Raw genomic sequence first — 57,671 nt, forward strand, 5'->3', positions numbered from 1 at the left:
ATATAAGCGGCCTGCATTTCCGGAGTAATCCAGGTGCCGGCCTGTCCTTCGCGGGGAATGCTGCTGCAGCGGGCAATTACGCCAGCGAAGTTTTCGTTGAAGGAAATACGGAACACTTTTTTGCGCAGCACCTGTTTCATGCTGGCAGATACTTTCAGTTCATCGGGGAAAAGTACAAAGCGGGGATCAGGGCTCCACCAGAGGATGGGAGGCTCATCATACCAGGGAAAAATACCAGAACGATAGGCCAGTAGTAGTCTTTCTATTGATAGATCACCGCCCACAGCGAGTAATCCGTCAGGCTCAGAGAGCTGTACAGGAGGGAATTTTAATTGTTTGTTAAGACGAAAAACGGACATATCAGCAAATCAGCTACCGGCCATTTCTTCAATAGTAACACTGAGTCCCCTTTCCTGCAAGGCTTCACATAAAGGGCGCAGTTTGAGGTATTCACCCTGCTTTACGGCATATTTTCCGTTAAAATGGATGATCAGGGCGCATTGTTCGGCTTGCTCATGTGTATGACCACATACTTCCATCAGGGAAGTAATCACCCAATCAAATGTATTTACCTCGTCATTCCAGACTACCAGGCTAAATGGAAACTGTTCATCTTCCGCTACCAGCACGTCTATCTCTTCTTCCGGTAATCCTTTGGTACTTGTACGATCGCTCATCTTTAAAAAAAGCTTTACACAAAATTACATGGATTATTCGTTAATTTATCCATATTTAAAGCAGGAGTTGCTGATTTTGGAATACAAAAATGGTTAGAATGAAAGGACTGGTTTTATTGATGAATATCAGCTTACCGCTAAAAGATCCTATTCCGATCTTTTCGCTGGTATTGTTTATTATACTGTTGGCGCCTATTCTGTTGCGTAAACTGCGGATACCCAGTATCATAGGCCTGATTATAGCGGGCATGGCGATTGGGGACCACGGCTTTAACATCATTGAAAAGGGCAGTATTACCTTGTTTGCCAATGCCGGCTTACTCTATATTATGTTCCTGGCCGGACTGGAACTGGACATGACCGAGTTCCGGAAAAACCGCTACCGCAGCATGGTGTTTGGGGCATTTACCTTTTTTATCCCATTAATCATGGGATATGTGGTATGCAGCTATGTACTTCATTTCAATTTCATGGCCACGCTGCTGGTTTCCAGCATGTTTGCCACACATACACTGGTAGCTTATCCGCTGGCCAGCCGGTTGGGCATCACTAAAAATGAAGCGGTTACCGTGGCCGTAGGCGGTACTATTATCACAGATACAGCAGTATTGCTGATACTGGCCATCATTACCGGTGCACAAGCCGGTAATCTCAATACCGTTTTCTGGGTGCGACTGGGCATTTCCCTGACCATTTTTGCGGTGATTATCCTCTGGTTGATGCCTATGCTGGGCAGATGGTTTTTCAAGAAGATAAAAGACGATAAAACCTCGCATTTCATCTTTGTAATGGCATTGGTATTTGCGTCTGCATTTCTGGCCGAATTAGCCGGCGTAGAGGGCATTATCGGGGCTTTCCTGGCAGGGCTGGCATTAAACCAGCTGATCCCGCATACCTCGCCTCTCATGAACCGCATTGAATTTGTAGGTAACGCGATCTTCATTCCGTTCTTCCTGATCAGTGTAGGGATGCTGGTAGATTTGCGGGTATTGTTAAAAGGACCGGAAGCCCTCATCATTGCAGGTGCACTCACCGGCATGGCATTGAGCAGCAAATGGCTGGCAGCGTTTTTCACACAGTTGTCGTTTAAATACAGTCCTACCCAACGCAATGTAATATTCGGGTTGAGTAGTGCCCACGCCGCCGCTACTATTGCGGTAATACTCATTGGTTATAATATGGGTATTGTAGATGAAAATGTGCTGAATGGTACCGTGATCCTCATTCTCATCACGTGCCTCACGGGATCTTTTGTTACCCAAAATGCCGGCCGCCGGCTGGCCATCCAGGAAGCAGAAAGCAAACCCGAAGCGTCGGAAACACCGGAACGTATACTGGTACCCGTATCCAACCCGGATCGTATTGAAGCACTGCTCGACTTTGCCGTGATGATCAAGGATACCAGCGCAGCCACGCCTATCTATCCCCTGGCCGTAGTGCAGGACAATGAAGAAGCCAAAGAAAAAATACAACTCACCAATAAGATGCTGGAAAAAGCGGTGATTCATGCCGCCGCTACCGAAAGTCCGGTGCAGGTGGTTACCCGTATAGACCTGAACGTATCAGATGGTATTACCCGCGCCACCAAAGAACTGCTGATCAGTGATGTGATATTAGGCTGGACAGACAGAACCAGCACCACCGACCGCTGGCTGGGCAACATCTTTGGTACCACACTCGACAACGTATTGCAACGGGTATGGGAAACAGTGTATGTGTGTAACTTTCATTCGCCCTTAAATACCACTAAAAAAATGGTATTGGTGATGCCACCCAATGCGGAATATGAATTGGGCTTCCTGCATTACCTCCAAAAAATGTTTATGCTGGCCAAACAAGCCGGCGCCCGGCTGCTGGTGTTCTGCAGTGGCAAAACCCAGGTAATTACAGAAGCATTTGCAGAAAAATCCAAATTGAGTGTGGATCTCAGCTTCCGCCGCTTTGATACCATCGAAGATTTCCTCATTCTCTCCCGCGAAATCACCCGCGATGATCTCGTCGTAGTAGTAACTGCCCGTAAAAGCACGCTTTCCTATCATGCTTATATGGATAGTATTCCCGCTAAACTGGAGCGTCATTTCCGGGATAATAACGTGATTCTGTTATATCCCGAACAAAGGGAATTCGAGTCACTGGAGGCAGGGCTGCAACCGGAAGATCTCACACTGGCACCTATACAGGAGCAAATTGCGAATCTGAATAAGTTGGGCAAAGCAGTAAGAAGAATATTTAAGAAGTAATAAGAAGAATTTGTAGGAAGATAATAGTGGGATCAATACTACTTTATCTTCCTGCAAATCTATAAAGTAGCTAAAAACAAAAAGGTCCCGCATTTCTGCAGGACCTTTTTATTTGTGTGTAGTGTGGGAGCTACTGGATTCGAACCAGTGACCCTCTGCTTGTAAGGCAGATGCTCTGAACCAGCTGAGCTAAGCTCCCGAAGATCTTTAAGGGTGTTATTACTGTGTAGTGTGGGAGCTACTGGATTCGAACCAGTGACCCTCTGCTTGTAAGGCAGATGCTCTGAACCAGCTGAGCTAAGCTCCCTCTAAAGATCTCGAAAAATATGTCAAAAAAACGGATGTGGGAGCTACTGGATTCGAACCAGTGACCCTCTGCTTGTAAGGCAGATGCTCTGAACCAGCTGAGCTAAGCTCCCTTTTTTGTTTCTTACCAATCGTCCCTTTTGTTCGATGGGATTGCAAAGGTATAAACTATTCTTATTCTACCAAATAAATTTTGAAAAAAGAGAAAAAAAGGTGCGGCAACGCATCTCACAAATAACCTCCAAATCCGCTACCATCAATAATTTCATCAAAATAAAAATTTCATCTTTCTAAAATAAAAAAACGTACACGTTTTTGCACTTACATATATTTTGCAGCAATAATGTGCAGAAAAATAGCAAGGAGAATATAGCATAAAGCTGAACGCAGAAAGCACAAAGCTATTGTAGCGAATGAGCAGAGCGTATATTGAATTCGCTTTGCTCATTCGCTACAATAGCTTTGTGCTTTCTGCTTTCAGCTTTATGCTTCAAAAAATCACTTCTTTTTCTTCTTCTCTGCTTTCTTCACAAAACCTCCTTCAAAGAAACACTTGATGCCTCTGTAGGCGCCACAGCCGCCAATTTCACGGATGTTCACCCTACCGGAAGAAAACTGGAAGGAAATACCGCAGGAAGATTCTTTGTCTTTATACTCACCACGATTACCCGCCAGATAATGGCCCTTACCACTCAGCTCTCCTTTACAGTTACCATTATCTTTTGTAAACGTAATAAAGAACTGAAACGACTTTGCATCTTCTCCATCCCGGATAGATACAATGTTCATATCCCCGGAGGTATAGTCGCCGGAAAACTTATGCTTACGCGGCAACGTGTCGATCGGATTAAATATCTGTCCCGCATTCGTTGGGCCGTTTGAGTTAGTCATGATCAGCGTTACCGAACCATTGGGGTTCACGGCATAGAAGTCTTCCTTCAAAGCGCTGCGGGTACCAGACAGTCTTTTCTCACTGCTGATTTTAATCACGTTTTTGCTGTCCAGGACTAACGACATCACCGTGCCATCCGCACTACCCGTGTTCGCCACTTTCATCCGGTTCAGGTATTTCCCTTTTTTGTCCATGAAGCAGAGATAGCCCACTGACTGGGATCTGCCTACCGCCTTTACCACCATATAATTCACGGTGCTACCCGGAACACGTTGCAGGGGGAAGTAGCTCACATGATCACTTTTGGTGAAATCACCTTTGGTCAGGGTATCTGTCAGAAACCGCATCGCGGAGGTATCCAGCGACAGGGAATCAGCCATTTTCAACTGCAGCGTATCAGCTGTAAGTTTGTAAGGCAGAGCGCCTGGGGTAAATAATGACTGAAATTCTTCAAGTGTCATTGGCTCATCACCACCACCTGACTTCTTCTTCGATTTGCAGGCTGCTAAAGCACTAATGGCCAGTAATAATAAAAGGAAACGCTTCATTGAACAGTTAATTCTTGGCGAAAAGTTAGATATAATTTTTATATATGCGCCGCAAAAATCAAAAAACATACCGGATAGGGAAAAGTTCAGATTTATTATTTAGATTTGTCTAAATAATATTTTAGATAGCATGAATTTATCAGTGGCAGAGGAAAACTATATAAAATCTATTTACAAGCTGCAGGAAGGCGATGAAACGGTGAGTACCAACGCACTGGCCTATGAACTGGACACCAAGCCCGCCTCGGTAACAGACATGGCTAAAAAGCTGAAAGAAAAGAAGCTCATCGAATATGAAAAATATCAGGGCATCCTGTTATCACCGGAAGGCAGAAAAGCCGCCCTGCAAATTGTAAGGCGTCACCGCCTATGGGAATGCTTTCTGGTGGATAAACTGGCGTTCAGCTGGGAAGAAGTACATGAACTGGCGGAAGAACTGGAACATGTACGCAGTGAAAAACTCACCAACCGCCTCAGCGAATTCCTCGGCAACCCGGTAATAGACCCACACGGAGATCCCATTCCGGATGCCAACGGTAAACTAGCCAAACCCAGACCACAAACATCATTGGATCAAACCAATGCCAAGCGACTGGTGGTCACAGCGGTCACCGACCAATCTACCGCCCTCCTCGCCTTTCTGAATGCAAAAGGAATTAAACTGGGTACACAGCTGGAAATCCTCGCGCATTACGAATACGACAACTCTATTGAAATAAAACTGAAACAACAACCTGCTATCACCATCAGCGAACAGGTGGCCAAACATATTATGGTCAGACCTGTTTAAACAGTAAGATTCAGGAACTCCTATATACATGAGCATGGAACATATACATTCATCCACATCGCTAAGTGAAGTACATCAGAGTGTAGATACCAGTGGAAAGTCTAAATGGAAAAAGATATTTGCCTTCTTTGGCCCGGCCTACCTCGTCAGCGTAGGTTACATGGACCCGGGCAACTGGGCCACCGATCTGGCGGGTGGTAGTCAGTACGGATATAAATTACTGTGGGTACTCCTGATGAGTAACCTCATGGCCCTGTTGTTACAAAGCCTGAGCGCACGCCTGGGCATTGTGCGCGGTCGCGACCTGGCACAGGCTAACCGCGAAACTTATCCTCCTGTTGTCAATTTCATTTTATACGTACTGGCAGAAATTGCCATTGCCGCCACTGATCTCGCCGAAGTACTCGGTATGGCCATCGGGATACAACTGCTTACCGGGCTACCGCTGATATGGGGCGTGAGCTTAACCGTACTCGATACCTTCCTCCTCCTCATCCTGCAACGTTATGGCATCCGTAAAATGGAAGGATTTATTATTTCGCTGGTAGCCATTGTAGGCGCTTCCTTCCTCGTGGAATTAATTTTAGTAAAACCACAGATGGGTGAAGTCGTGAAAGGCTTCATTCCGTCCATTCCCGACAACACTGCCTTGTATATCGCCATTGGTATTATAGGCGCTACCGTAATGCCACATAACCTGTACCTGCACTCTGCACTGGTACAAACCAGGAAAATAAAAAGAGATGATGCCGGTATTAAACAGGCCATCAAAATGAATTTCCTCGACAGCACCATTGCGCTGAACCTGGCGTTCCTCGTGAATGCTGCTATCCTCATTCTGGCAGCGGCTGTATTCTTTAAAAGCGGCCGCACCGATGTAGCGGAAATTCAGGATGCCCACAAACTACTGGATCAGCTGCTGGGCAGCAAACTGGCGCCCATTCTCTTTGCAGTGGCATTGATTGCTGCGGGGCAAAGCTCCACGGTAACCGGTACACTGGCCGGACAAATTGTAATGGAAGGATATCTCCGCCTCCGTATCAATCCCTGGTTGCGGCGACTCATCACCCGCCTGCTCGCCATCATACCGGCATTGCTGACCATCCTCATTGCCGGCGATAATGAAGTGGGCGCCCTGCTGGTATTTAGCCAGGTGTTATTAAGTCTTCAACTGGGATTTGCCATCATTCCGCTGATCCATTTTGTGAGTGATAAGAAAACCATGGGCAACTTTGCCATTTCTACCACCACCAAAATTTTCAGCTGGGCAGTCACCATTTTATTGGTGTACCTTAATATGCGGATGGTATTTACAGAAGCCTTCAGTTATATGTCTGGTACTGGAAATATTTGGATAGATGGTCTTATCATCATGGCCTGTGCGGGCTTTGTGGTGTTGCTGCTCATCACCATCATTCATCCGCTGCGCAGACGCTACCGCGAAGATGCCGCTGCTGGTATCCATACCACCCAGGTGTCGCTGGGCGACATGGAGAAACCAGTGTACAACTGCATCGCCATGGCCCTCGACTTCACCAACAAAGACCGGGAAGTAATCACCAATGCCATTGCGCACGGTAACGAACACACGCAATATATCCTGATCCATATCGTAGAAAGTGCATCAGCCAAATACTTTGGCCATGATTCTGACGATCTCGAAACCCGCCGCGACCAGGAACAGCTGGATACCTATGTAGCCCTGCTGAAAAGCCGTGATATCAACGCCAAAGGCGTACTCGGCTTCCGTCGCCGTGCCCGGGAAATTGCCCGCATCGTGAAAGAAGAAAATGCCGACTTCCTCGTACTCGGCGGTCATGGACACAAAGGATTCAAAGACTGGCTATATGGCGAAACCGCCAACCAGGTAAGACACCAGGTGCAGGTACCTGTACTGGTAGTACAATGGTATCAGGACCCCAGCGAGAAGTAACGTAAACGATTATACGAAATAAACACATCACATGCAGCACCTCTTCAAACCCGGTGATACCAGGCAATTCAGCCGCATGGTCCGTTCGGAAGACAGCGCCGGATTCGATACCGGAAATGTACATCCCGTATATGCCACGTTTGCGTTGGCCAGAGATGCGGAATGGTGTTGCCGTTTATTTGTACTGGAAATGAAAGAAGCACATGAAGAAGGGATAGGTACCAAACTTACAGTGGAACATCTGCGCCCTGCACTGGTAGGCAGCGAAGTGGTTTTCACCGCTACCATTACACAGCTGCAGCATCATGAAATTACGTGTAGCTATGAAGCTGTATCCGATGGCAAAGTCATTGCCACCGGCATACAGGTCCAAAAAATATTAACAAAAGAAAAGCTGGAAAGGCTGTTCGCAGGATTGTAGGAAAACACCTACAATCCCAGCGCTGCCTTTAGTCGGGGGTAACCCGTTTTACTTACTAACACCCTGGCGCCACTGCGCAATATCGCCAGGTGGTTTTCTTTTTCGTAAGGATCAATACGGGTTACCTGATTTATATTGAGGATGTAAGAACGGTGTACTCTCGTAAACTGCTGTGGATCGAGCATTTTCTCAAAGAAAGCCATGGTTTTATTCTTCAGAAAACTACCTTCCTGGGTAATAATTTTCACATAGTCATCCGCCGCCTCCAGATAATGAATATCCTGTACCGGGATGATCTTTATTTTACCATTCAGTTTAATCACCACACGATTGCTTTGTGCCGGTGTTGCCGCAGCTGTTTCCAGCAATGCGGTTGTATTAGCCGTAGCTGGCGCCTGGAACTGATCCAGCCACTTTTGTACGGCCTTATCAAAACGTTCGTTGGAAAAAGGCTTCAGTAAATAGTCCACTGCATGTACTTCAAAAGCACGGATAGCATGTTCTTCGAATGCCGTGGTAAAAATAACTGCCGGCATATTTTCTACCAGTTCCAGCATTTCAAAACCGGTAATCTTGGGCATCTGTATATCCAGAAAAATAAGGTCTGGTTGATGTTGTTGTATTGCTTTTAATCCTTCAAATCCATCATTACATTCCTGCATCACAGTAATCTGCGGGAAGTTCAGCAGATATTCTTTTACTACCTCACGGGCCAATGGTTCATCATCAATTATTACTGCTTTTATCATGGGTTTGTGGTACTTTGATAGTGGTGGTAAAAATATTTTCGTGTGCGGATGTTTCCAGCAAATCCTGTCGGGCAAACAATAGATAAAGTCTTCGTTGTATGGAAGTCAGGCCAAATCCAGTGCCTTTATGCGGTTGTTGCAATTCGTTGTCGAATGGATTTTGTATTGATATATATAGTGTGTTGTCTTCTATCCATGATTTTATGCTGATGGTAATATCACCGGTAGTATCGTATAAGCCAAACTTAATGGCATTTTCAACAACCGGCTGCAGCAGCATCGGCGGCATCATCCGCGTGTCTGTGCCCTCTCCGGATATAATGTCGGTGGCTAACCGGTGTCCGAAACGCACTTTCTCAATATCCAGATATAGCTGCAGGTAGTTCAATTCTTCTGCAAATGAAATCCATTGATCATCTTCCCGTTTCAGTGAACCTCTTAAAAAGTCAGAGAGCTTTAGCACCATTTCCCGGGCCTCTTTCGGCCGCATCATAATCAATGCGTTAATGGAGTTCAGGCTGTTAAACAAAAAATGTGGCTGTAGTTGTTGCCGCAATTTAAACAGCTCTGCTTCTCTCACAATTTTTTCGGAAGCTTCCCGGCGTTTCACCGTTTCCCGTTGTTCTTCTGCATCATACCATATCTGGGCCCTGAAACCAATTCCATACGTCAGCATCCAACCTACCAGCGTATGAATTGGGATAGCATGATTCAACCATGTCTGGTACCCCAGGTCTTTCGGAAAAGCGCTCATCAGTATCCAACGGCTCAAGCATACCCACAGCACTGACAATGCAAAGCTTACGATGGCTACATATCCAAACTTCATGGAGCCCGCCGCCGGACGGTAGTAAGCCACGTTGTGGTTGATGATAACGCTGGTGGCAGCCAGCAATATCACGTGTACCAGGCTGTCGGTGACTGACTGTCCCAACGGAATATCAAACCAGTAGTACAGTAATCCTCCGTAAATGAGCAACCAGATCAGAAAGGAGCAAATGAAAGACCATACGGCCGTACCTTTTATGATTTGCTTTACCAATAGTTCGGTTTTATACGTTGAGTTCAAAATATTGTTGTCCCTGCAGCTGAGCGGACTTCATCTGCAACCAGGCGATATAAGAATTGGGATCTCCCGGCTCTTCAATGCGGGAATACAATTCCATACCATCTGTCAGCTGATCCAGGGTATATACTTCCGGTACGTTGATGAATTTCCATTGTACCAGTTCCTGTTGTTGATTTTTAAAAGCATATTGTTCCTGTATACCAATTTCACGGGCTTTATCGCAGGCGTCTTTTTTGGTAACAGCGCTTATCAATCTTAATTGTTCATCAAATTGCGGGGTATGATTACCGTCGCCGCAGATGATCTGATATACTACTTTCGCAACAAACCAATGCATAAAAAAAGATTTAAAAGTTGGAAATAGAAGAGTGAGATATGGTGATTTATCAGGCGTAACTTTTGATTTCAATTCCCCCCATTATACAGGTTCCCTTCAATATCAACAGCTTTCCTTCACCTGCCGGAGGCATCAGGTCCAGGAATCGTTTATCATCTACACCACCCATAATTGAATTGATATCCACTTTTACGTTCCAGTTGGCTGGTACAATGATTTCGCATCCACCCATGATCGCTGTTACATCCAGCGTTGCAGTGCCTTCAATATCAGCTTTAATAAAATTGAGGACAGAGCCTCCCATGATCGCTGTTACGTCGCCACCTCTGAATGCTTTAGAGGTGATTACTCTATCTACACTACCAAAAATGGCAGTTACATCTAGTACATCATCGCCGGAAACAGACGTAACGTTGGCACCAAATTGCTTTTTCTTCTCGGCCCATTCCCTGGTGGAAAAGTTTCGTTTAAAAATCACCATCAACCCAATACCAATCATCACTACCGGCCAAATAAACTGGGCCGTATCATAAGGCCACTTTTGCACTTCACCCAGGAGAAAAACCACACCAACACCTACCATCACCATCCACCCTCCTATCCGGAACCTATGACGAACACCTAATACGATACCTATTGCAATGAGGATCATTTGCCAGGAAAGCCAATAGCTGGGGATATTCAGGTCCAAACGCTGTAATAACAACACGGTACCTATGATGATCAGGATAAAGCCCCCAACGGACCGGCTCTTTCTTCTTGATTCCTCTATATCTTCGTTTTTCATTGTTTTAATATTTATGATACAAATGTAGAACGGGCGGGCTGCTTTCAAAAGGGGGTTTAGGCTAATCAGGTACACTTACCGGTAAACGGCAGGAAATTACCGGTAAAAACAGCCGGTAATAATTGGCCGATCATTTTCTTCCAACTATTACCGGATAGCTTACTAAGAGGTAGCTTATATCTCTACGGTCACCAGGGCCTCACTGCCGGCCAGCCGGGTAAGAATAGCTTTCAGCTGCTGCACCATAGGGTCAGGGCCGCAGATATAAAAATGCTGGTCAAAATTGGCAATCTTCTCTTTCAGGTAACTTTCATCAATGGTATGATGGTCATAACCAGGTACCTCCTGCGCTGTGAGCGTATTGATGAAACGCTTACCCAGCATGCCTTCAAACTCATCTTTCAAAATTATATCCGACAGGGTTTTATTGGAACAGATCAATTGGTTAGTACCCAACTGTCCTTTATGTTGCAGATCACGGAAGATGGCAATAAAAGGGGTGACTCCGGCGCCCCCGGCAATAAACACGCCTTCTCCTTTATAATGTATGGTACCCCATACATCGTGGAGAATCAGTTCATCACCGGCTTTCAGCTGTCCCAGTTCATGGGTGACGCTGTTATGATCATCGTAAATTTTAATGGTAAACTCCAGGTGTTCCCAGTGGGTCAAACTGGTAAAGGTAAAGGGCCGTCTTTCCTCCTCCCATCCGGCTTTGTTGATAGACACTTCAGTAGCCTGCCCTGGTACAAAGGTGTATCCCTGGGGCTTTTCAACGGTAAACTGACGAACGTTATGCGTTACGGGGGTAACCGCAAGAATTTTGACGATATGGCTTTCCATGGTTTAGGTTTTCAGATATATGAATGTAGCGTATTTTTTGGCTTAGTGCAAAGCTTGTTGCAACAGTGGCGCCAGCGCGGCTGCCCAGCGGCCGTAATCTTTTCCGGAAGGATGCAATCCATCTGCTGCTACCAGCTCCTGATCATGTGCCGCTTCGCGGGTATAACCGGTGATGTCAAGATAAGGCACCTGCATACGTTGTGCAATGGCCTTATTGGCAGCGTTAAAGGCATCTATTTCCCGGGCAATCTTTTCCCGGTCGCGATCCGTTGCAAACGGCGTTACCCCCCAGTCGGGAATAGACAATACCACTACGTGTGAAGGCTGGTTGCCCGCAAATGTAATGGCCTGCTGTAACAGGGCTGTAAATTCCGTTTCGTAAGCAGATAACGCATAGCCCCGGTATTGGTTATTCACACCTATCAACAAAGTTACTATATCGTACTTTTTTGCAATATGTGCAACCCTGATGCCCTCAGCCAGTTCATCTGTGGTCCAGCCGGTGGTAGCAATAATTTGCGGTTTCTCCACAGGATAGCCCTGCTGGCGTAATAAAGCGGCGGTTTGTACGGGAAAACATTCCGTATAATCGACTTGTTCACCAATGGTATAACTATCGCCCAGAGCGAGATATGTAATGGGAGTCATGGTAGTATCTAAGATTTTGTTGCTGCCGAAAAATGTGCAGCAAAATAACATTAATCCTAACATAAGCAAAAAGTTATATGCAGCCGGATAATTTGCACAATTAACACAGAAACTAGCCTGTCTTTAAGGGGAAAAGCGTTACCTTTGCACCCGATTACAACAATTACGTAACGCATAAAGAAACCGTTTTATGCCGGCAGAAAAAATATCGATGAACAATGGCCTGTTACAGGTCCCCGCACACCCCATCATCCCATTTATAGAAGGCGACGGAATAGGTCCGGACATTTGGAAAGCCAGTGTTCGTGTATTCGACGCAGCTGTGGAAAAAGCCTATGGTGGTGATCGGAAAATTGAATGGAAAGAAGTACTGGCAGGTGAAAAAGCCTTCCAGCAAACAGGTGAATGGCTGCCCAAAGAAACGCTGGATGCCCTGAAAGAATACCTGGTGTCTATCAAAGGACCACTGTCTACCCCCGTTGGTGGCGGTATCCGCTCCCTGAACGTAGCAATGCGCCAGGAACTGGATCTCTACGCCTGCGTTAGACCCGTACGTTGGTTCAACAAAGTACCTTCTCCCGTGAAACATCCGGAGAAAGTGGATATGGTGATTTTCCGTGAAAACACAGAAGACATCTACGCCGGCATTGAATACATGACAGGTACGCCTGAATGCAAAAAACTGCTCGATTTCCTGCAAAAGGAAATGGGCGTTAAGAACATCCGGTTCCCGGAAACTTCTTCACTGGGTATCAAACCCGTGTCTATTGAAGGAACGGAAAGACTGGTACGTGCTGCTATCAGCTACGCACTGGAACACAAACGTCCTTCTGTTACCCTGGTACATAAAGGCAACATCATGAAATTCACCGAAGGTGGTTTCAAAAACTGGGGCTATGCACTGGCGGAAAAAGAATTCGGTGACTCCGTATACACCTGGGAACATTGGGAAAAAACCAAGAAAGAACTGGGTGAAGAAGAAGCTAACAAAGAACTGAAAGTAGCACTGGCACAAGGTAAACTGTTGATTAAAGATGTGATCGCAGATAACTTCCTCCAACAGATTCTGCTGGCGCCACAGGACTATTCTGTAGTAGCTACACTGAACCTGAACGGTGACTATATTTCTGATGCACTGGCTGCTGCTGTGGGTGGTATTGGTATTGCCCCAGGCGCTAACATCAACTACAATACCGGCTATGCCGTATTTGAAGCGACTCACGGTACTGCTCCCCGCTTTGCCAACACCAACACCATGAACCCATCATCAGTAATCCTGAGTGGTGTAATGATGCTGGAGTACATGGGCTGGAAAGAAGCTGCTGAAATCATTGTTCACGGCCTGAGCACCGCTATCATGCGTAAACGCGTTACCATCGACTTCTACAACCTGATGGATGATGCGACCCTGGTTAAAACCAGCGAGTTTGCGGATGAAGTAATTAAACAAATGCAACACTAAGCATAAGCGCAAGCTAATTTCTGTTATAGCGAATGGTATAAGCGGAGTAGTACACTACTCTTACGCTTATATCATTCGCTATAATAGTTTTTTACCTTATCCTTTTAGCATTATGCTTTTTAGTTAATATTGTTAATTTTGTTTTTTTCACAGCTATTCGTATTTTTCGTGATTATCCCGCAAGGGACACGCTTGAATAAATGTTGTGAATCGCTTTTAATCTAATTTTTTAAAAAACCCGAAATGGCAGAAAAAATTAAAGTTGCTAATCCGGTAGTCGAACTGGACGGTGATGAGATGACACGAATCATCTGGAAATTCATCAAGGACAAACTGATACTTCCATACCTGGACGTTGAAATTAAATATTATGATTTGGGCATGGAGCATCGTGATGCTACCAATGACCAGGTAACTATTGATGCTGCCAACGCTATCAGAGAAGTAGGCGTAGGTATCAAATGTGCTACCATTACACCTGACGAAGAGCGTGTAAAAGAATTTAAGCTGAAACAAATGTGGAAATCACCGAACGGCACTATCCGTAACATCCTGGATGGTACTGTATTCCGTGAGCCAATTGTAATGAGCAATGTTCCACGCCTGGTACCTAACTGGACAGCACCTATCTGTATCGGTCGTCACGCTTTTGGTGACCAATACCGCGCTACCGATTTCGTTACCAAAGGGAAAGGTAAACTCACCATCAAATTTGAAGGTGAAGATGGTCAGGTGATTGAACATGAAGTATACAACTTCAAAGGTGATGGTGTAGCTCTCGCTATGTACAACACCGACGAATCTATCAAAGGCTTTGCACGTGCATGTTTCAACCAGGCACTGATGAAAAAATGGCCTTTGTACCTGAGTACTAAAAATACCATCCTGAAAAAATATGATGGCCGCTTTAAAGATATCTTTGAAGAAATCTATCAACAGGAATTCAAAACTGCGTTTGATGCAAACGGCTTAACTTATGAGCACCGCCTGATCGATGACATGGTGGCCAGCGCACTGAAATGGCATGGTAACTTTGTATGGGCTTGTAAAAACTACGATGGCGACGTACAATCTGATACCGTTGCACAAGGTTTTGGTTCCCTCGGTCTGATGACTTCCACCCTCATCACGCCTGATGGTAAAACCATGGAAGCAGAAGCTGCACATGGTACTGTAACCCGTCACTACCGCGAACACCAGGCTGGTAAACCTACATCTACCAACCCAATCGCTTCCATCTTCGCATGGACCCGTGGTCTGGAGTTCCGTGGTAAACTGGATAACAACCAGGCGCTGATCGACTTCTGTACTGCACTTGAACAGGTTTGTATTGAAACCGTTGAAAGTGGTAAAATGACCAAAGATCTGGCCGTTTGTATCCATGGTAACAAAGTAGAACATGGTAAACACTACCTCTATACTGAAGAATTCCTGGATGCGCTGGATGCAGCACTGAAGGCGAAGCTGAAAGCATAAGGCAGTCGGCATAAAGCTATAAAAGCAAACGACCAAAGCGGATATGATCCTTGCTTTGGTCGTTTGCTTTTATAGCTTTTCTAATTGTCTATATTTTCATCTTCTTACGTAATACTTTATCTTCTCCATAAATATCATCAAAGAAAATAAGATTACCATTTTGTCCCTCTGCGGTAAAGTAACGCAGATAAATAGGAATGTGTTTAGGGAGATCTACCTGTTTCTTTTCCTCCCGCGCCAGCCATACACGGATGCTATCACCGCTATGTCTTACACTATCGGCACGCACCAGGTACTGCGCCAGGCTATCCCATTGCTGTACCCGCACACAACCATGACTCATGGCGCGCATGGAGTTTTTAAATAGCCCACGGTTATTGGTATCGTGCAGGTATACACTGTATTTGTTACGGAAGTTAAACTTCATCACACCCAGGGAGTTATCAATACCATCCATCTGCCGCAGCACATAAGGGAAATGCCCTTTGCTTAACTTGGACCAATCGATGGTAGCCGGATCTACGGTGTTGCCGTCTTTATCAATCACCTCCAGGTTTTTGGAAGCCAGATAACCAACGTTCTTCTTGATAGCTGGCAGCATTTCTTTAAACACAATGCTGTAAGGAACGCGCCAGTAGGGATACATCATGAAGTTAGTCATGTAAGAATTCAGCAAAGGGGTGCGTGTACGTGGTGCACCCACAATTACGCGCGACTCCAGCTTTACTTCTCCGCTATCCATTACCCGCAGCGTATAGCCGGGAACGTTGACCATGATATATTGTACCGGCAAGGTATCCGGTAATTTACGCCAGCGATCCAGGTTTACCGCCGCCTGCATGATCCAATCATGCATAGAGCGGTTCAGCGCCATCACAGTTCTTTTACCTGCTACGCCGTCCGGATAAATATTAAACTCTTTCTGAAAAGCTTTAATACCTGTTTTAATGAGCGCAGTATCTGCGGTACGTCCGCTGGTATCCAGATGTCCGCTTTGTACCAGGCGATTTATCACCAATTGTCTGAAAGCCACGGTATCCGTGTAATTCAGCGGTAAAGTATCCCAGTGATAATTTCCGTATTTGGATTTGAAAGTCTGTATGCCTTCTTTCAGTGCAAGGTAACCTGCATGTACCGGCTCCTGCGCGTGCAGAATCGTGGCAACATTCTTATCGGTCAATGCCTGTTTCAGCGCCGTTATCAGCTGGTTGTCAGTCAACACAGAATCCTTTCTAAGGGTAACACTGTCGCGCGGAGCTACGCCAAAACGGAGGTCTGAGGCCATTTTCATGAAGGCGTCTGTCATCAGCACGTCCACTTTGGCCCACAAGGCTGCATCTTTTTTAGCATTGGCATCGCTGCTAATCTGTTCCAGGGCGGCAGTCAGCGCAACGCCATGATACTGGGCAGGCAACAATCCTACATCTTCCGCATGTTGTATCATATACAACATGGAGTCTGCAGCAGGACTCACCACCCCGTTCTTAGACCATTGTCCGGTGGGATTATCGGCGCCATAAAATTCCTGAATAGCAGAAGGACGGAACGCTATGATGCTGTCTTCCAGTTCACCTTCATTGTCTTTTAGAGCAGACAGACGTTCTGTGATATTGTCTGTAATCACTTCGTCCAGTTGTCTGATGTTTGCTACAATCTGTTTTTGTTTGGGGGCGGTATGCTTTTTTTTATTGACACAGGCTAACAACAAGCACACTCCAGATCCGCATAACAAACTGATAATAAAAATTTTGTTCTTCATCTGCAGTTAATCGGTAAGGTAAAGATAGGCATTTACAAATACTGTGCAGAAAATTTTTGTTTGGGGTCTTTCTTCTAAAATTATTTACAACAGTCCTTCTTCATAAATAATGACTGCAATACTTTCAGTATACCTGTGAATATCTTTTTCATGTGAAGATTTTTTAAAAAAGAGGCTACGGTGTGCAGCAGCCTCTTTTTAAACTAAAACTAAAACAACTAACTTTTATATCTCACGCCAATGGCTATACTATATCTTATCTAACGGTATACGCCCAGGGGCCTTCAATTGTTTAAATTTACTGGGAGTTAATCCGGTTACTTTTTTGAACTGAGCCGATAAATGCGCTACACTACTGTATCCCAGCTTATAACTGATTTCACTTAAACTTAATTCATTATATACCAGTAACTCCTTTACTTTCTCAATTTTCTGCTGAATAATATACTGTTCTATGGTAGTGCCTTCTGTTTCAGAGAAGAGATTACTGAGATAGTGATAATCTTTCTGCAACTTTCCTGCCAGTAAAGTAGAAAAATTTTCTTTCATTTCATCCAGCTCAGAATGATGTACAGCCTGTACTACAATGCTTTTGATGCCTGCAATCAACTGCTGTTTTTTATCGTCTATCAGCAAAAATCCTTCCTTTTGCAAGGTATCTGCCAAATGCTGTAATGTTTGGTCCGGTACGATGCCTGCTACTGTTACTTTGCCCAGCTGAATATCTTTAATTTCCAGTTTTTCCGCGGTGATGGCGGTGGAGACCACCTTGATGCAACGCGGACAAACCATATTCTTTATAAACAGATCTGTTGTTGCCATCATTTATTTTTTTATAATATTAAAGATATTATGTTCAAATCTTATTAAAAAAGAATTGAACGTATTTCTGGGCATATCTCCGGCCACCTGCGCACGATAAGATAGATCCAGCCTGGTGGTACTGTTAAAAATAAACTGTATGGCCGGCGCCACATCCAGGTAAGATCCGCGGCCTACCTTGTCTGTATTGGTTTTCCCCAGCAGCTCCACATACAGGTTCAAATTGGTTTGCTGGAAGTTTTTATACTTCACCGGCAACACCAGGTATCCGGCAGAAAGACTGTAGTTGACCGAATTTTTCGAGAACTCTTCCGGAATATTATCTTTCACATTGTTCATATAACGGGAATATCCCAACGTTGTTGATAAAGCCAGTTTATGTAATAATTGCGTAGCAATAACACCACCGTTCACGCCAGAGGTAGCCCCTTCCAGGTCCAGCTCCTTATTATTATAAGGGCGTGCAGGATGAGTGCCGTCGGCCATTACAGGGTAGTATGGATTATCGATCACCGTACCTCTTACATAAGCGGCCATCCGGAAATGGGCATGTTGCTGATCAAGCGATAGGAAGCGGTACTTAGCATAAATACCTCCTCCTTCTGTGCGGATAGATGATTGCATCATATTGGAGGCGTAGCCAAATGCGTGCAGCATCAGCCTTTTATTGACACCCCACATCACTTCCGGCTCAAAGCGCATCCCGGTTTCACGGGTGTGCTCCATGTTAAAGAACTTGTTGGTAAGTCTTATGCCAAGCGAATTAGCGGGCATATTGCTGGCTGGTTCTGTATTTACGTACAATTCCTGGGCGGTTGCCCTTATTCCGGCCATGACGGCCACTGCTATCATTATAAATTTCTTCATATACCCTACCAGCATTAAATGGTCACGTGATAAATTCTGCCGGAAGCACTACCTGTATTGGTTTTACAGCAGCTGCTCATCATGCCTGTTTTATAGCAGGGCATACTTGTTTCAGTACTGAATTTTTTAAATTGTTTAGCAGAAACGAAATCTTTGTCGATAACGGTGATGTCTTTGTCGCCACTTAACACCTGATTTTTCACATCCATAAAATGAAGTGTGCTACCGGCAAAGCTAACGTGCGCATCGTTTTGCACAGACAACGCGTCGAAATTAGCGGTCATGACCAGTTTGCCGACAGAGAAACCGGCATCTTCCACTTTTGCTTTAATGGCATCAATATTTACGGGCACACCTGTCTTGAAGGTCAGTATAAAAGTAGTGTTATCGAGGTCGGTATCTATCTTATCCACAAAAGGCAGTGATTGCAGTGCTTCGTAAGTGGCTTTGGAACACATGGCGCAGGTAAGGCCGGTAGCATGTACCGCTGCTTTTTTGAATTGCGCATTTGCGCCGAAAGATAAACCCAGTGCGAGTAATATAATAGCTAATGTTTTCATGATCTGATTCAGTTAAATAAATGAAGAAATTGCGGCCATCGCATGATGGCTCCGCTCAAAGCGGGCATGGGAAATACCGCCGGATCAGATCAGGAAAGTGCAGTTACGGATAAAAATGGGGGTCTTGAGGAGATCGGGCGGATCATGGTGATAATCGCCCGCGGGGATGTTCGATTCCGCCAAAACCGGCACTGCCAAAGTTTTCACGGGCAGTTCCAGGGCGATATTCAGGCTGAAGTTTTGCTGCAGGGCTTTGGCCGCCTGATGCGACTCCGTTACCTTACAGAACTTCGATTCATCTTTGCAACAATCCATGCCTTTCGCTGGCATCTTGCATATCCGGCACTGATGCGCCTCCGCTTCCTGCCAGTCAATGCCTGCCAGTTTGCCCATGCAATAATGCACATTAATGGTAAACCCGCTGGTGAGCGTGGTATACAATATGGCGAATAATATGACAAAAAATCGTTTCATGTCTAAGCCCAAAGGTAGCGAAAAAAGCTGAAAGCATAAAGCTATTGAGGCGAATGACCTTTGCGGATATTCGCATTGATCATTCGCCTCAATAGCTTTATGCTTTCAGTTTAATTAATAAACCACCACCGCAGCCCCACCCTGAAGGCAAAGTTGTTTAAAGGATACAACGGTGCAGCGTAGTTGTTATTGGCAAAGAAGGTATTTAAGTTTTCTGCTCTGACATAGGCAGAGAAGGATTTGATACGGAAATTGGCAAATGCAGCCATATCCGGCAACGTATTGCTGATCTTTTGTGTTTTCTGGTAAATGAACTGGCCTGTCAGCGGGGAATAGTCATCCGCATAATAGCTGGTATTATAACGGAATTCCAGACCAGTGATGAGGTTCAGGTTCGTATACAGTTTCTTTTCAAAAGCAAAGCGGTTACGTGTCCAGATAGTAGGTACATTGAGCGGGCCATTGCCGTGCAATTGTTGGAAAGCAATATCCAGGTACCAGGCAAATGGCGCTACTACAAATTTCTTGCTGAACGTTACCTGCAGCAGGTTGAACAGGGAGCCATACTGTTCACTGTGATAATAATCCTTGAAATAAGTATAGTTTGTGAAAAGGAAATAATTCACTGCCAGGGTGTATTTCAACTTCGTATTAACAGAGGCAAATTGCAGTTGCGTCGTATTTTGCTTGGCCAGGGAGGTATTATACCACGCATCCTGGTTACTGTTAAAATACTTGTACACGTAGGATGGTTCGCGGTTTACGTTGTTCACCGACAGTTGTACATCTCCCAAAAGATCATTAATGTGCCGGCTCAAACTACCATATATACCGTAATCACCAATATTTTGCCCCACGACATAAAACTCTCCTTTGGCAGAGAAATCCCATTTCTGGTTACGGGTTCTGTTACGATATTCTCCATGTACGGCCAGGTTGCTGAAATTAATATTGGCATCCAGGAAGGTGCCTGTTATACTTTCAAACCGGGCGCCCAGATTAATAAAGTGAGCCTGATTGCCACGTACCGGGAACTGTATCAACGACAGATCATTGGAAATCATTTTCCACTTATGCTGCGCATTGACGGTATCGCCCGGAACAAAATTGTAATGTTTGCTATAGAAAGCAGTATCCGGTTGACTATCAATGAAGCCGTAGTCGTCGTTCTGGTAATTAAACGTGTATTGCACGCGGAATACCGGATCATACTTATAAATATCCAGGGTATCGTTTACATGAATACTATCGCCACGGCCCCAGTCGTACTGCTGTTGAATGAGCAATCCGGTTTCCCGGTAGCTGGATTTCACAGGCAGTGTACCACCTCCAAAGAAGGAGTAGGTTTGAGAAGCGTCCGTACCCAGGTTTACCGGCAAGCTTTTACGTTGTTTATAGTCCGGGTTCTTTAACAGGGAATCGTATCTAAGCCCTCCATTCTCCCCTCCATTGATCTTATTATAGTAGAAGCTGAAGTAGGTATGCGCACGTTTGTTTTTGCTCTGATAACGGGCGGTAAACCGGTAAATATCGTGGTTGGTATTTTGGGTACGATAATATCCGGGCGCATTTATTTTGCGGTAGTCGAAAGCAAAGTTGAAGCGTTCGGTCCGGTTTTGTGTATGCGATAGCCCGATTACCTGTTCCTGTTTGCTACCTACCAGGTATTGCAACTCCGTATAAGGGCGGGTGGTATAATAAAACTTCGCGTCCTTATGGGTGTTGGAATAGATGTCATATGAGTGAAAACCGGCGTCAAATCCGGGTTTCATGAGTGGTGTATAGATAATGTTGTATTCTGCATTCCCCGTGTTACCGAGTGTCACGTAATTGGAAGGTACGCGGAGGTAATTTGACTGGAAGTCAGCTACAGAAGAATCTATTCTATAATATACCGGGTCGCCGAGCAGTTTATAGGTCAGGGTGATGGTATCCAGCTCGTGTTCATGCTTTCCGGTATCCCGCTGCATTTTGCTGTTACCGCCTCCACCGCCGCCCATATTGCCGAAGCGGCCGGAGTTAAACTGGGCCTGAACCTGATTCCCGCAAAAAAACAGCAGGGCTATGAAAATGAAAATTTGCCTCATCCGAAAGTAACAAAAGCGTTTATAGTTGCCGGATTAATTCACTAAAGATAAGCGTAAGCTTAGGTTCTGCTGCTTTGGCAGCTGCCAGTACTTCGTCATGGGTAATCACATTCTCTTCTTCCCGGATACCGATATCGGTAATCACACTCATGGCAAATACTTTCAGGCCGGCATGTGCCGCTACAATTACTTCAGGTACGGTACTCATCCCTACAGCATCGCCTCCTATGATATGCATGTACTTGTATTCTGCCCTGGTTTCAAAGGTAGGGCCCTGCACGCCTACATATACGCCGGTATGCAAAGATATATTGTTGGCAGCAGCAATTTTATAAGCGGATTCGATCAGTGATTTGGCGTAAGGTTCGCTCATATCCGGGAAACGGGGGCCCAGCGCATCTTCATTTTTGCCACGCAGCGGATGTTCCGGCTGCAGATTGATATGATCCCGGATAATCATCAGATCCCCTACATTAAAGGCAGGATTCATGCCTCCGGCGGCATTGGAGATAAATAATGTATGGATGCCCAGCGCTTTCATCACCCGAACAGGAAAAGTGACCTGCTGCATGGAAAATCCTTCATAAAAGTGAAAACGCCCTGCCATAGCCACAACCGGCTTACCCTGCATGTATCCCAGGATTAATTTACCCGAATGCCCTTCTACGGTAGATTCAGGAAAATGAGGGATATCGCTGTAAGGAATTTCCACGCTATTGTCTATTTCCGCTGCCAGGTTACCGAGTCCGCTGCCGAGTATAATGCCGGCTACCGGCTTATCCTGCCAGAATTTACTGATATATTCTCCCGCTGCTGTGATCTTTGCTGTTAGTTCACTCATCTGTTTATACATTATTTAAAAGTCGGATTTAAAAAACAAACCCGCGCAAAGTTATTTTTTAATTCACAAATGACTGCAGTTTTATATTTAAAACATAATGACCTAATTTAGCGGCAAATTTTATTCCGATGAACTTACACGAGTACCAGGCTAAAGAACTGTTGAAAAAATATAATGTACCGGTACAGGAAGGCATCCCGGTGGATACCCCTGAAGCGGCTGCGGAAGCATACAAGCAGCTGAAAGTGCAATTTGGTAATGAATTTGCCGTTGTTAAAGCCCAGATTCACGCAGGTGGACGCGGAAAAGGTAAGATCCGTGGTACCGAACAAAGAGGTGTGGCCGTAGGAAAAAATGCTGAAGATATCAAAACCATAGCTGGCAATATATTGGGAGGTACCCTGGTAACCATCCAAACCGGCGAAGCTGGTAAACTGGTAAATAAAGTGCTGGTAGCACAGGATGTTTACTATCCAGGCGCTAACCCGGTAAAAGAATTCTACTTGTCTATCCTGCTGGATCGTGCTAAAAGCCAGAACGTTATCATGTATTCCACTGAAGGCGGTATGGATATCGAAGAAGTAGCACACAGCACTCCGGAAAAAATATTCAAAGAGTGGGTAAAACCAAATATGACCCTGCAGCCTTTCCAGGCACGTAACATTGCTTTCAACTTCGGTTTAAGCGGTGAAGCGTTCAAAAACATGGTGAAATTTGTTACCAACCTCTATAACGCATACGTAGGACTGGATTGCAGCATGCTGGAAATTAACCCACTGTTCAAAACCAGCGACGAGAAAATCATTGCCGTTGATGCGAAAGTAAACCTGGATGATAACTCCCTGATGCGTCATCCTGACCTGGAAGCACTGCGCGATATTTCAGAAGAAGATCCTACTGAAGTAGAAGCCAGCAAATTCAACCTCAACTTCGTAAAACTGGATGGTAACGTAGGTTGTATGGTAAATGGCGCTGGTTTGGCCATGGCTACCATGGATATGATTAAACTGAGCGGCGGTGAACCAGCTAACTTCCTGGACGTAGGCGGTACTGCCAATGCACAAACTGTAGAAGCAGGTTTCCGTATCATCCTGAAAGATCCTAAGGTAAAAGCAATCCTGATCAATATCTTCGGTGGTATTGTTCGTTGCGACCGTGTGGCACAGGGTGTAATTGATGCTTACCAGTCTATTGGCAACATCAACGTTCCTATCATTGTTCGTTTACAAGGTACTAACGCTGCTGAAGCAAAAGCACTGATCGAACAAAGCGGTCTGAAAGTACAGTCAGCTATCCTCCTGAGCGAAGCTGCTGCACTGGTAAACAAAGCAGTAAGTGCATAATTAAGTGCATTCACGATATAGAAAAGGCCGCCACGCATAATGCGTAGCGGCCCTTTTTTATAGCATCCGGTTTAGCTGTTCAGCTTCGCCAGCTCCCCTTCATATCCATCTGCCGACTGACCCATTGTTTTCGCTTTGGATATCAGCCACGTAAAATAGGTCTTTGCCAGATCTTTGCGATTTCTTGCCACACACATATAAGCTACTGAATTCAGGGCCTCCAGATTAGAAGCTTCCGTAAGCGCAGACTCCGCCCATTTGATATATAAATCTTTCAGCGCAGGATCTTTGTCCATGTCACTATACATATAGAAAGCCATATAACGAACCCGGTTGTCATCACGGTCATGGTGTGCAATCGCAAACTCCAGGAACGCTTTAGCATTTTTACAGGTTTTAAAGAGATAGTTTTCTGCATAATACATCTCGGCCTCGTGCCAGTCTCCTGCATTATAAACACCCTGTTGCTTCTTTAAAAAAGCGTCCAATGCGGATGCATCGTATTCCTTAGGCAAGGCCGCTATATCCTGTTTCAGCAGTTTTTTGAAGATATTATCTGCCAACATTTTACCAAAACGCGCCTCGTAGGTAGTTTTATTTTTGAGATAAAATTCGCGGTAGGTATCCGGTAGTTTTCCTACTACCTGCATTGCCTTAAACACAGACTCTTTATAAAAATCCTGCTGGCTCAACAGGTATTTAGTGACTGCTTCGGCCTCAGGATATTTGCGATCCTTCGCGAAGAAAAAAGCATTGTAGAATTCCGGATCATCTCTCTTCAGACTATTGCCGAAACCTGCCAATGAGGCGCCTGCTTTATACTGATTGGTACAGTCTTGCAGAAATTTCAAAAAGTCTGGTACTTCCTTGTAACCGCAGCTGGTGCTAATCAGCTTACCATCACCGGAAATAATAAGATAGGTGGGGAATCCGGTCATGAAATACTTGGCGCACAGTTCTTTTCCGAATTCTTCTTTAAATACATCGTAGCCGGTGCATACAAAGTTTTCCTCCATGTATTTTTTCACCTCCGGGCGCGGAAATACTTTGACCTCCATGTCTTTACAGGCATGGCAACCTTCAAAGTAGGTGTCAATAAAAATGGGTTTGTGTTCTTTTTTTGCTTTGGCGGTCAGCTCTTTCCACGAGCCTTTGATAAATTGGGTGCTATCCTGTGCCAGGGCGGCAAAGGGCAACAGGCCCGCCAATAGCAGGGCTTTTAATGCATACTTCATGATACTTTTTTTAATGGTTTGGTTTGGTAACGTGAAACTAATAAACAAGATGGTAATCCCTACTGCAGTTTGTTTACTGGCCAATAAAATATATAAGCGGTTATATAAGCCGAAAGCAAAAAGCAGAAAGCAAAAAGCTATTGTAGCGAGTGATAATCAAAGCGAATTAATATCCGCGATTATCACTCGCTACAATAGCTTTTTGCTTTCTGCTTTTTGCTTTCGGCTTAATAAATTAGTCGTTCTTTTTAGGCGGAGCAGGCATCGTAGCCTTAGGCTTGTCTTTCTGCTCTTCTTTTGGTTTAGGAGCGGGCGCAGCTGGCGTTGCTTCCGGTTTATCCGCACCTGGCGTTGCATAATCACTGGCATCGCCGGAGCCGTAATCATCTGCTGATCCATTTCCTACATTTTCTGACTCTGCACCTGGTTTCACGTTAGAATCATAGTTCATGTAGATATCATCCTCACTCATGTTAGCAGGAACCGGGAAGTGATCGCTGGAACTGACTTTCAGTGTTGGATCTGCATATACTTTCTGCATGAAATATGCCCAGATAGGCAGACCCGTATTGGCACCCTGTCCAATGGCCGTGGTGCTGAAGTGGATAAAGTTATTTTCACAACCTACCCAGGCGCCTGCCAGGATTTTCGGAGTATAACCCATAAACCAACCATCGGTGTTATCGTTGGTGGTACCAGTTTTACCGGCTATTTCGCCCTGAATGTTATAACGGGAACGGATACGCGCACCTGTACCACCCGGAGCTACTACGCCTTCCATCATTTTCACCATGGTGTAAGCTTCTTTTTCACTGATCACTTCACGCTTTACCGGTGCAAATGTTTCGAGGATATTACCATTTCTGTCTTCTATACGGGTGATGTAAATAGGTTTAGTATTGATACCTCTGGCCGGGAACATGGTATAACCCTGCAACAACTCATAAAGTGAGATCTCCACAGCGCCCAATGCGATGGCCGGATAAGCCGGAATGTCGCTGCTGAAGCCTACTTTATTCTTAGCAAAATCGGCAAATGGTTTAGCGCCGATCTGTTTAATGAGGTAAGCCGCTACCAGGTTGAGGGATTTCGCCAAAGCGCCTGCCATGGTAATACTACCACCGGTGCTACCTTCTGAGTTATGAGGGGTCCAGCCGTTGATATTAATGGGTTCATTAGGCAGTACGGTATTAGGCGACATACCATTCATAATTGCAAAGCAATACAGGAATGGTTTAAAGGTGGAACCCACCTGACGGCGTGTTTTAGCCACGTGGTCGTTCTTGAAATAACGGAAGTCTGGTCCGCCTACCCATGCTTTCACTTCGCCACTTTCCGGGTCCATGGCCATAAACCCTGCCTGCAAAATAGCACGGGTGTACTTAATAGAATCCAGCGGGGTCATTACCGTATCAATTTCGTTCAGATCCGGTTCAGTGGAACTTCTCCATCCAAACACCTTCATGCGGGTAGGTGTGTTGAAGATCCGGGCGATGGTAGAATCATCCACCTCATCTTCTTTCAACGACTTGTACCGGTCTGACTCTTTCATGTATTGATCCAGGAATTTGGGCCATTTCTTCCAAATATTGCCTGTTTTTACATCATTTTGGGCGCTGAGCGACTTTTGCAGAACGGCCAGGTGTTTAGCCACGGCTTCTTCTGCGTACAGCTGCATCCTTGGGTTGATGGTGGTATATATCTTCAATCCATCACGGTAAAGGTTGTATTCATGGCCATCTGCTTTTTTATGGTTTTTACACCATGATTTCAGCTCATCCCGCAATACTTCGCGGAAATAAGGCGCCAGTCCTTTATTGTGGTCAATTTTATTATAGTGTAATACAATCGGCTTACTTTGAGCGGATGCAGCTTCTGCTGGTGTAATAAATCCGGCTTTCTGCATATTGTCGATCACCTGATTACGCCGTATGAGCGCGTCCTTTGGATTACGACGGGGATTATAGATGGTGTTTCCTTTGAGCATTCCCACCAGAATAGCAGCTTCCTCTATCGACAAATGGCCGGCATCTTTACTAAAAAATGTTCTGGCCCCGTTTTCAATACCATATACGTTATCACCAAAAGCTACGGTATTAAGATAGAGGGTCAGGATTTCCTGTTTGGTAAAGTTTCTTTCCAGCTTCACGGCAATAATCCACTCCTGTACTTTCTGAAATGCACGGCCTATGGGATTGTTGGAGCGTTGTTTACCCTGGTTATCTGCCCGCAGGTTCAGGGCCAGCTGTTGGGTGATAGTACTGGAACCACGCTTTTTACCAATCATCAGATAAAAAGGGATGGCCAGTGTGCCTTTAGCGTCAATACCGGAGTTATCGTAAAACCTGGTTTCTTCTGTTGCAATCAGCGCGTTGATCACGTTTTTGGAAATCTCGTTGTAATCGCTGCTGGAACGATCTACCTGATAGTATTTGCCCAAAATGGTACCATCATCCGCGATCACTTCTGCAGCCAGCGCGGCACGGGGATTTTCCAGTTCTTCCATAGACGGCATGCTGCCTATCACACGGAAGTTAATGAGTAAAACAAAGAGAACAAGTAATGCTAAGAATCCAAAAGCCACCCGCCACAATATTTTCACCGATTTTTTCATGCGCTTATATAATTTGTTTTATGGCCAAATTGCCAAATTCCTGTCAAAGAAATGGCAATTTATTACTATCTGTTGGCTATATATGTAAATTTTTCAATAAACTTCAACTGCAATAAACAAGCCTGTTTATAAGAGTTTGACCGACAAAGCTATTTAAATTTCCAAACATACTTACTGGGTCACATAAGTTTCTGTAAAAAACTTACGGTATCCAGTAAGGTCTTTGGTGCTGTTCAACAAAATAAAGTTGTCTCTCGAAATAACGAAGAAATGGTATTCTGTAGGCCGGATTTTGGGTATAATACTAGCCGCGGCAGCATCCCTGATTTCATCGAAGTATTCCAGTGCTTTGTCTTCATTGGGGAATATCCTGAAAATGAGCATCACATCATTGGGGGTCAGCACAAAGCTGCCCACCTCAATTTTATCCGCCGCATGTTTGGTAGAGTTATAGCGGGTAAATTGATTCAATCCTTCATCCATCAGCTCTTTGGACACCCGGTCAAAGGACAGCACCACAAAATAAGGGTTGTCAGGGCTTACTTTATACGGCGTTACCGGCTTTGACGGAGCCACCGGCACAATGGGCTTAGGTAACTGGCCTACCATACCAGCCGTTATTTTGGACGAATCAACAGGTGCTTTTGCGGCGGCGGTGGTTACCTTGTCGGCAAACACGGGCTGCGGATTTTGCCACGGATAACGCATGGTGATATTTTCATCCAACAGTTGTCCGTTGGCGTCTTTCTTCCGGACTTCCAGTTTAGCAAGGTAATTGGTCAGTTCTGCGCGATGATCCAAGGCATCCATCAGGGTCTGGGCCTGCAAGCGGATCGGCTCATCAGCGGCGTATTTGGTCAGCACCGCCTGTACTGCTTTGCGCGATAATTGCAGAGAATCTGTGGCAAATGCTGTATCGGTTTTCACAATCAGCATTGCTTCCAGCAAATCGAATTTAGGCTTCAGGAAATTAAAACCAAAAGAGCTGTCGGCCTGGTGCTTGATGGCCATAGCGCCTGCATAGTCGCCATTCCGGAAAGCGGTATAAGCGGAATCGTAGGCCGCACTGATCTGTTTCTTTTTGGCGATATCCACGTCATTATTCAATCCACCGGAACGGATAATATCTGCGAAGTTCGTATTGCCGTATTGGTTAAGTACCATGGTTTTAAACTGGCTCGCCTGTGCAGTGCGATTCAGTTTACTGTTCCAGATGTAGAGAGAATACAGTACTTCCGGCTTCCGCGGATGATCCGGGAAAAGGAGCAACAGCGAGTCATAAGTTTCTATGGCCAGTGGATAGTTTTCCAGTTTATCGTGATAAAGCTTACCGAGGTCAAACCAGGCTTCTTTTACCGCCTTTTGGGAGGCATCCAGTTTTTCCGGTGTCAATGGCAGCCCGGCTGCCAGCAGATCCACACTCACGCTATCCGGAGAAACGCCTTTGGTGGCGCTGGTTTTGCTTTCATCCACTATCTCAATGGGTGCATTGCTATTTGTCGCATTCACCACACCGTTCTGGCTTCTGCGCCAGTTATCACCGGGTTGACGATTACCCCACCTGCGTTTAAACTCGGAGTAACCGGCAGATTTGCTACCTTGATTATAAAAATACCAATCTCCTTTTTCCTCTTTAGGTCCATAGGCGCCTCCTGGGTTTAGGCCCATAGAAGCCGCATCCAGCGGATTGGCTGCCTCCAGCTTTTCCTTCTTTTTCCGGTCGGCTGCTTCATTTTTCAATACTGCGGCCATTTTCGTCAGGAATATATTCCGGTCTGCAGGCGACATGGTCGCGATTTTCTGCAGACTATCTTCTCTATGAATGGTTTCCAGCTTGGCTACTACATCTGACAGCACTTCCTTCCTGATATTTACGGTAGCTGCATCCATGAAGTCTTTGGTCATCACGCCGGCGGTGCTGTCGTAATATTTTTTCGCATTCAGGTAATTGCGTTGATCGTAGTAAATATCAGCGATGCCTTTATAGGTAATGGTGCGTTGCATGAGGTTATCACTGGGTGCTTTCAGTGATTGCTTCATGTAGCCGATGGCTGCGTCCGGGTCTTTGGGATACATGAGGGTACCCATGGTATAATAGATCCCATCTTTGAACCGGGAAAACCGTTGTTTTCTCAGCATATGATGCAGGCCGGCGATGCTTTTGGCGATGTCACCGGTGGTTTGTGCATTGGTTTTGGCAATCTGAATCCGGGCCTGGAAGTCCATCATGGGATCGGGTTTCATGCCAATCACATCGCGGAAGCGCTCCAATGCGGAATCTGCGTTGTGTTGCTGTACATAGAGTTGTCCGAGGATAAATGACATCCTGGCCCTGGCTACCCGGTTGTTACTTTTATCAATCGCCTGTTTCAGGGGATCAATTGTTTCGGGATATCTTTTCTGGATATAATTGCCATAGGCGCGTACTTCTGCGAGGTCGCCCTCGAGGCGGTGCGGGAAGTTCGGGTCGTTATTGAGCAGGTTCAGGAGTGCCTGTACTTCATCGTATTCTTTTTCCTCGAGCAATGTTCTGGCACGCCAGAGGAATGCGTCGTTACGCGCCCTGGTGTGTTTCAGGCGTCCAAAGAAGCCCTTTCTTTTTTCACGGGTGGCAATGGATATCTGGTCATTTTCGCGGGCGCCCACTACGGTTTTGTACTCCGACTTCTGCTTGGGGGCGAACTTGATGTTGATATATTGGAATGTTTTATTGGCATTATCGAGGTCGCCTTCGTAAAAGTAGGCACGGCCCATGAGCAGGAAGCAGTCGTCTATCCATTTACCACGGGGGTCATGCAATTGGATGCCCATGGTGGTTTTATCGATCACGGAATCCAGTTCTCCTTTGCTGAAACCCTGGCTTTGCAGGCTATATGGATAGAAAGGTAGCAGGGTGTTATAGTTATCCTGGCCATCGCGGTTAGCGGTTCTGACTACCCGGTCGAGTTTTTGTTTGGCGTGGAAGTAATAGTTAAAGCGCGTAGCCATATTCTGGAAAAACTGCCGTTTCCAGGTCCATTTCTTCTTCTCGAGCATCACTTCAGATGGCGGACGCCGATCCTGTATGCGAGGTTCCTTTGGTTTAAAAAGGGGTTTGGCAACAGGGCGCTGTTGCTGTTGTTGATTATCGGGGTTTTGACTCTGAGAATTATATTGCTGCGATTGATTTCTCGGCCTATTCTGTGCCCAGACCGCCGGCAAACCCAGGCAAAATGATAATGTACTAATTCCCAGATATTTAAGTAGCAGTTTGATGCAATTCATGGATGCCAGGGTGTATAGGCTAAATATATATAACTTACTGTTTGAAAAAATATTTTAAAGATAGGATAATTTTTTAGCAGAAAACCGAAAGCACAAAGCAAAAAGCAATTGTGGTGAGCGAAATAAGCGAATATTAAAGATTTAAATTGCCATCATCACCAGTTACTATAGCTTTTTGCTTTGTGCTTTCCACTTTCTGCTTTAAAAATATTGATTAACTTTAGCCCGCCTTAATTTTCGTTAAGTACCACAAACATGGCCAAGAAGGGGAATAAAAACAATAGAAGAAACCTGGAGAAACTCAGTCATAAGTACCGTTTGGTAATTATGAATGATGATACCTATGAAGAAGTGACATCGTTCAAACTCTCCCGTATGAGCGTGTATATAGCTTTCAGTACCCTGTTTGTATTACTTGTCGCTATTACAGTAGCTACCGTGGTATTTACGCCGTTGCGTTATTATATACCCGGCTATGGAGACCTGAAGCAACGTAAGGAATTTATCCGTCTCAAAATGCGGACAGACTCATTAGAAACAGCCATTAATGCCCGTGATCAATACCTGAAAAATATTAAACAGGTGATCAATGGGGAGTTTACCGGGAAACTGGATACCACCATGTTAAAAGTGCCAACTGTAGATAACAGTACCTACTAACTTTATTATTTAAGTATTTAATTATCAACGTGAATAGTTCATGTGCATGTGGATTGAGATATCTAAGTACATAAAAACCAAAATATTTGATATTTTAATTATATTACATCACTAAACTTGAAAAACCTAACTCCCTATGTTTAATAGCAATCAGAAATCGAAAGGTGACAGTAAATCTATGTTGCCTACCTCTACAGTAAACATTATAGGCACTGGCACTACTATCCAGGGGGATATTGTGTGTGATGGCGACATTAGAATTGATGGTCAGGTAAACGGGCTGGTATCTACCAAAGCAAAGATTGTGGTAGGTCCGGAAGGTGATATTGTGGGCGATCTGGTATGTCAGAGCGCAGATATCCTGGGTAAAGTTACCGGTATTATCAAGGTAGAGGAATTATTGTTCCTTAAAGGAAATGCTTTAGTAAAAGGCGATGTGTACACTGCTCATTTCGAAATGGAGCCTTCAGCTAAATTCAATGGCCGTTGCTACATGGACGATCAGCAGCCAGATAATCAGAAACATGGAAAATCCGTCCTCCAGGAAGCAGAATAACCGTAACGTATTATTTCGCTACGCCGGGTTGGCCTTTCAGATGATGGCCACCCTCGGGTTGGGTGTGTTTGCAGGGTACAAACTAGACCAGTGGATTGGCTGGCGGTTCCCTGTATTCCTTATCATTTTTTCTTTAGTTGCATTAGCCATACTTTTGTGGCAAATTATAAAAGATACCCGACGGCATGAGTGATAGATTTTTTATACGGCTATTTGCAGTTTTTGGCATTATTAACGGACTTTTTATCATATTCAAACCCAGGTTGCTGGACCTCGGCACACATGTAAATGTGCTCATGGCCGGTAACCTGATTATGGCTGTTATTTCCCTGGTGTCTTACCTGGTGAGTCGCCAGGGACTCGCTTCCTCCAACCATAATGCATTTATCCGGGCCGTTTACGGCGCCACCCTTATTAAACTCTTTCTTTGCGTAATAGGTGTTGTTGTATATGTGCTTATGTATAAGCCCAATGTCAGCAAATTGACTATTTTCATGCTGTTGTTCCTGTACCTGGTGTATACTGTATTTGAAACACTCAGCCTTTTCCGGCTGACAAGGCTAAAAAAGTAATCTATTTGAAAAAAGAGGCGCCCCTGAATGCTTTAGCGTCCTACTTACCCGAAGGCACCTTCGGACAGGTCATGGATTTCCTGGTTACCTATAAGGTACATCTTACCGTTACCAAAGAACGGTCCAGTATACTTGGCGACTACCGTCATCCAGACGGACAAGGTAAAGGCCACCGCATCAGCATCAATGGCTCGTTGAATAAATACGCCTTCCTGCTGACGCTTTTACACGAAATCGCTCACCTGACTACTTTTAACAAATACGCCAACCGCGTAGCCTCCCATGGTAAAGAATGGAAACAGGAATTCGCCTGGATTCTACATGAATTTGTAGGTAAAAACCTGTTGCCACCAGACGTGGAAACGGCAGTACGTCAGAGTATGACCAACCCCGCTGCCAGTTCCTGCGCCGATGAAAACCTCATGCGGGTATTAAAAAATTACGACCGGCAAAAAGAAAATCACTTCTTTGTAGAACAGGTTCCTTTAAACGGTTTGTTCAAAACCAAGGACGGACGCGTATTCCGGCGGGGTGAAAAAATAAGAAAACGCTACCGCTGTGAAGAGGTAGCGTCTAACAGATGGTATCTGTTTAGTCCCGTTTATGAAGTGGAACTCCTTGCCTAAGACTTCTCCCCTACATACTGTAATGCTGGATACGCCATGGCGCGGTTAATCAGCTGAATTTCCAATTGAAGAATGGCAGCTTCTGATTTGGCCTGTAACTTAGGCGCATCATCCGTAGGCTTGTGATAATCATCGTGCCCACCTGTATGGAAGAACATTACCGGTACTCCATTCACGTAAAAATTATGATGATCTGAAGCCCCTTTGCCAGCGCCATCTGTAAAAAACTTAATACCCGGCTGCTGTACATCTTTGAAAATAGCCGGCCATTCTGCCGCACTACTATGACCACCAATGCCAATACCCCGCTCCGGATTATAGCGGCCAATCATATCCATATTGAGCATGAAATGCACCTGGTTCAAAGGCATCAATGGATGATCCGTGTAATACTTAGATCCCTGTAAGCCTAACTCTTCTCCCCCAAAGGCGATGAACAGAAAATTAAACGGCTCTTTTTGTCCATTTTTTCCGTAATGACGCGCTAATTCCAGCAAACCAGCTACACCAGAAGCATTATCATCTGCCCCGTTATGAATTTCCCCGATAGGATATTTGCCATCAAATAAGGCAGCCGTTCCCAGGTGATCATAGTGGGCGCCAATGATAATCGTACGGGCGGCACCGTTATCCAGGAAGCCGATCACGTTACGGCTGGGAATATTTTTATGGGCCTTCCGGTCGAACGTGAAATCCTGGAAATAGCTGCCGCCATTCACGGTTTTCAGCCCCAGTTTTTTAAACTGTTTCGCCACATAGCGACTGGCTTTCATACCGCCTTTCTCAGCAGTACCCCGGCCCTTCAGCTTATCTGAGGCCAGATAATTCACGATGCCCTGAATCCGGGCAGCATCAGGAATGGTATCCTGTGCGTATGCGCTGGCACTGATACCTGCGGCGCATATAAATAATAACCAACTCTTCTTCATATCGGATCAAAAATAGAGAAGGCTTCCTGATGGGGAAGCCTTCTGCTAAAAATTATGTTTGAATTGTTCTGATTGTATTAATCCTATTTTTTCTTCTGCTGCATATCCTGCTGGCGTTTCTGGACTTCTTCCAGTTTTTCCTGCCATTTGGATTTGCTCTTCGGCTTCTTCTTATTTTCCTGGATTTGTGCGTGAATTTTATCATGGTTGATGATAAACTTCTGAATCACAAACTGCAACAGGATACTGATAACGTTAGATAAGAAGTAGTAGAAGGTGAGGGCCGCTGCCAGACGGTTGAAGATACCCAACAACATGATTGGCATTACATACGGCATGTACTTCATTACCGGGTTGCTCTGATCGGTCATACCACGGTTGTAGAAGGCCAGGATCAAGCTGGTAATGGTCATCAGGATGGTGAACAAGCTGATGTGGTTACCATAGAAAGGTATGTTGAATGGCAGGTTCAGGATAGAATCATAAGTAGATAAATCCTTTGCCCACAGGAAGCTTTCCTGACGTAATTCAATGGAGGATGGGAAGAAGCTATACATCGCTACCAGGATCGGTAACTGTAATAAAGCTGGTAAACATCCGCCCAGTGGGTTTACACCAGCGCTCTTAAACAGCTTCATTTGCTCCACACCAAAACCTTGTTGATCGTCACCAAACTTCGCTTTCAGTGCATCAATTTCTGGTTTCAGCACTTTCATCTTAGCCTGAGATACATAGCTCTGGTAAGTGAAAGGCGCAATCAGCAAACGAATGAACAGCGTCAGTAAAATGATGATGATACCATAGTTGCTGATAAATCCACTCAGGAAGTTAAACACCGGGATGATGATAAAGATGTTCACATACTTCACGAAAGCGAAGATACCGGTACCCAGCGGGATGATTTTCTGCAAACCAATATCAAAAGACTTCAGTGTTTTATAATGGTTAGGACCATAATAAATTTCCACCGGATAAGAGAAATCATTAGCACGGTTGTACGGAATCTGAATAGTAGTAAAAGTTTGACCTACAATATTCGGACTTTCCGGTACTTTGGTATTTACATCAACACTATTGAAAAGTTCATTTTTAGCGATGAGGGTAGTATTGAAGAACTGTTGTTTTACGCTCACCCATTTCAGCTTTTTGTCCAGTTTTTCGTGGCTGGTGCGGTTCAGGGTAAAGTAATCGTGTTTATCATGTTCTTCCATGTAGTGCACCTGGTTGTTCAGGCGCTCATTCTGCATGTCATGCTCTTGTTTATCTTCCTGGCTGTTCCATTGGAGGTTCAGGTAGTTCTGATTGCCAGGGAGCAGTCCTTGCATACCAACAGCGTGAATGGTATAATCTACCACGTAGCTGCCTGATTTCAGGGAATAAATGAATTCCAGGTAAGCGCCGGGATTGCTGGTATTGAGGCGATAGGTAATAGATTTAGTGCCACCTGCCAGTTCCTGGGGTTGTCCGGCGGTAAAGAACAGGTCAGCGCTGTTCAGTACTTTGGTTACGCTGGCCGGTACTTCCACAGATAAACGGTTGAAGGAACCTTCCACTAACATCAGGGGAGCACCTTCATACGTTTTGTATTGTTTCAGTTGAACAGTAGATGGTTGTCCACCTTTATTGGAGAAGGTGATTTTCACCACATCGTTTTCCAATACGGAGGTTTGCACATTGCCAGTAGCAGCAGCGGCAAAAGTACCGAACTCTCCGCTCAACATGGCCTGATGTGCTGAATCCAGCTGGCCACCATTTGCAACAGCAGCAAGACTAGCTGTATCTGCCGGAGTAGTTTTAGGCTTATTAAGTTCTGCTATGGAATCTTGCCTGGCTTTTTCCCTTGCGGCTCCTGCCTGTTGTTTCTGGTTGAAGAATATGTATCCTACCAACAAAACGCCCAACAGTAAAAACCCAATGACCGAATTTCTGTCCATGAAATGCAATTAAAATTTAGGCAGCAAAGGTAAGCATGATTTTATGAATTGACCATGCTTTTTAGGTGAAACCCCTGTTAATTGCGGCTAAAATAATAAATAAGTAGTGTAAATATGTATATAACTGAGGATCAGTGGAGCTTTTAGCCATTAGCTGTTAGCTTTTAGCAGAAATGCAGCGGAGATGAACATTTATAATATGTTCTCCGCTGCATTTCTGCTAAAAGCTAACAGCTAATGGCTAAAAGCTATTTCGCGATGGACTCTTCCATTTTCGCTTTACCATTCTTGCTTTCCGCGTATTGCTTGGCAGCTTTGATAAAGGAAACGAATACCGGTGCAGGGCTTTCCACGGTGCTTTTCAGTTCCGGATGGAATTGTACGCCCACGAAGAACGGATGTTCCGGCAGTTCTACGATTTCAACGAGACCACTTTCAGGGTTTTTACCGGAAAGTACCAGTCCTGCTGCTTCAAAGTCCTTAATGAAGTCATTATTAAACTCATAGCGGTGACGGTGCCTTTCGCTGATAGACGTTTTACCATATATTTCTTCCGCTTTGGAACCAGGAGTCAGTTCACAGCTATAGGCGCCCAAACGCATGGTACCACCTTTCGCAGTTATTTTCTTCTGCTCTTCCATGAGGTTGATAACCGGGTGAGCGGTATCAGGGTTCATTTCCACGGAATGTGCGTCTTTCCAGCCGAGTACATTACGGGCGTATTCTACCACGCTCATCTGCATACCCAGGCAGATACCGAAGAACGGCAGCTGGTTTTCACGGGCGTACTGGATAGCGGTGATTTTACCTTCAATACCACGGTGACCGAAGCCTGGTGCTACCAGGAGACCATCGAGGTTTTTCAGTTTTTCGCATACATTTTCCGGTGTGAGGTGTTCGGAGTGGATATTTTGTACCACTACCTTGCACTCGTTCAGAGAACCTGCGTGTATAAAGGATTCCAGGATAGATTTGTAAGCATCCTGTAATTCCACATATTTACCAATGAGACCAATAGTTACCTTGGATTTAGGATATTTCAACTTATCCAGGAATTCGCGCCATTTTATCAGTTCTGGTTCTTTTTCCACGGGTAATCCCAGTCTTTTCAGTACGGAAACATCCAGTTTCTCGCGCATCATTTCCAGGGGTACTTCGTAGATGGTAGGTACGTCATTGGCTTCAATAACGGCATCTACCTGTACATTACAGAACAGGGCGATTTTCTTCTTCAGATCGCGGTACAGCGGTTCTTCTGTACGGCAAACGATGATATCGGGATGAACGCCATATTCGCTGAGGAGGCGTACAGAGTGTTGTGTTGGCTTGGTTTTCAGCTCTTTGGCTGCACGCAGGTACGGGATGAGTGTCAGGTGCACTACCAGGCAATCTTCTTCTCCCAGTTCCCATTGTAACTGACGAACTGCCTCAATGTAAGGGAGTGATTCAATATCACCCACGGTACCACCCAGCTCAGTAATCACGATATCGAACTTACCATCTTTACCCAACAGGAGAATACGACGTTTGATTTCGTCTGTAATGTGAGGGATTACCTGCACGGTTTTACCCAGGTAAGCACCTTCTCTTTCCTTGTTGATCACTGTTTGATAAATACGACCAGTAGTAACATTATTGGCCTGAGACGTAGGCGTATTCAAGAAACGCTCATAGTGTCCAAGATCCAGATCGGTCTCTGCGCCATCTTCCGTTACATAACATTCGCCATGTTCATAAGGGTTTAACGTTCCCGGATCCACATTGATATATGGATCAAATTTCTGAATAGTCACTCTAAAGCCGCGCGCCTGCAATAATTTTGCAAGTGAGGCAGCTATAATTCCTTTACCCAAAGAGGAAGTAACACCTCCTGTAACGAAGATATATTTTGCCATAAAAACTAAAATTCTGCTAAGAATACTTGACCTATAAACGGGGAAGTGCCGGACTGCATTTGGTGTATAACCGATCAAGTAAACAACTTCCGAAGGTCATGCAAAGTTACACAAATTTGCGTCGCTCCCAAGTTTTTTACCGAATCGCTTTATTTGTTTGTTAATTTTTGGGAGAATATCTTCGGCTCTCATCACTTATCTACAGGGCGTTTTAAAGAATTTTCAAGTACACGAAATTATTTGTTAAAAACCTTTATCTGGTAGCATTGTTCTGGAAATGGTTACACTACTATAAATATATATACTGTAAATTTGCGTCCGAAATACATAAAAGATGACTTTAACGCCAAAGAGAGCTCAAGACTCGCTGATACAAATGACTGAACTGGTTTTACCGAATGATACCAATACATTCGGCAACCTGATGGGCGGTCGTTTGATGTACTGGATGGACATCGCAGCGGCACTGGCCTGCATGAAACACTGTAGCGCGCCAGTAGTAACTGCTTCCGTAGACAACATATCTTTCGAAAATCCCATTAAGCTGGGCAATGTGGTACATATTGAATCTAAAGTAAGCCGTGCCTTCAATACTTCTATGGAAGTACATATGAGAGTGTGGGGAGAAGATCCTGTGCAACAGTACCGCTATAAATCCAATGAAGCTTTCATGACATTTGTAGCCCTCGATCCAAATGGTAATTCCCGGCCGGTACCAGGTATTATCACTGATACAGAAGAAGAAAAAAAATTATATGAAGGTGCGTTGCGCCGCCGTCAGCTCCGGTTGATACTCGGTGGTAAAATGAAACCGGAAGATGCAGATGAATTAAAAGCACTGTTCTTCGAAAAGATCTAGTTGTAAAAGATCCGCCCTGGGCGGATCTTTCTTTTATATTTTTACATCTCTCCCTCCCACTCTTTATAAAAACGCTCCAGGAAAACTTCCATAAAAGCGTGCCTTTCTCCTGCCAACTCCCTGCCGGTGTTTGTATTCATTCTGTCCTTCAGCAGTAATAGCTTCTCATAAAAGTGGGTAATGGTAGGCGCTGTACTATTTTTATATTCTTCCTTCGTCATATTTAAGTTAGGCTGTACAGCAGGATCATAGATGGCCCTGTTTTTAAATCCACCATAATTGAATGCCCGCGCAATTCCCATGGCACCAATGGCATCGAGCCTATCCGCATCCTGTACCACGGCCAGTTCTATTGAATAGTATTTTACTTCCTGGTTGCCGCCTTTAAAAGAAATATGACGGATAATGTTTTCTACGGCCGTGATAATATCGGCGGGCACTTCCAGTGATTGCAGGAAAGCCACTGCCTTGGCGGGTCCTATATTTTCATCGCCGTTATGAAATTTCGAATCGGCTATGTCATGTAGTAATGCCCCCAGCTCTACCACCAGTTGATTCACGGTTTCTTTCGCCGCAATATGTCTGGACTGTTGCCATACTCTGTAAATATGCCACCAGTCGTGGCCTCCTTCTGCGCCTGCCAATTCCGTCTTCACATAATCTACTGTAGCAGCTATAATTTGTTCATGATTCATAGCTACAATAATATTTAATTTTCGTCACTCTTCTGATTTGGAAAAAACAATCTTGTTGCAGTATGCGTTAGTAAAAGTATGATACAAATTAAACGCGTATACGACGACTATGCAGACACAGACGGCTATCGCATTCTGGTAGACCGGCTCTGGCCCAGAGGCCTTACCAAAGAGAAAGCGCATGTAGATGAATGGGCCAAAGAAATAGCGCCCAGCAACGAACTACGTGAATGGTTTCATCATGATACCACACGGTTTGCTGAATTCAAAACGAAATATTTGCAGGAATTACAGGAGAAAAAAGAGTTGTTGGCCGATATCAAAAAAAGAGCGCAACATCATCGGGTAACTTTGGTCTACGGGGCAAAAGACGAAACAAACAATCAGGCGCAGGTACTATTATCGCTGCTCCAAAAATAATTTACACTTCTTCACTTTCGGGCTTTACCAGCACATCTGTGATGCTGTTCAGCTTTTTCACCTTGCTGGCAAAATCGCCGGATAATTTATCACGGATCAGTGATAATTTGTTGAGTACTTCATCCAGCGTATCCGGAATAGCTTCCTGCAATACCTGTTTGAGGCGCTTGGCAATGGTAGGTGATTTACCATTGGTAGAGATAGCGATTTTGAGATTTCCTTTTCTGACAATAGAGCCCAGGTAAAAATCACATAACTCCGGTGTGTCGGCCACATTGATCAGCACCTTGCTGCATTTGGCTTTCTCCCATACATGATAATTAAAGTCTTTGTCGTTGGTAGCAGCGATGACCAGGTCTTTCCCCAGCAAATCGCCACAGGAAAAGGATTTCTGCACCAGGGCGATATTCGGATACTGGCGCGTGAGCGCTTTCAGTTCAGGCAAAAAATCCAATGACACGATGGTGATGGTTGCATCCGGGCAATTCTCCAGCATGGCATTGGCTTTTTCCAGTCCGATATTTCCACCGCCTACGACGAGTACATGCAGGCGGTGCAATTTGAAAAACACCGGGAATAATTGGTTTTCTTCCATTATACGGCAATTTTAAGTTCTGCTGACACCTTGGTTTTTAAGGCCTGGAAGGCTTCGTGGAAACTTACCACTTCACCAATTACCAGTACCGCAGGGTTGTGCAGATCATGCGTAGCGGCTATTTCCAGCAGGTCGGCCACGTTGCCTACGCCCATTTTCTGGGTGGGTAGCGTACCATTCTGGATAATAGCGGCGGGGGTATTCCCTTTTCCTGCTGCGCTGTAGATCTGTGCAATTTCTGCTAATTTACTCATTCCCATCAGGATAATCACGGTAGTGTTGGCACTGATAGCATGGTCCAGGTCGCGGGATAAATTGCCGTTCTGTGTGTTTCCAGTAATCACCCAAAAGCCTTCGCTGACGTTGCGCGCCGTTACCGGAATTTTGTTCACACCCGGTACAGAAATGGCGCTGGAAATCCCGGGAATTACTTCCGCCGTAATCCCGAACTGTTGGGCAAAAGCAATTTCTTCCTGACCACGGCCAAATACAAAGGAGTCGCCTCCTTTCAGGCGTACTACACTGCCATAGGTCAATGCATATTTTACAATCATCCTGTTTATTTCATCCTGCGAATAAACGTGCATGCCTGCACGCTTACCTACAAAACGACGAAGGCAGTTAGCCGGCGCATGGTCCAGCAGTTCGTTGCTGGACAATGCGTCATAAAGGATTACTCTGGCGTTTTGAATGGCTTTTAACCCTTTAACAGTGATCAATTCCGGATCTCCTGGGCCTGCACCTATCAATGTGAGTTTGGGTTGTATATTTTGCATGAGTTGGTTTTTGTGTGGATGATTGAATAATTACGCCTGCACCAGTTCGCTCGTTTTCTGGCGATATACCTGTGCTGCCTTGTAAAAACTGTGTGCCTGTTCGAAATAAGTTTTCGCGAAACTTTCCGTTGGCTCGTTCGCGTTAATCTGCAACACCACTGATTTAAAATCAGGATCGAAGCTGAATTTGCCGGTCGCTACAAAGTGTTTATCGAAATCGTTGATGATACCAATTTGTGTATTACCGCTTACGCCTTCTCCCAGCAGCAGGGCTTTTGCACCTTGTACAAAAGAAGAATACGTATGATAAATACCATCGGCATAAGCACCGTTAATGATGGCTGCGCTGGCCAGTTCTATCTTTTCTTCTGCTTCCAGCAGCAAGGTAGCTACCAGGTCGATGATCACTCCCGCACACTCTCCGACGCCAATGGCTGTGGCATAATCCTGTGCCTGGCCCCAGTCAACAAAGTCGCCGGCGGTGAGGGTAGTAAGATCTGCCAAAGGTTTCAGCAACTCGTAGAAATATTTTTCGCCCTGACGATCGTAATATTCATTGAACAGTTCATTTTCGCCGCCATTGATTTCGTAGTCGTGGAGCAAGCTGCGTAATACATCCGGGCCGCGGCGGCTGGGTACTTTTATCACCTTATCGGCTACACGACCAGCGCCATCGCCAACAATACCACCACCAAGGAGTACCTGCAGGGCGGGCAGTACTTTACCAGCGCTTTTCATGGAGCTACCATGGAAGCCGATGCTGGCAATACCGTGCTGGCCGCAGGAGTTCATGCATCCGCTGATCTTAATTTTGATGTCTTTATTATAAATGAGGTCTGGAAATTCATCTTTGATCACCTCTTCCAGCACTTTTGAAATGCCTGTGCTGCTGGAGATACCGAGGTTACAGGTATCTGTACCGGGGCAGGCAGTGATATCGGCGATGCTGTCGAATCCTGGTTCTGCGAAACCGGCCGCTTCCAGTGCGCTGTATACATAGGGCAGGTGTTCCGGCAATATGTATTTGAGCAACAAGCCCTGGTTGGCGGTAACGCGTACATCATCTGCAATCACGGGGCGCAGTGCTTCAATCAGCTGACGGCTGATAGCGGAGCCGATGTTACCCAGGGTGATTTTCACGTACGCACCGAAGTAGCCTTTTTGTTTTTGTTCGAATACGTTGGTGATTTTCCACGCTTCGTATTTCTTTGGATCTTTGATGCTGTAAGTGGGCACTGTACCGATTTCCGGAGGAGCGGTGGCTACCCAGGCATCTGCATCAATAGGTACACTTTTTACCTTTACTGCTTTATATTCTTCCTTAATCAGGCGCTCAAATTCCTCTATTCCTATTTTCTGGATAAGGAATTTCATGCGGGCTTTGTTTCTGCTGGTTCTTTCGCCATAGCGATCAAATACGCGCAGTACATTTTCAATATAAGGGAGGAGCAAATCTGTTTCGAGGAATTCGTATACGGTTTTAGCGAGAAAGGGTTGTGCGCCCAAACCGCCGCCTACCAATACTTTGAAGCCGCGTACTTCTTTGCCGTCTATGATTTTAACTTTAGGGATCATGCCGAAGTCGTGCATAAAAGACCAGGCAGTATCTTTATCGGAAGAAGAAAAAGAGATTTTTATTTTACGTCCCATTTCCTGGCTTACCGGGTTACGGAGGAAATAACGGAAGGTAGCATCTGCGTAAGGTGTTACATCAAATGGTTCTTCCGGATCAATACCAGCGCGGTCTGAGGCGGTTACGTTACGCACGGTATTACCGCAGGCTTCGCGGATGGTGATGCTATCTTCTTCCAGTTTTGACCAGAGTTCAGGGGTTCTATCGAGGCTCACGTAGTGAATCTGCACATCCTGGCGGGTGGTGAGGTGCAGGTTGCTGGTGGCATATTCATCAGAAACTTCGGTGATGCGGTTCCATTGTTGCAGGGTCATTTTACCGTAGGGTAATTTGATGCGCACCATTTGTACACCAGGCTGACGTTGTCCATACACTCCTCTTGCCAAACGGAGGCTACGGAATTTTTCGTCCGAAATAGCGCCTTCGCGGAACAGGCGAATCTTCTTCTCCAGGTCTATAATATCTTGTTGTACGATCGGATTTTCCAATTCTGTTCTGAAGCTTTGCATAAAATGTATTTTCAGGTGGTGGTAAAAGCAATTTTTATAATCCTGGTTGGGGGTTGCTGGTCGTTCGTATTAAAATCAAAAAGCCCCCGGGTATTTGCGGAGGCCTCGTATAATGATGATTTACAGTAAGCTGATCACTGATCTTCCTTATTACACGCGCCTCGCAGGTGTTGTTAAACAACAACGGTTACTGCGACACATTTTCATCCCATTACCCATATTCCCTATAATTTTAGTAGAGTAATACAAAGATATAAATGCAGCCCATCTTTCCAAAACTTTTTTAGCATTTAATAAGGCACCAAAAAGGGGGGAAATTGGCGGCTGGCGGGGGGGAATATGGAAAGGCGTATATAAATGCGGCACCACAAAGGAATTGGCGGGAATTTGGCGGCGGGTAGGCGCAGCGGGGTAATAACCAAATTTTATCCGGTATAACATATTGTTATGGGGGAGATGGATACCGCCGGATAGTTTCCGGAACTACGTATCAATTCCACTGGCATCTGCCCGCAGTTCTTCTTATCTTTGCCGCGCATTAAAGGAAGTATATGTTAGACACGGTAATATTTGATATGGATGGCCTGCTGATAGATTCAGAACCATTATGGGGTATCGCTATGCGGAAGGTATTTGCTACTGTAGGCGTGCAGCTTTCCCCTGAGCTGACTCATTTAACCACCGGGTTACGCACCAAGGAAGTGGTGAGCTATTGGCATAACTATTATAAATGGGAAGGAAAAAGTTCCGAGCAGGTAGTAACTGAAATAATCGACAGCGTTATTGCGAAAATCATCGCCGAAGGTGCACCTATGGAGGGTTTACATTATATCCTGCAGTATTTTAAAGAGAAAGGGTTCAAGATAGGTTTGGCTTCTTCTTCTCCCCTGCGCCTGATCAATGCGGTACTGGATCATTTACAGATAAAAGACGCTTTCCAGGCCGTATATTCCGCTGAGTTTGAAGATTATGGCAAACCGCATCCAGCCGTGTATCTGGCCTGCGCCAAGGCGCTGGGCAGCGATCCGCTGGACTGTATTGCATTCGAGGATTCTGTTACCGGTATGACTGCTGCCAAAGCGGCGCGCATGACCACCGTGGTGGTGCCGGAAGCGCATAACCGGAAAGATCCGCGTTATTCGCTGGCAAACCTGCAACTGGATAGCCTGCTGGAATTTAACGACGCCAAATTATCTTTATTGATCAAATAGATTTTTTTAAGAGCCGTAAGCATAAAGCGGAAAGCAAAAAGCTATTGAAGCGAATGACAAGTGTGGAGAAGTAATTTTGAACTACCGCTCTGGTTATTCGCGTCAATAGCTTTTTGCTTTCCGCTTTATGCTTTTAGCTGCCATGAAAATACAATCTCCATGAAAATCATCGACCTCTCCAAAACGATTGCTTACAATAAGCAAGATCCCTGGTTTATGCGGATCAAAATAAAGCACAAAACACATAAACAGAGTAAAGGCCTGATCCGGTTTTTCATTGGACTCCCGGCAAAGCTTTTCCCTAAAGGATTTGAGGGATGGGCAGATGATAAAATCATTGGCATGGGTGTACATGCCGCCACCCATATTGATGCGCCATGGCATTACGCACCTACGGTGAATGGCCAACCAGCCAAAACCATTGATGAAATACCTCTGGAATGGTGTTATGGCAATGGGGTGGTACTGAATATGACACACAAAGCGGATTTTGAAGAAATAACGGTAGCGGATATACGTGCGGATCTTGAAAAAAGTGGCGCCGTGATTACACCGGGAACAATTGTATTAATTCATACGGGGCGCGATCAATATATCGGCACAAAGGAATATCCCATGCGCGGCACAGGCATGAGTGCGGAAGCCACGCACTGGCTCATAGATCAGGGGGTGAAAGTAATGGGGATTGATCAGTGGGGATTTGATTTACCGCTGAAATACATGGCACAGCAGGCGAAAGCCAATCAACGCGATAATTATTTCTGGCAGGCACACCTGGTAGGGCAACAAAAAGAATACTGCCATATGGAGCAGCTGGTGAACCTTAGCGCATTACCGGCTTATGGTTTTAAAGTGAGTGTATTTCCGTTGAAGATAAAAGGAGCCAGCGCAGCACCGGCGAGGGTGGTGGCGATATTTGAGTAAGCCGAAAGCATAAAGCGGAAAGCAAAAAGCTATTGAGGCGGATGACCAGAGCGGAAAACAATACTCGCTTAGATCATCCGCCTCAATAGCTTTTTGCTTTCCGCTTTATGCTTTCGGCTCAAAAAAAATCCCGCTCCGATGTTACTCGAAGCGGGATTTATTATTTAATGAAACGGGATCTTATTGTGCGCTTTTTTCTTCGCCACCTTCAGATTGTTTCAGTTTTTCTCTCAGTTCAGCTAAAGCACCCAGATCACCTAAAGTAGCTTTTTCTACTTTACCCTGGATGTTTTTCACTGCTTTACGAGTTTTGTCTGCTTCTTCTCTCTTCTCTTTCACAACAGCCTGTTTTTCTTCAGCCTGTGCTTTTTCCCAAACTCTGGTATGAGAAACCAGGATACGTTTTTCGGAGCGATCGAATTCGATGATCATGAATTCTTTCACGTCTTCAACGTTAATTGGTTTTTCATCTTCAGTTCTCAGGTGACGAGCAGGAGCGTAAGCTTCCAGACCGTACTGCAGTTGAACAGTAGCACCTTTATCATCTTTCTTCACAACAGTACCTTCGTGTACGGAGTTGATCGGGAAGATAGTTTCGAAGGTGTTCCATGGATCTTCTTCGATCTGTTTGTGACCGAGGCTCAGTTTGCGGTTGTCTTTGTCAATACCCAGGATCACTACATCTATTTCGCTACCTACTTTAGTGTATTCAGATGGGTGGTTGAAACGTTTAATCCAGCTCAGGTCAGAGATGTGGATCATGCCACCGATACCAGTTTCCAGTTCAACGAATACGCCATAAGGAGTGATGTTTTTCACGATACCTTTGTGACGGCTTTCAACTGGGAATTTAGTTTCGATAGTAGACCATGGATCTTCTGTCAGTTGCTTGATAGACAGGCTCATTTTGCGCTCGTCTTTGCTCAGGGTAACTACCACTGCTTCGTATTCTTCTCCTAATTTGAAGAATTCTTTAGCGTTGATAGGGGTAGAAGCCCAGGAGATTTCAGATACGTGAACCAGACCTTCAACACCTGGCATGATTTCCAGGAATGCACCGTAGTCTTCGATGTTAACTACTTTACCTTTCACTTTAGCACCTTCGGTGATAGTAGCTGGTAAAGTATCCCATGGATGCGGAGTCAGTTGTTTGTAGCCGAGGCTTATGCGACGTTTTTCGTCATCGAAGTCAAGCACAACAACGTTGATTTTCTGATCCATCTGGAGCACTTCGCTCGGATGGGAGATACGGCCCCAGCTGATATCGGTGATATACAGCAAGCCGTCCAGACCACCCAGGTCGATGAACGCACCGAAGTCGGTGATATTTTTGATAGTACCTTCCAGCACCTGGCCTTTCTCCAGTTTGCTGATGATATCCACTCTTTGTTGTTCGATATCGCTTTCGATGAGCGCTTTGTGGGAAACAACGGCGTTGCGGATGGTTTCGTTTACTTTCACCACCTTGAACTCCATAGTTTTGCCTACAAACTGGTCGTAATCGGTAACTGGTTTCACATCGATCTGTGAACCTGGTAAGAATGTTTCCATACCATACACGTCTACGATCAAGCCGCCTTTGGTTTTGCTGGTAACAGTACCAGTAACCACTTCGCCTGTTTTGTAAACTTCCACGATTTTTTCCCATGCACGTTTTTGACGAGCTTGTTTACGGCTCAGGTGCAGGTTACCATCGCGGTCTTCTTTTTCCACTACCAGTACTTCTACTTCGTCACCGATGCGCAGACCTGGTAAATCACGGAATTCGTTCAGAGAGATCAAACCATCAGATTTGAAACCGATGTTGATAACTACGTCTGTGTTGGTTAAACCTACAACAGTACCTGTCAGCAGGCTGTTTTCTTCAAACACTTTGAAAGTGCTGTCATAAGTCAGATCGTACTTTGCTTTTTCTTCTTTGCTGTAAGAAGAAACGTTACGTTTGTCAACGCTCCAGTCGAAATCGTCGTGTGCGGTTTCAACTTTAGCTACAGGAGCCTTTGGTGTCGCTGTTTCAGCCGCAACTGCCTGCGGTGCCTGTTGTTCAGCGTTTTGTTCGTTAGAAATGTTGTTTTCGCTCATAAAAAATTGAAAATTTAAGCCGGAATACCCGGACTCCCTGTTTTATGGGACGGCAAAAATACGAAAAAATACCCGTTTATCCGCATTTTTATTGAAGAAAAGCCCTATTCCCTGCCGGATAGGGCGCAGTTTTCAGATATTTTTTAAATGTATGATTGATTTTTACACTACGACAAAAAATTAACCTGCGTAAACAGGCATTTTTTTTGACAAAAAAGCAACCAGAAAGCGGATTTATTGTTGATATAACAAGAAGAGGGAACTGTTATTTATTTGCAGTGGTGCGGCTTATTTTTCCTTCATTCAAAATGTTAATTACTATTATTTAATCCCGGATTTTATTTTAATTTGTGTATATGAACGGGACCTCTTTTCAATCGGATATTCGCTATTGGCTCAGGCAAGGTAATACGGTGAACCATTTGTTATTCTGGAACATCGTGGTATTTCTGGGGATTAACATCATACGTCTTATTGCTTTTCTGACCAAACAACCCGCTCCACTTATATGGGCCTATGATCAGCTGGCCATGCACGTGCCGCTGAGCGCCTTTATATTAAAGCCATGGGGACTCCTCACCTACATGTTTACACACGAGGAAATATTCCACGTGTTGTTTAATATGATTAATCTTTACTGGTTCGGTAACCTTTTCCGTGACTTCCTGGGTAATAAACGGGTGCTCCCGTTATATCTGCTGGGAGGTATTGCCGGTGGCTTGTTATATCTTTTAAGCAGCGTCTTATTTCCAGGGTATGTAGGCAGCACCATGATAGGCGCTTCTGCTGCTATCATGTGTATTTTAGTGGCAGCCGCTACTTTAATGCCCAATTATGAGATAGGGCTGATGTTTTTTGGCAGCGTACGACTGAAATGGCTGGCCATTGCACTGGTAGTATTGGGACTGATCTCTATTCCCAATGGTAACATTGGCGGGTTGATTTCCCACATGGGAGGCTCCCTCCTGGGCTTTCTCTATATCCGCACCCTGCAGGCCGGCACCGATCTCTGTAAACCTCTGATCTGGTTATTTGACGCCAACACCCGCCGGGAAAACCGGCAAGCTGCCCGCAAATTCAAACCTAAAAAGTCGCCGTTGAAAGTAGTCAAGAAAGCAGACGATGCTAACCCTTCCCGGCTGGATCAACTATTGGATAAAATCAATGAAAAGGGCTATCAGAGTCTGAGTGCAGAAGAAAAAGCCTGGTTAGACAAAGTGAGCAAAGAAAACTGATTAACTTTGTCGCTCAATTTCCGCCATTAACACATGAAGACATTTAACGTTCCCGTCATATATCGCAGTCCGCTGATCAGCGCCATTAAAAATCAACGCAAGCAGCAGGACCGCATGAAAAAAGACTTTTCTCCTACTGAACTGGACTTTGGTCCGATCAAAATTTTGCTGGCCCGCCACTTTGGATTTTGTTACGGCGTAGAAAATGCCATCGAAATTGCCTTCAAAACCGTAGATGAAAATCCGGACAAACGCATTTTCCTGCTCAGTGAAATGATCCACAACCCGCATGTGAACAATGATCTGCTGGACAGAGGCGTACAATTTATTATGGATACTTCTGGCCGCCAACTGGTACCCTGGGAACAACTGCAGCCCGATGATATTGTGATCATCCCTGCTTTTGGCACCACCCTGGAAACAGAAAAACAACTGGCCTCACTGGGTATAGAACCACTGAAATACAATACCACCTGCCCTTTCGTAGAACGGGTATGGAATAAAGCAGAACAAATCGGACAAAAAAACTACACCGTCATTGTACATGGCAAGCCTAAACATGAGGAAACCAGAGCTACCTTTTCCCATAGCCAGGCCGGTACCCCCACGATAGTAGTAAAAGATATTAAAGAAGCTTCCCTGCTGGCAGAATTTATTACCGGCGAGCGGCAGCCCGAAGAATTCTATGATCTGTTTAAAGGCCAGTATTCTACCGGTTTTGATGCAGCCAAAGACCTGCAACGCGTGGGTGTAGTGAACCAAACTACGATGCTGGCTACCGAAACACAGGCCATCGCCGATTATATCCGTCAGGTAATGGTGAACACTTTTGAACTCACTGAGGCTACTACCGGCGAAAGATTTGCAGATACCCGCGATACACTGTGCTACGCTACCAACGACAACCAAACTGCCGTTACCGGTATGCTACTGGAACCAGCAGATCTGGCGATTGTGGTGGGCGGCTATAACAGCTCCAATACTTCGCACCTGGTGGAACTGTGTGAGGAAAAATTGCCTACCTATTTTATCTCATCTCCCGAACATATGCTTTCCAGCACTACCATCAATCACTGGGATTTCCATCATAAAAAAGAAATTAACGGCGATACCTTTCTGCCTCAAAAAGACCAGGTGACCATATTACTGACCAGTGGCGCTTCCTGTCCGGACGCCCTCGTTGAAGGAGTGATCCGCCGGCTGCTGTCCTTCTACGGACTGGAGCACAAGGCGGATGAACTGGCCACAGTTTAACAATATAAACTATATGTAGATTACTCTTATCTTATAAGATATAACAAAAAAGACACCACGAAGGTGTCTTTTTTCTTTGGGGCTAATCACGCTAGTAATGCAGAGTATAAAATCTTTATATTGTGTTAATATTGAAATCGTAATTCAAAAGTAGTCTATCTATAATATGCCCGCAATAGCCATTTATTATATGGTAGGTAAATAGCTATAACTGGCATAAAAACGAATAAAATCGGAACGGGCTTTTTAAAATCCTATTTAGAACTGCATCGCTTTCTTTAAAAAGTCAGCCTTTCTTCTTCTGGAAACTTCTACCTGTGTGCCATCGCTCATCAGGGCAAAACCGCCTTCACCTTGTATATAAGACTGCATTTGCTGCATATTGATCAGGTGTGAATTATGTACCCGGAAGAAGTCCACATCCGACAGCAGCTCTTCGAACTCCTTCAGTGGACGGGATACCATCAGGTTCTTTTTATCCGTAAAGAAAATGCGGGTATAGTTCCCGGTAGACTCGCATCGCACAATGTTTTGCACGGGCATAAACACGAGGCCATTGATAGTAGGCAGCGCGATTTTTTTATGTGTTTGCTGCAACGTTTTCATGTTTTGCAGGAATACATCCATAGGAGAAGTGCCCTGCTGATCTTTGACACGATTGCTTTTTCTTTCTCTGCACTTATCCAGTGCATCCTGTAATTCCTTTACACTAAAGGGTTTCAGCAGGTAATCCAACGCATTAAACTTAATGGCTTTCAAAGCATATTGCTCATAAGCTGTCGTAAAAATGACGTCGAAAAATACTTTCTCAAATAATTTCAACAGCTCAAACCCATTCTGGTAGGGCATTTCCACATCCAGAAATACCAGGTCAGGTTGTAATTCATCTACCAGCTCTTTCGCGTCCCGTACACTTTTAGCAGTAGCAATTACCTGTACACCAGGACACTTTTTCTGTAACATTGTTTGCAGGGCATCTATGCAATGTTGTTCGTCGTCAACAATGATAGCTTTGATTTCGCTCATACAATTAACTTTCAGCTATTCGCTGTTTTATGGTTTAAGGATGAAGTGTGGTTTCTAAAATGTGCCTCGTTAAAATATAAATTCAGCGGGCAATACAATCGTCACTTTGGTGCCGATGCCTTGCCCGGCCTCATCTTCCAGGTCTGTTACCATGACCCTGGCGTCTTTATTATTAATTTTCCGGATCAGGTCTATCCGGCCTTCAGTCACCTTCATGCCCACTGAATTGTGCAGGCGTCCTTTTCTGTCTTTTATTTCCATCGCTTTCTTGCGGCCTATCCCGTTATCTGTAATAGTACATACGAGGCTGCGATTCTTTAAAACAATATCTATGGTCAGTGATCCTTTTTCCTCCGGTAACTTATGTACGAGTCCGTGCCAGATAGCGTTTTCCACATAGGGTTGCAGGATCATTGGCGGGATCAGTACTTCTTCGTCATTAATTTCGGGATCAATATTAAAGTAGTAGTCGAAAATACCATTGCAGCGCAATGATTCCAGGTCAAGATACAACCTTAAAGATTCCAGTTCCTTATTTAAAGTAACAAAAGTATGCTGTGTATTGTCGAGGATCAGGCGCATGAGCCGGGAAAACTTGGTCAGGTAGTCGGAAGCTTCTTCCTGGTTATTACTCCAGATATAACGATGAATGGAGCTGAGGGAATTAAAAATAAAGTGAGGATTCATCTGGGAGCGCAGCGAGCGAAGTTCCAGTTGCAAGGTTTGCTTTTTCGCCTGCAGGTTACGGTGACGGATATAGAAAAACCCGCCTACTACCGCCATTAACAGGAAGGCGGCCAGGAAAAAGGTAGTGGTTACATTTCGCCTGGTACGTAGTTCGTTGACCATTTTATCGTGCTCCAAACCGCGAATCTGATTATCTTTCCGGTCAACCTCATAAATGGTACGCATCTGTGTGAGGGCCATGGCAGAGCGTTCATCGAGAATACTATCTTTATACAACAGGGATTTATCGGTTGCTTCCAATGATTTTTTAAAATCGCCGCTCTCCTTGTAATCTTCTGCCAGGGCTTTGTACGCATCCATCAGCATGGACTTAAATCCCCAGAAAGTACTGATATGAATGGATTCCATCATATTGTCGCGGGCTTCCTCATGCCTTCCCTGTGCTCCCAGTAATTTTCCGATACTCAGGTAGCTTTCAGCCACATGTACTTTATCATCTACCTTATCATTTACCTCCAGCGCTTTCTCCAGGTATTCCATGGCGGTGGCGTAATCCTTCTTTTCCTTATAAGCAGCACCCAGCGCGTTGTAGCAAATGGCCATCCCAATGGGGCGGTCCATTTTGAGATTCATATTCAGGGAGCGTTTATAATACTGAATGGCCAGGTCCAGCTTGTTTTGGCCCTGGTATGCGTATCCCAGGTTTCCCAGGTTGATGGCTACGCCCAACTCATTGTGACTTTTTTCTTCGAGCTCCAGTGCGTGGTTAAAGTGAGCGATGGCATCATCGTACTTTTCGGTAGTAAGCTGTATGTTGCCGATACTGTTGGTGGCAACGCAGATATTGCGGATATCGTTGATTTTTTCGGCCAGCACCAGCGCCCTCAGATGGTAATCGAACCCTTCCTGCAGTTTATCCTGCCGGCGACAGTCCACCCCTGCATTATTGAGTGCGAAAACGATGAGGGGCGTATCTTTTGCCTCTTCTGCCGCTTTCAGGGCTTTTTCGTGATAATCTTCCGCTACGATATAGAGCGATTTATTCCGCTTATTGGTACCGATTTCATTATATGCCGCAGCAATTCCCTTCGTGTACTTAATACGTTGCGATACATTCAACGCCTCCTGCAGGAAGCCATTTTCCTGCTTATGAGATTCGAAATAGCGGTTATTGGCGGCGCCAGTTTTAAGCAACAAGGATACTTTAGCGGTGTCATTGGGGAGCGTACGAATAGAATCCATTAATCTGGACATTCGCAGGGAATCCTGCGCTATCGTTCCTGTAGTGACTCCCAGGAGGAGCAGGAACAAAAAACATACACCTTTAATAGACATTGGCTGGTCTGTGAGACAACACAATTTAAAAAAGAATTATGAATAACCTGCAAGTAGTACTACGCATAATAATCCACTGACAATCAAAAAGTTTTAAAAAAGCGAAAGGGCGAAAGAATTCGCCCCTTCTTCCTATTAACCGAATACACCTACTGAAAATATGGGACGGCCATGGCGAACCACGCCATCCCACATTACCTTTAAATGCCTGAAAGTAGCGGTGATACTACAGTCGGCTGAATTTTATATAATAGCAATTTATAATCGGTTAATAGCAAAGGGTCCTTGTGGATATAGCTAGGATAAGACCTTTTCCGAAAGCACGGTATATGATAACGCGTGTTACGCACTTGTTCTATTGTCTTATTCAGTCGGGTCAACAGCACGAAATCGTTGGCACTAATGACTTACTATATGAAAATTACCTAAGCAGTATTTTCAGAGAGGATAAGGTTGGGTATGCAAAATGTGCCTATAAAAGAGACAAGCATTTAACATGCAAATAAATTCTGTTGGAAATTCGGGAGGATGTGGAAAAATTATCGGGTTGTGGTAACATTAACAGCTACACGACAAATGTATAAAAGAGTTTTAATAAAAGAAAATAATATTTTATGAGGAGTGCGCCATTATTGCATCCTCTACCCATTGCATCACTAATTGCAGCTGGTCTTCCAGGTTTAAGTGGCTGTTATCCAGGATAATAGCGTCATCTGCTTTGCGTAATGGACTTATTTCCCTGTTGGCATCAATATAATCTCTTAATTCGAGGTTTTGTTTTACTTCATCCAGCGTAATATTCTTGTTCTTCTCATACAGTTCTTTAAAGCGGCGCTGTACGCGGATGGCGATTTCAGCGGTCATAAAGATCTTCAGTTCTGCATGTGGGAATACTACGGTGCCGATATCGCGGCCATCCATTACGATGCCTTTGCGGGTACCCATTTTCTTTTGCTGTGCCACGGCAAAGTCGCGGACTTCCTTTACAGCGGCCACTTCGCTCACTTTCTCTGCCACAATCATTTCCCGGATCAGGTGTTCCACATTCTCATTGTTCAGGTACATTTCGCATAAACCTGTGAGAGAATTGGGCACAAAATCCAGGTGTACATCCTTCAGGGCAGTGGCTACTGCTTCATGTGAGATCCAGTCGATACGGTTTTGAATAAAATACAGGGTCACTGCACGATACATGGCACCGCTGTCTATATAGGTATAGTCCAGCTTTTTAGCCAATTGCTTGGCCAGGGTGCTTTTGCCACATGAAGAGTAGCCATCTATCGTGATGATTATTTTTTTCAAAACTATCTGTTTAAATGAATCGTCTATAGGGAAGAACGCTACAAAATTGCGCCAAATCAGCGAGAAAAACAAAGAAATTGGGAATTAGGATTTGTGGGGAGATGACAAGCGCAAGTTTTGCTCTCCTCTCCACACAAATCCATAACGCCAACGGCTATTGGGTGACTACCACCTTGCAGGTGTAGAGCACTTTCATTGTTTCTTTATGATAGATGACCAGGAAGTAAACGCCGGAAGGCATACCGGAGATATCGATGTCTTTGTCACCTTTCACATCGTATTTCTTCATTACCTGGCTCCATACGTCATGCAGCTCTATCTGCATATCCCCGCGGATACCCCGTACTTTCACCGTAAAGCGGCCATTGTTCGGGTTCGGGAATACGTTGATTTGTACAAACGGCGGTACTGCCCGGATTTCCGAATAGGTGACTTTGCCATTTTTGCCTACCGCCTTGATGCGATAGTAGGTCCAGTCGTCGTAATCATTCGGGTCCTGGTAGGTATAACTGAGTGGTGAGCTGCTATTGCCATTGATGGCTTTAGTAGGCACTGTTCCAATTTTGGTAAAGTTTTCGTCTCTTTCATAGCGACGTTCCACTTCAAATACCGCGTTAAATATTTCCTTGCTGGTGGTCCAGTCCAGCTGTACCATGGCCGGTGCAATGCGGTATGCTTCGAAGCTCAGGAACATGGCTGGTTTAGCGGAACCGAAGAGGGTGGTTTTGGCGAAATATTCGCTGCTGCCCAACTCCATGAAATGTCGCAGGTGCATGGTAGCAGGGCTGGACATGGAGCCGGTAGAAAGCGTACCTGCCAAAGGTTTATTAGGAATAAACGGCACGTTATCCCATACGCCGGTAACAAAGCGGGTAATGAAGCTGCTATCGCGATAGGTGGCGTAGGCGGGTAGTTCGTCGGTATCCAGGTGTTGCAGAATTACGTCTACCTCGCCGCCGGTGTTATCGTCGCGGCGGATGTTCCAGGTTTTATTGACGAAGCTGTCGGGGTAAGATGTACCGCCGGCGGCTACGGTGAATACGCTGTCGTATACTCTGGCGCCGATCATATCTTTTGCGCCGGTAATCAGCACGGCAGCGGGTGCATAGCTGTTATCATCTGTACCTATGGGGAAAACTACTTTACCTGCAGCGTTGTTGATACCAGCGCGGTATAGCAGGCCTCCGGCGATGCCTTTGCCGGTCACCACATAGCGGGCGTCGGAATAGCCGGTGATAGTGCCGGGATTTTTATCTCCTATCTGCAGTATCCAGCCATTCAGGTACAGGCGGCCGTTGGTAAACTGCAGGGCATTGCGGATTTTCAGATCGCTGAGGTCATCGAGCAGCAAACCTGCGCTGTTGCTGAGTTGCAGGTTAGGGAAGCTGGTACCCGTTTTGGTGATGAAGCTATAACCGCCGAATACTTTTTGTTGGCCTACACTGGTACCGCCGGAAAAATTGAAGGTACCGCCCGTGCCGGAAACGCCGTCGGCGCTTTCGTCTGGCAGCGTAGCGCCGCTTCCGTTAGTCCATCGTTTGCTGAGAAAGTAGAAAGTGGTATTAGGATTTGAACCGAGGATTCCGTTGTTTGTCATATCAGCAAAGATGCCTACGTTGGTATTGCCGGAGAGCCAAACGGTGGCTCCGGACGGGATGTAGACGCCTTGCTGGGCGGAGAGACTTTCCGCCAACAATAACAGTAACCATATCTTCAGGTAAATTTTCTTCATTAATTATTACTGAACGATGGTAAAATCACAGACTACTCCGGCAAAATTAGAAGTAGCATTCGTAGAGTTTACATTAGCAATGGTAACAGTTACCACCCCGGCTGTTTTAACAAAAGCAGCACCTATAATGAAGTTGGGGCCAGGATCAGCCCGGGGGCTCACGGTAACAATTGCTCCGGCGGCGGCATTAGGATAATTAAATGTTACCGTTGTAGTGCTGCTCTTTGTAATATTATTTTTAGGAGGCAAGGTAGCCACATCTCTTATCAGGTTATTAAATACAGTTCCGCCTATACCAAGCTTTACAGTCCCATTTACATCGAGGCTAGCTGCGGGGTTATTCGTTTTAATCCCTAACTCTTTTGCAGTATTATCCCAAAATAGATTACCTGGGTCCTGCGTCACTTCGGAGGTAGCATCACTTGTTTTGCCCGCGAATATAACACCACCGTCTGTGAAATTATTAGCGCCATTGGTTGTCACCAGTTTATACCAGGGATGAACACCAGCAGTTAATGGAGGTGGCGCTGCAGTGTTATTCTTCCATTCTCTTAAAGCCAGGGTATTCTTATCGAAATATAGTTGTGTTGTATAACCTGTATTTTGAAAGGACAGTACACTCCATGCCCAGGCACTCGTTCCGCCTGGACCATTCGTAACAACGCCCGAATTCGGACTTTGCCAGATTTTCATCCGGTATTTAGGATCGGGCGCATCTGCGTACGTAATATCATTGGTGGGATTACCTGAAGCATCTTTAAGATCTCCATAAGAAGCCCCACCAGTAATGTCATCAGCAGGTACATACATTGAAGTAGCGTTGTTCCATTTCAACAGCTGGCCATCAGTGGGAGCCGTAGTGGACACTACTTTATTTTGTATTTTATTGGCATTCCAGATATTTTTAGAACTATCTACGCTGATCGTCCAGCTGGGATTGGTAGAAAGTGTTTGCGTGCTGGAAGGCGCCAGTGCCATTACTCCTGAGCCGGGAATAATGGAAATTTTATTGGTACCATCCAGATAAGAAGGTGTGAAATATTCCAATGTGGTAGCGTTCTTCACTCTGATGAGATTACCAACAGCTCCAACGGTAGAGAGTCCGGTACCTCCAAGTGTAAGTGGTAATACGCCTGTGGTTATTTTGCTGGCATCCAACGCGGGGATATCAGTTGCTCCA

Annotated in this window: 50 protein-coding genes and 3 tRNA genes (2 of these 53 only partly in view); 18 read left to right on the forward strand and 35 right to left on the reverse strand. The window is 45.1% G+C overall.

Annotation, left to right across the window (positions count from 1 at the left end; all coding sequences use genetic code 11):
- Positions 1-359, reverse strand: partial view of a leucyl/phenylalanyl-tRNA--protein transferase gene (gene aat, locus AC1DFM_RS00695; RefSeq protein WP_477074804.1) — the 5' portion only. Its footprint begins 280 nt before the window's first position; 359 of the gene's 639 nt are visible here — the first part of the coding sequence; the start codon lies at positions 357-359; its stop codon lies off the left edge, out of view.
- 9 nt (positions 360-368) lie between these two features.
- On the reverse strand, positions 369-677 hold the full coding sequence (locus tag AC1DFM_RS00700) for an ATP-dependent Clp protease adaptor ClpS (protein WP_477074805.1): 309 nt from the start codon (positions 675-677) through the stop codon (positions 369-371).
- Positions 678-775: 98 nt separating this feature from the next.
- Between AC1DFM_RS00700 and AC1DFM_RS00705 the strand changes: the two genes are divergently transcribed.
- Complete coding sequence (locus AC1DFM_RS00705; RefSeq protein WP_477074806.1) at positions 776-2,917, forward strand: cation:proton antiporter; 2,142 nt, start codon at positions 776-778, stop codon at positions 2,915-2,917.
- A gap of 124 nt (positions 2,918-3,041) precedes the next feature.
- Here the strand turns inward: AC1DFM_RS00705 and AC1DFM_RS00710 are convergent.
- From AC1DFM_RS00710 to AC1DFM_RS00725, 4 genes are all read right to left on the reverse strand, one after another.
- Positions 3,042-3,116 (reverse strand) — tRNA-Val (locus AC1DFM_RS00710).
- A 33-nt stretch (positions 3,117-3,149) separates the two neighbouring features.
- A tRNA-Val gene (locus AC1DFM_RS00715) sits at positions 3,150-3,224 on the reverse strand.
- Positions 3,225-3,261: 37 nt separating this feature from the next.
- Positions 3,262-3,336, reverse strand: a tRNA-Val gene (locus tag AC1DFM_RS00720).
- 385 nt (positions 3,337-3,721) lie between these two features.
- Positions 3,722-4,663 carry a hypothetical protein gene (locus AC1DFM_RS00725; RefSeq protein WP_477074807.1) on the reverse strand — a complete coding sequence of 314 codons (942 nt, stop codon included), beginning with the start codon at positions 4,661-4,663 and terminating at the stop codon, positions 3,722-3,724.
- Positions 4,664-4,793: 130 nt separating this feature from the next.
- On the opposite strand from AC1DFM_RS00725, the gene AC1DFM_RS00730 reads away from it, so the two are divergent.
- The 3 genes from AC1DFM_RS00730 to AC1DFM_RS00740 are packed head-to-tail and all read left to right on the forward strand — an operon-like array spanning position 4,794 to position 7,807.
- Entirely contained in the window at positions 4,794-5,453 is a 660-nt protein-coding gene (locus tag AC1DFM_RS00730) for a metal-dependent transcriptional regulator (RefSeq protein ID WP_477074808.1), read from the forward strand.
- A gap of 34 nt (positions 5,454-5,487) precedes the next feature.
- On the forward strand, positions 5,488-7,386 hold the full coding sequence (locus AC1DFM_RS00735; protein WP_477074809.1) for an Nramp family divalent metal transporter: 1,899 nt from the start codon (positions 5,488-5,490) through the stop codon (positions 7,384-7,386).
- Between the two features lie 31 nt (positions 7,387-7,417).
- The gene (locus AC1DFM_RS00740) at positions 7,418-7,807 is read left to right on the forward strand and encodes a thioesterase family protein (RefSeq protein ID WP_477074810.1); all 390 of its coding nucleotides are present in this window, start codon (positions 7,418-7,420) and stop codon (positions 7,805-7,807) included.
- Positions 7,808-7,815: 8 nt separating this feature from the next.
- On the opposite strand, the gene AC1DFM_RS00745 is transcribed toward AC1DFM_RS00740, so the two are convergent.
- The 6 genes from AC1DFM_RS00745 to AC1DFM_RS00770 form a co-directional block, all read right to left on the reverse strand.
- Positions 7,816-8,556 (reverse strand): LytR/AlgR family response regulator transcription factor, encoded by a 741-nt coding sequence (locus AC1DFM_RS00745; protein ID WP_477074811.1) that lies wholly within the window; start codon positions 8,554-8,556, stop codon positions 7,816-7,818.
- The gene (locus AC1DFM_RS00750; RefSeq protein WP_477074812.1) at positions 8,534-9,598 is read right to left on the reverse strand and encodes a sensor histidine kinase; all 1,065 of its coding nucleotides are present in this window, start codon (positions 9,596-9,598) and stop codon (positions 8,534-8,536) included. The genes AC1DFM_RS00745 and AC1DFM_RS00750 overlap by 23 nt, the downstream gene beginning before the upstream one ends.
- Positions 9,599-9,608: 10 nt before the next feature.
- Complete coding sequence (locus AC1DFM_RS00755; protein ID WP_477074813.1) at positions 9,609-9,962, reverse strand: DUF4288 domain-containing protein; 354 nt, start codon at positions 9,960-9,962, stop codon at positions 9,609-9,611.
- A 49-nt stretch (positions 9,963-10,011) separates the two neighbouring features.
- Entirely contained in the window at positions 10,012-10,749 is a 738-nt protein-coding gene (locus AC1DFM_RS00760) for a LiaF transmembrane domain-containing protein (protein ID WP_477074814.1), read from the reverse strand.
- Between the two features lie 174 nt (positions 10,750-10,923).
- Positions 10,924-11,592 carry a flavodoxin reductase gene (locus AC1DFM_RS00765; RefSeq protein WP_477074815.1) on the reverse strand — a complete coding sequence of 223 codons (669 nt, stop codon included), beginning with the start codon at positions 11,590-11,592 and terminating at the stop codon, positions 10,924-10,926.
- 42 nt (positions 11,593-11,634) lie between these two features.
- Entirely contained in the window at positions 11,635-12,240 is a 606-nt protein-coding gene (locus AC1DFM_RS00770) for an SGNH/GDSL hydrolase family protein (RefSeq protein ID WP_477074816.1), read from the reverse strand.
- A gap of 190 nt (positions 12,241-12,430) precedes the next feature.
- Between AC1DFM_RS00770 and icd the strand changes: the two genes are divergently transcribed.
- Together icd and AC1DFM_RS00780 are read left to right on the forward strand one after the other, a co-directional pair.
- Positions 12,431-13,702: an NADP-dependent isocitrate dehydrogenase gene (icd, locus tag AC1DFM_RS00775; RefSeq protein ID WP_477074817.1), complete on the forward strand. Its 1,272-nt coding sequence runs from the start codon at positions 12,431-12,433 to the stop codon at positions 13,700-13,702.
- 243 nt (positions 13,703-13,945) lie between these two features.
- Entirely contained in the window at positions 13,946-15,178 is a 1,233-nt protein-coding gene (locus tag AC1DFM_RS00780; RefSeq protein ID WP_477074818.1) for an NADP-dependent isocitrate dehydrogenase, read from the forward strand.
- Between the two features lie 88 nt (positions 15,179-15,266).
- Here the strand turns inward: AC1DFM_RS00780 and AC1DFM_RS00785 are convergent, their stop codons facing one another.
- From AC1DFM_RS00785 to AC1DFM_RS00815, 7 genes are all read right to left on the reverse strand, one after another.
- Positions 15,267-16,937, reverse strand: a complete 1,671-nt coding sequence (locus AC1DFM_RS00785; RefSeq protein ID WP_477074819.1) for a L,D-transpeptidase family protein — start codon at positions 16,935-16,937, stop codon at positions 15,267-15,269.
- 249 nt (positions 16,938-17,186) lie between these two features.
- Positions 17,187-17,759, reverse strand: a complete 573-nt coding sequence (locus AC1DFM_RS00790; protein ID WP_477074820.1) for a helix-turn-helix domain-containing protein — start codon at positions 17,757-17,759, stop codon at positions 17,187-17,189.
- A 3-nt stretch (positions 17,760-17,762) separates the two neighbouring features.
- Positions 17,763-18,626 carry a hypothetical protein gene (locus AC1DFM_RS00795; protein WP_477074821.1) on the reverse strand — a complete coding sequence of 288 codons (864 nt, stop codon included), beginning with the start codon at positions 18,624-18,626 and terminating at the stop codon, positions 17,763-17,765.
- A gap of 14 nt (positions 18,627-18,640) precedes the next feature.
- On the reverse strand, positions 18,641-19,186 hold the full coding sequence (locus AC1DFM_RS00800) for a heavy-metal-associated domain-containing protein (RefSeq protein WP_477074822.1): 546 nt from the start codon (positions 19,184-19,186) through the stop codon (positions 18,641-18,643).
- A gap of 84 nt (positions 19,187-19,270) precedes the next feature.
- Positions 19,271-19,660: an HYC_CC_PP family protein gene (locus tag AC1DFM_RS00805; RefSeq protein ID WP_477074823.1), complete on the reverse strand. Its 390-nt coding sequence runs from the start codon at positions 19,658-19,660 to the stop codon at positions 19,271-19,273.
- 110 nt (positions 19,661-19,770) lie between these two features.
- Entirely contained in the window at positions 19,771-21,747 is a 1,977-nt protein-coding gene (locus AC1DFM_RS00810; protein ID WP_477074824.1) for a putative porin, read from the reverse strand.
- A 19-nt stretch (positions 21,748-21,766) separates the two neighbouring features.
- Positions 21,767-22,588 (reverse strand): purine-nucleoside phosphorylase, encoded by an 822-nt coding sequence (locus AC1DFM_RS00815; protein WP_477074825.1) that lies wholly within the window; start codon positions 22,586-22,588, stop codon positions 21,767-21,769.
- 128 nt (positions 22,589-22,716) lie between these two features.
- Here AC1DFM_RS00815 and sucC point away from each other — a divergent pair, with 128 nt between their 5' ends.
- A complete protein-coding gene (gene sucC, locus AC1DFM_RS00820; protein ID WP_477074826.1) occupies positions 22,717-23,931 on the forward strand; it encodes an ADP-forming succinate--CoA ligase subunit beta in 1,215 nt (404 codons plus the stop codon).
- Between the two features lie 71 nt (positions 23,932-24,002).
- On the opposite strand, the gene AC1DFM_RS00825 is transcribed toward sucC, so the two are convergent.
- From AC1DFM_RS00825 to porW, 3 genes are all read right to left on the reverse strand, one after another.
- Positions 24,003-25,166, reverse strand: a complete 1,164-nt coding sequence (locus AC1DFM_RS00825; protein WP_477074827.1) for a thioredoxin family protein — start codon at positions 25,164-25,166, stop codon at positions 24,003-24,005.
- Positions 25,167-25,401: 235 nt separating this feature from the next.
- Positions 25,402-27,780: a transglycosylase domain-containing protein gene (locus AC1DFM_RS00830; RefSeq protein WP_477074828.1), complete on the reverse strand. Its 2,379-nt coding sequence runs from the start codon at positions 27,778-27,780 to the stop codon at positions 25,402-25,404.
- A 171-nt stretch (positions 27,781-27,951) separates the two neighbouring features.
- A complete protein-coding gene (gene porW / locus AC1DFM_RS00835) occupies positions 27,952-31,044 on the reverse strand; it encodes a type IX secretion system periplasmic lipoprotein PorW/SprE (protein WP_477074829.1) in 3,093 nt (1,030 codons plus the stop codon).
- A gap of 255 nt (positions 31,045-31,299) precedes the next feature.
- Between porW and AC1DFM_RS00840 the strand changes: the two genes are divergently transcribed.
- From AC1DFM_RS00840 to AC1DFM_RS00860, 5 genes are all read left to right on the forward strand, one after another.
- Positions 31,300-31,704 (forward strand): hypothetical protein, encoded by a 405-nt coding sequence (locus AC1DFM_RS00840; RefSeq protein ID WP_477074830.1) that lies wholly within the window; start codon positions 31,300-31,302, stop codon positions 31,702-31,704.
- Positions 31,705-31,840: 136 nt separating this feature from the next.
- Positions 31,841-32,260 carry a bactofilin family protein gene (locus AC1DFM_RS00845; protein WP_477074831.1) on the forward strand — a complete coding sequence of 140 codons (420 nt, stop codon included), beginning with the start codon at positions 31,841-31,843 and terminating at the stop codon, positions 32,258-32,260.
- Positions 32,229-32,453 (forward strand): AtpZ/AtpI family protein, encoded by a 225-nt coding sequence (locus tag AC1DFM_RS00850; RefSeq protein WP_477074832.1) that lies wholly within the window; start codon positions 32,229-32,231, stop codon positions 32,451-32,453. Before AC1DFM_RS00845 ends, AC1DFM_RS00850 begins: the two co-directional genes overlap by 32 nt.
- Complete coding sequence (locus AC1DFM_RS00855; RefSeq protein ID WP_477074833.1) at positions 32,446-32,832, forward strand: hypothetical protein; 387 nt, start codon at positions 32,446-32,448, stop codon at positions 32,830-32,832. The genes AC1DFM_RS00850 and AC1DFM_RS00855 overlap by 8 nt, the downstream gene beginning before the upstream one ends.
- A 5-nt stretch (positions 32,833-32,837) precedes the next feature.
- The gene (locus tag AC1DFM_RS00860; RefSeq protein WP_477074834.1) at positions 32,838-33,458 is read left to right on the forward strand and encodes a SprT-like domain-containing protein; all 621 of its coding nucleotides are present in this window, start codon (positions 32,838-32,840) and stop codon (positions 33,456-33,458) included.
- Here the strand turns inward: AC1DFM_RS00860 and AC1DFM_RS00865 are convergent.
- The 3 genes from AC1DFM_RS00865 to AC1DFM_RS00875 form a co-directional block, all read right to left on the reverse strand.
- Entirely contained in the window at positions 33,455-34,387 is a 933-nt protein-coding gene (locus tag AC1DFM_RS00865) for a M20/M25/M40 family metallo-hydrolase (protein ID WP_477074835.1), read from the reverse strand. The two genes, AC1DFM_RS00860 and AC1DFM_RS00865, sit on opposite strands and share 4 nt — an antisense overlap.
- 83 nt (positions 34,388-34,470) lie before the next feature.
- Entirely contained in the window at positions 34,471-36,321 is a 1,851-nt protein-coding gene (gene yidC / locus AC1DFM_RS00870; RefSeq protein ID WP_477074836.1) for a membrane protein insertase YidC, read from the reverse strand.
- Positions 36,322-36,569: 248 nt separating this feature from the next.
- The gene (locus AC1DFM_RS00875; RefSeq protein ID WP_477074837.1) at positions 36,570-38,216 is read right to left on the reverse strand and encodes a CTP synthase; all 1,647 of its coding nucleotides are present in this window, start codon (positions 38,214-38,216) and stop codon (positions 36,570-36,572) included.
- Between the two features lie 334 nt (positions 38,217-38,550).
- Between AC1DFM_RS00875 and AC1DFM_RS00880 the strand changes: the two genes are divergently transcribed.
- Positions 38,551-39,075, forward strand: a complete 525-nt coding sequence (locus AC1DFM_RS00880) for an acyl-CoA thioesterase (RefSeq protein ID WP_089893755.1) — start codon at positions 38,551-38,553, stop codon at positions 39,073-39,075.
- 41 nt (positions 39,076-39,116) lie between these two features.
- Here AC1DFM_RS00880 and AC1DFM_RS00885 read toward each other — a convergent pair whose 3' ends face one another.
- A complete protein-coding gene (locus tag AC1DFM_RS00885) occupies positions 39,117-39,770 on the reverse strand; it encodes an HD domain-containing protein (RefSeq protein ID WP_477074838.1) in 654 nt (217 codons plus the stop codon).
- Positions 39,771-39,848: 78 nt separating this feature from the next.
- Between AC1DFM_RS00885 and AC1DFM_RS00890 the strand changes: the two genes are divergently transcribed.
- Positions 39,849-40,190: a DUF488 domain-containing protein gene (locus AC1DFM_RS00890; RefSeq protein WP_477074839.1), complete on the forward strand. Its 342-nt coding sequence runs from the start codon at positions 39,849-39,851 to the stop codon at positions 40,188-40,190.
- A 1-nt stretch (position 40,191) separates the two neighbouring features.
- Here the strand turns inward: AC1DFM_RS00890 and AC1DFM_RS00895 are convergent, their stop codons facing one another.
- The 3 genes from AC1DFM_RS00895 to AC1DFM_RS00905 are packed head-to-tail and all read right to left on the reverse strand — an operon-like array spanning position 40,192 to position 43,703.
- On the reverse strand, positions 40,192-40,785 hold the full coding sequence (locus tag AC1DFM_RS00895; protein ID WP_477074840.1) for a precorrin-2 dehydrogenase/sirohydrochlorin ferrochelatase family protein: 594 nt from the start codon (positions 40,783-40,785) through the stop codon (positions 40,192-40,194).
- A complete protein-coding gene (gene cobA, locus AC1DFM_RS00900) occupies positions 40,785-41,561 on the reverse strand; it encodes a uroporphyrinogen-III C-methyltransferase (RefSeq protein WP_477074841.1) in 777 nt (258 codons plus the stop codon). Before cobA ends, AC1DFM_RS00895 begins: the two co-directional genes overlap by 1 nt.
- A gap of 30 nt (positions 41,562-41,591) precedes the next feature.
- Positions 41,592-43,703 (reverse strand): nitrite reductase, encoded by a 2,112-nt coding sequence (locus tag AC1DFM_RS00905; protein WP_477074842.1) that lies wholly within the window; start codon positions 43,701-43,703, stop codon positions 41,592-41,594.
- A gap of 551 nt (positions 43,704-44,254) precedes the next feature.
- Here AC1DFM_RS00905 and hxpB point away from each other — a divergent pair.
- Both hxpB and AC1DFM_RS00915 read left to right on the forward strand, forming a co-directional pair.
- Entirely contained in the window at positions 44,255-44,914 is a 660-nt protein-coding gene (gene hxpB, locus AC1DFM_RS00910; protein WP_477074843.1) for a hexitol phosphatase HxpB, read from the forward strand.
- A 159-nt stretch (positions 44,915-45,073) separates the two neighbouring features.
- A complete protein-coding gene (locus tag AC1DFM_RS00915; RefSeq protein WP_477074844.1) occupies positions 45,074-45,838 on the forward strand; it encodes a cyclase family protein in 765 nt (254 codons plus the stop codon).
- 180 nt (positions 45,839-46,018) lie between these two features.
- Here the strand turns inward: AC1DFM_RS00915 and rpsA are convergent, their stop codons facing one another.
- On the reverse strand, positions 46,019-47,920 hold the full coding sequence (gene rpsA / locus AC1DFM_RS00920) for a 30S ribosomal protein S1 (protein ID WP_477074845.1): 1,902 nt from the start codon (positions 47,918-47,920) through the stop codon (positions 46,019-46,021).
- A gap of 356 nt (positions 47,921-48,276) precedes the next feature.
- Here rpsA and AC1DFM_RS00925 point away from each other — a divergent pair, with 356 nt between their 5' ends.
- A complete protein-coding gene (locus tag AC1DFM_RS00925; protein WP_477074846.1) occupies positions 48,277-49,155 on the forward strand; it encodes a rhomboid family intramembrane serine protease in 879 nt (292 codons plus the stop codon).
- Between the two features lie 33 nt (positions 49,156-49,188).
- Complete coding sequence (locus AC1DFM_RS00930; protein ID WP_477074847.1) at positions 49,189-50,409, forward strand: 4-hydroxy-3-methylbut-2-enyl diphosphate reductase; 1,221 nt, start codon at positions 49,189-49,191, stop codon at positions 50,407-50,409.
- Positions 50,410-50,667: 258 nt separating this feature from the next.
- Here AC1DFM_RS00930 and AC1DFM_RS00935 read toward each other — a convergent pair whose 3' ends face one another.
- From AC1DFM_RS00935 to AC1DFM_RS00955, 5 genes are all read right to left on the reverse strand, one after another.
- On the reverse strand, positions 50,668-51,435 hold the full coding sequence (locus AC1DFM_RS00935; RefSeq protein ID WP_477074848.1) for a LytR/AlgR family response regulator transcription factor: 768 nt from the start codon (positions 51,433-51,435) through the stop codon (positions 50,668-50,670).
- Positions 51,436-51,504: 69 nt separating this feature from the next.
- On the reverse strand, positions 51,505-53,457 hold the full coding sequence (locus AC1DFM_RS00940; RefSeq protein WP_477074849.1) for a tetratricopeptide repeat-containing sensor histidine kinase: 1,953 nt from the start codon (positions 53,455-53,457) through the stop codon (positions 51,505-51,507).
- 612 nt (positions 53,458-54,069) lie between these two features.
- Positions 54,070-54,759 (reverse strand): (d)CMP kinase, encoded by a 690-nt coding sequence (cmk, locus tag AC1DFM_RS00945; protein WP_477074850.1) that lies wholly within the window; start codon positions 54,757-54,759, stop codon positions 54,070-54,072.
- Between the two features lie 154 nt (positions 54,760-54,913).
- Positions 54,914-56,491: a T9SS type A sorting domain-containing protein gene (locus AC1DFM_RS00950; RefSeq protein ID WP_477074851.1), complete on the reverse strand. Its 1,578-nt coding sequence runs from the start codon at positions 56,489-56,491 to the stop codon at positions 54,914-54,916.
- Positions 56,492-56,497: 6 nt separating this feature from the next.
- On the reverse strand, positions 56,498-57,671 hold the 3' portion of the coding sequence (locus AC1DFM_RS00955) for a hypothetical protein (protein ID WP_477074852.1). It continues 911 nt past the right edge of the window; 1,174 of the gene's 2,085 nt are visible here — the last part of the coding sequence; the start codon falls outside the window, past its right edge; it ends in the stop codon at positions 56,498-56,500.

The sequence above is a fragment of the Chitinophaga sp. 05T412 genome, from assembly GCF_056396465.1.

Excerpts from the sequence above, each read along its gene's own strand:
- AC1DFM_RS00735 (WP_477074809.1), top strand. The coding sequence starts at position 5,488 with ATGGAACATATACATTCATCCACATCGCTAAGTGAAGTACATCAGAGT.
- AC1DFM_RS00850 (WP_477074832.1), top strand. The coding sequence starts at position 32,229 with ATGGAAAATCCGTCCTCCAGGAAGCAGAATAACCGTAACGTATTATTT.
- AC1DFM_RS00895 (WP_477074840.1), bottom strand. The coding sequence starts at position 40,785 with ATGGAAGAAAACCAATTATTCCCGGTGTTTTTCAAATTGCACCGCCTG.
- AC1DFM_RS00875 (WP_477074837.1), bottom strand. The coding sequence starts at position 38,216 with ATGGCAAAATATATCTTCGTTACAGGAGGTGTTACTTCCTCTTTGGGT.
- AC1DFM_RS00845 (WP_477074831.1), top strand. The coding sequence starts at position 31,841 with ATGTTTAATAGCAATCAGAAATCGAAAGGTGACAGTAAATCTATGTTG.
- AC1DFM_RS00880 (WP_089893755.1), top strand. The coding sequence starts at position 38,551 with ATGACTTTAACGCCAAAGAGAGCTCAAGACTCGCTGATACAAATGACT.
- AC1DFM_RS00825 (WP_477074827.1), bottom strand. The coding sequence starts at position 25,166 with ATGAAGTATGCATTAAAAGCCCTGCTATTGGCGGGCCTGTTGCCCTTT.
- AC1DFM_RS00815 (WP_477074825.1), bottom strand. The coding sequence starts at position 22,588 with ATGAGTGAACTAACAGCAAAGATCACAGCAGCGGGAGAATATATCAGT.
- AC1DFM_RS00760 (WP_477074814.1), bottom strand. The coding sequence starts at position 10,749 with ATGAAAAACGAAGATATAGAGGAATCAAGAAGAAAGAGCCGGTCCGTT.
- AC1DFM_RS00830 (WP_477074828.1), bottom strand. The coding sequence starts at position 27,780 with ATGAAAAAATCGGTGAAAATATTGTGGCGGGTGGCTTTTGGATTCTTA.
- cobA (WP_477074841.1), bottom strand. The coding sequence starts at position 41,561 with ATGCAAAATATACAACCCAAACTCACATTGATAGGTGCAGGCCCAGGA.
- AC1DFM_RS00840 (WP_477074830.1), top strand. The coding sequence starts at position 31,300 with ATGGCCAAGAAGGGGAATAAAAACAATAGAAGAAACCTGGAGAAACTC.
- AC1DFM_RS00855 (WP_477074833.1), top strand. The coding sequence starts at position 32,446 with ATGAGTGATAGATTTTTTATACGGCTATTTGCAGTTTTTGGCATTATT.
- AC1DFM_RS00800 (WP_477074822.1), bottom strand. The coding sequence starts at position 19,186 with ATGAAAACATTAGCTATTATATTACTCGCACTGGGTTTATCTTTCGGC.
- AC1DFM_RS00745 (WP_477074811.1), bottom strand. The coding sequence starts at position 8,556 with ATGATAAAAGCAGTAATAATTGATGATGAACCATTGGCCCGTGAGGTA.
- yidC (WP_477074836.1), bottom strand. The coding sequence starts at position 36,321 with ATGGACAGAAATTCGGTCATTGGGTTTTTACTGTTGGGCGTTTTGTTG.
- icd (WP_477074817.1), top strand. The coding sequence starts at position 12,431 with ATGCCGGCAGAAAAAATATCGATGAACAATGGCCTGTTACAGGTCCCC.
- AC1DFM_RS00905 (WP_477074842.1), bottom strand. The coding sequence starts at position 43,703 with ATGCAAAGCTTCAGAACAGAATTGGAAAATCCGATCGTACAACAAGAT.
- AC1DFM_RS00730 (WP_477074808.1), top strand. The coding sequence starts at position 4,794 with ATGAATTTATCAGTGGCAGAGGAAAACTATATAAAATCTATTTACAAG.
- AC1DFM_RS00935 (WP_477074848.1), bottom strand. The coding sequence starts at position 51,435 with ATGAGCGAAATCAAAGCTATCATTGTTGACGACGAACAACATTGCATA.
- rpsA (WP_477074845.1), bottom strand. The coding sequence starts at position 47,920 with ATGAGCGAAAACAACATTTCTAACGAACAAAACGCTGAACAACAGGCA.
- AC1DFM_RS00780 (WP_477074818.1), top strand. The coding sequence starts at position 13,946 with ATGGCAGAAAAAATTAAAGTTGCTAATCCGGTAGTCGAACTGGACGGT.
- AC1DFM_RS00930 (WP_477074847.1), top strand. The coding sequence starts at position 49,189 with ATGAAGACATTTAACGTTCCCGTCATATATCGCAGTCCGCTGATCAGC.
- hxpB (WP_477074843.1), top strand. The coding sequence starts at position 44,255 with ATGTTAGACACGGTAATATTTGATATGGATGGCCTGCTGATAGATTCA.
- AC1DFM_RS00765 (WP_477074815.1), bottom strand. The coding sequence starts at position 11,592 with ATGGAAAGCCATATCGTCAAAATTCTTGCGGTTACCCCCGTAACGCAT.
- AC1DFM_RS00755 (WP_477074813.1), bottom strand. The coding sequence starts at position 9,962 with ATGCATTGGTTTGTTGCGAAAGTAGTATATCAGATCATCTGCGGCGAC.
- AC1DFM_RS00810 (WP_477074824.1), bottom strand. The coding sequence starts at position 21,747 with ATGAGGCAAATTTTCATTTTCATAGCCCTGCTGTTTTTTTGCGGGAAT.
- AC1DFM_RS00740 (WP_477074810.1), top strand. The coding sequence starts at position 7,418 with ATGCAGCACCTCTTCAAACCCGGTGATACCAGGCAATTCAGCCGCATG.
- AC1DFM_RS00700 (WP_477074805.1), bottom strand. The coding sequence starts at position 677 with ATGAGCGATCGTACAAGTACCAAAGGATTACCGGAAGAAGAGATAGAC.
- porW (WP_477074829.1), bottom strand. The coding sequence starts at position 31,044 with ATGAATTGCATCAAACTGCTACTTAAATATCTGGGAATTAGTACATTA.
- AC1DFM_RS00725 (WP_477074807.1), bottom strand. The coding sequence starts at position 4,663 with ATGAAGCGTTTCCTTTTATTATTACTGGCCATTAGTGCTTTAGCAGCC.
- AC1DFM_RS00785 (WP_477074819.1), bottom strand. The coding sequence starts at position 16,937 with ATGAAGAACAAAATTTTTATTATCAGTTTGTTATGCGGATCTGGAGTG.
- AC1DFM_RS00795 (WP_477074821.1), bottom strand. The coding sequence starts at position 18,626 with ATGAAGAAATTTATAATGATAGCAGTGGCCGTCATGGCCGGAATAAGG.
- AC1DFM_RS00790 (WP_477074820.1), bottom strand. The coding sequence starts at position 17,759 with ATGGCAACAACAGATCTGTTTATAAAGAATATGGTTTGTCCGCGTTGC.
- AC1DFM_RS00885 (WP_477074838.1), bottom strand. The coding sequence starts at position 39,770 with ATGAATCATGAACAAATTATAGCTGCTACAGTAGATTATGTGAAGACG.
- AC1DFM_RS00915 (WP_477074844.1), top strand. The coding sequence starts at position 45,074 with ATGAAAATCATCGACCTCTCCAAAACGATTGCTTACAATAAGCAAGAT.
- AC1DFM_RS00950 (WP_477074851.1), bottom strand. The coding sequence starts at position 56,491 with ATGAAGAAAATTTACCTGAAGATATGGTTACTGTTATTGTTGGCGGAA.
- AC1DFM_RS00890 (WP_477074839.1), top strand. The coding sequence starts at position 39,849 with ATGATACAAATTAAACGCGTATACGACGACTATGCAGACACAGACGGC.
- AC1DFM_RS00705 (WP_477074806.1), top strand. The coding sequence starts at position 776 with ATGAAAGGACTGGTTTTATTGATGAATATCAGCTTACCGCTAAAAGAT.
- AC1DFM_RS00805 (WP_477074823.1), bottom strand. The coding sequence starts at position 19,660 with ATGAAACGATTTTTTGTCATATTATTCGCCATATTGTATACCACGCTC.
- AC1DFM_RS00865 (WP_477074835.1), bottom strand. The coding sequence starts at position 34,387 with ATGAAGAAGAGTTGGTTATTATTTATATGCGCCGCAGGTATCAGTGCC.
- AC1DFM_RS00940 (WP_477074849.1), bottom strand. The coding sequence starts at position 53,457 with ATGTCTATTAAAGGTGTATGTTTTTTGTTCCTGCTCCTCCTGGGAGTC.
- AC1DFM_RS00770 (WP_477074816.1), bottom strand. The coding sequence starts at position 12,240 with ATGACTCCCATTACATATCTCGCTCTGGGCGATAGTTATACCATTGGT.
- AC1DFM_RS00925 (WP_477074846.1), top strand. The coding sequence starts at position 48,277 with ATGAACGGGACCTCTTTTCAATCGGATATTCGCTATTGGCTCAGGCAA.
- sucC (WP_477074826.1), top strand. The coding sequence starts at position 22,717 with ATGAACTTACACGAGTACCAGGCTAAAGAACTGTTGAAAAAATATAAT.